Annotated in this window: 41 protein-coding genes and 1 pseudogene (1 of these 42 only partly in view); 27 read left to right on the top strand and 15 right to left on the bottom strand. The window is 64.4% G+C overall.

What is annotated here, in order from left to right; genetic code table 11:
- From BLQ10_RS11545 to cycA, 3 genes and pseudogenes are all read left to right on the top strand, one after another.
- Positions 1–496 (top strand): annotated as a pseudogene (locus BLQ10_RS11545) (lipoyl synthase); the annotation flags it as partial.
- A gap of 18 nt (positions 497–514) precedes the next feature.
- Positions 515–1327, top strand: a complete 813-nt coding sequence (locus BLQ10_RS11540; protein ID WP_091562012.1) for a methylenetetrahydrofolate reductase — start codon at positions 515–517, stop codon at positions 1325–1327.
- Between the two features lie 10 nt (positions 1328–1337).
- Positions 1338–2807: a D-serine/D-alanine/glycine transporter gene (gene cycA / locus BLQ10_RS11535; RefSeq protein ID WP_091562009.1), complete on the top strand. Its 1470-nt coding sequence runs from the start codon at positions 1338–1340 to the stop codon at positions 2805–2807.
- Positions 2808–2869: 62 nt separating this feature from the next.
- Here the strand turns inward: cycA and BLQ10_RS11530 are convergent, their stop codons facing one another.
- The gene (locus tag BLQ10_RS11530) at positions 2870–4129 is read right to left on the bottom strand and encodes a cytochrome P450 (RefSeq protein ID WP_091562008.1); all 1260 of its coding nucleotides are present in this window, start codon (positions 4127–4129) and stop codon (positions 2870–2872) included.
- Positions 4126–5814: an FAD-dependent oxidoreductase gene (locus BLQ10_RS11525; protein WP_091562005.1), complete on the bottom strand. Its 1689-nt coding sequence runs from the start codon at positions 5812–5814 to the stop codon at positions 4126–4128. The genes BLQ10_RS11530 and BLQ10_RS11525 overlap by 4 nt, the downstream gene beginning before the upstream one ends.
- Before the next feature lie 422 nt (positions 5815–6236).
- Here BLQ10_RS11525 and BLQ10_RS11520 point away from each other — a divergent pair, with 422 nt between their 5' ends.
- On the top strand, positions 6237–6503 hold the full coding sequence (locus tag BLQ10_RS11520) for a DUF1876 domain-containing protein (RefSeq protein WP_091562003.1): 267 nt from the start codon (positions 6237–6239) through the stop codon (positions 6501–6503).
- Between the two features lie 51 nt (positions 6504–6554).
- Here BLQ10_RS11520 and ligD read toward each other — a convergent pair whose 3' ends face one another.
- Complete coding sequence (ligD, locus tag BLQ10_RS11515; protein ID WP_091562001.1) at positions 6555–7799, bottom strand: non-homologous end-joining DNA ligase; 1245 nt, start codon at positions 7797–7799, stop codon at positions 6555–6557.
- Positions 7800–7942: 143 nt separating this feature from the next.
- On the bottom strand, positions 7943–8281 hold the full coding sequence (locus tag BLQ10_RS11510; RefSeq protein ID WP_091561999.1) for a hypothetical protein: 339 nt from the start codon (positions 8279–8281) through the stop codon (positions 7943–7945).
- Between the two features lie 125 nt (positions 8282–8406).
- Between BLQ10_RS11510 and BLQ10_RS11505 the strand changes: the two genes are divergently transcribed.
- Positions 8407–9225 (top strand): pyruvate, water dikinase regulatory protein, encoded by an 819-nt coding sequence (locus BLQ10_RS11505; protein ID WP_091561997.1) that lies wholly within the window; start codon positions 8407–8409, stop codon positions 9223–9225.
- Between the two features lie 151 nt (positions 9226–9376).
- Positions 9377–11782 carry a phosphoenolpyruvate synthase gene (gene ppsA, locus BLQ10_RS11500; protein ID WP_091561994.1) on the top strand — a complete coding sequence of 802 codons (2406 nt, stop codon included), beginning with the start codon at positions 9377–9379 and terminating at the stop codon, positions 11780–11782.
- A gap of 143 nt (positions 11783–11925) precedes the next feature.
- Here the strand turns inward: ppsA and BLQ10_RS11495 are convergent, their stop codons facing one another.
- From BLQ10_RS11495 to BLQ10_RS11475, 5 genes are all read right to left on the bottom strand, one after another.
- The gene (locus tag BLQ10_RS11495; RefSeq protein ID WP_091561993.1) at positions 11926–13602 is read right to left on the bottom strand and encodes a thiamine pyrophosphate-binding protein; all 1677 of its coding nucleotides are present in this window, start codon (positions 13600–13602) and stop codon (positions 11926–11928) included.
- Positions 13599–14375: a cyclase family protein gene (locus BLQ10_RS11490; protein ID WP_091561990.1), complete on the bottom strand. Its 777-nt coding sequence runs from the start codon at positions 14373–14375 to the stop codon at positions 13599–13601. Before BLQ10_RS11490 ends, BLQ10_RS11495 begins: the two co-directional genes overlap by 4 nt.
- 7 nt (positions 14376–14382) lie before the next feature.
- Positions 14383–15342 carry a helix-turn-helix domain-containing protein gene (locus BLQ10_RS11485; RefSeq protein ID WP_175558587.1) on the bottom strand — a complete coding sequence of 320 codons (960 nt, stop codon included), beginning with the start codon at positions 15340–15342 and terminating at the stop codon, positions 14383–14385.
- A gap of 158 nt (positions 15343–15500) precedes the next feature.
- Positions 15501–16598: an LLM class flavin-dependent oxidoreductase gene (locus tag BLQ10_RS11480; RefSeq protein ID WP_091562060.1), complete on the bottom strand. Its 1098-nt coding sequence runs from the start codon at positions 16596–16598 to the stop codon at positions 15501–15503.
- A gap of 53 nt (positions 16599–16651) precedes the next feature.
- Positions 16652–17110 (bottom strand): flavin reductase family protein, encoded by a 459-nt coding sequence (locus tag BLQ10_RS11475; RefSeq protein ID WP_175558586.1) that lies wholly within the window; start codon positions 17108–17110, stop codon positions 16652–16654.
- Positions 17111–17309: 199 nt separating this feature from the next.
- Here BLQ10_RS11475 and BLQ10_RS11470 point away from each other — a divergent pair, with 199 nt between their 5' ends.
- The gene (locus BLQ10_RS11470; RefSeq protein ID WP_091561984.1) at positions 17310–18047 is read left to right on the top strand and encodes a VOC family protein; all 738 of its coding nucleotides are present in this window, start codon (positions 17310–17312) and stop codon (positions 18045–18047) included.
- Between the two features lie 151 nt (positions 18048–18198).
- On the opposite strand, the gene BLQ10_RS11465 is transcribed toward BLQ10_RS11470, so the two are convergent.
- Positions 18199–18597 carry a RidA family protein gene (locus tag BLQ10_RS11465; RefSeq protein WP_091561981.1) on the bottom strand — a complete coding sequence of 133 codons (399 nt, stop codon included), beginning with the start codon at positions 18595–18597 and terminating at the stop codon, positions 18199–18201.
- 134 nt (positions 18598–18731) lie between these two features.
- Between BLQ10_RS11465 and BLQ10_RS11460 the strand changes: the two genes are divergently transcribed.
- The 9 genes from BLQ10_RS11460 to acs all read left to right on the top strand — a co-directional run bounded on the left by BLQ10_RS11460 (position 18732) and on the right by acs (position 29480).
- Positions 18732–19577, top strand: a complete 846-nt coding sequence (locus BLQ10_RS11460; RefSeq protein ID WP_091561978.1) for a fumarylacetoacetate hydrolase family protein — start codon at positions 18732–18734, stop codon at positions 19575–19577.
- A gap of 31 nt (positions 19578–19608) precedes the next feature.
- A complete protein-coding gene (locus BLQ10_RS11455; RefSeq protein WP_091561977.1) occupies positions 19609–20091 on the top strand; it encodes a cupin domain-containing protein in 483 nt (160 codons plus the stop codon).
- Positions 20092–20096: 5 nt separating this feature from the next.
- Complete coding sequence (locus BLQ10_RS11450; RefSeq protein WP_091561974.1) at positions 20097–20969, top strand: acyl-CoA thioesterase; 873 nt, start codon at positions 20097–20099, stop codon at positions 20967–20969.
- A gap of 44 nt (positions 20970–21013) precedes the next feature.
- Positions 21014–22687 carry an AMP-binding protein gene (locus BLQ10_RS11445; protein WP_091561972.1) on the top strand — a complete coding sequence of 558 codons (1674 nt, stop codon included), beginning with the start codon at positions 21014–21016 and terminating at the stop codon, positions 22685–22687.
- A 14-nt stretch (positions 22688–22701) separates the two neighbouring features.
- Entirely contained in the window at positions 22702–25092 is a 2391-nt protein-coding gene (locus BLQ10_RS11440; protein ID WP_091561970.1) for a bifunctional salicylyl-CoA 5-hydroxylase/oxidoreductase, read from the top strand.
- A gap of 66 nt (positions 25093–25158) precedes the next feature.
- Entirely contained in the window at positions 25159–25704 is a 546-nt protein-coding gene (locus BLQ10_RS11435) for an acyl-CoA thioesterase (RefSeq protein WP_091561967.1), read from the top strand.
- A 38-nt stretch (positions 25705–25742) separates the two neighbouring features.
- Positions 25743–26627 carry a PaaX family transcriptional regulator gene (locus BLQ10_RS11430; protein ID WP_091561965.1) on the top strand — a complete coding sequence of 295 codons (885 nt, stop codon included), beginning with the start codon at positions 25743–25745 and terminating at the stop codon, positions 26625–26627.
- A gap of 282 nt (positions 26628–26909) precedes the next feature.
- Complete coding sequence (locus tag BLQ10_RS11425) at positions 26910–27494, top strand: acetate uptake transporter (protein ID WP_302847314.1); 585 nt, start codon at positions 26910–26912, stop codon at positions 27492–27494.
- A 6-nt stretch (positions 27495–27500) separates the two neighbouring features.
- Positions 27501–29480 (top strand): acetate--CoA ligase, encoded by a 1980-nt coding sequence (gene acs, locus BLQ10_RS11420; protein WP_091561960.1) that lies wholly within the window; start codon positions 27501–27503, stop codon positions 29478–29480.
- 141 nt (positions 29481–29621) lie between these two features.
- Here the strand turns inward: acs and BLQ10_RS11415 are convergent, their stop codons facing one another.
- Both BLQ10_RS11415 and BLQ10_RS11410 read right to left on the bottom strand, forming a co-directional pair.
- Positions 29622–30209: an HhH-GPD-type base excision DNA repair protein gene (locus tag BLQ10_RS11415; RefSeq protein WP_091561958.1), complete on the bottom strand. Its 588-nt coding sequence runs from the start codon at positions 30207–30209 to the stop codon at positions 29622–29624.
- A gap of 114 nt (positions 30210–30323) precedes the next feature.
- Positions 30324–31241: a ribonuclease Z gene (locus tag BLQ10_RS11410; protein ID WP_091561955.1), complete on the bottom strand. Its 918-nt coding sequence runs from the start codon at positions 31239–31241 to the stop codon at positions 30324–30326.
- Between the two features lie 226 nt (positions 31242–31467).
- Between BLQ10_RS11410 and BLQ10_RS11405 the strand changes: the two genes are divergently transcribed.
- The 5 genes from BLQ10_RS11405 to mctP all read left to right on the top strand — a co-directional run bounded on the left by BLQ10_RS11405 (position 31468) and on the right by mctP (position 35504).
- Entirely contained in the window at positions 31468–31671 is a 204-nt protein-coding gene (locus tag BLQ10_RS11405) for a hypothetical protein (RefSeq protein WP_091562058.1), read from the top strand.
- Between the two features lie 213 nt (positions 31672–31884).
- On the top strand, positions 31885–32490 hold the full coding sequence (locus BLQ10_RS11400) for a DUF1326 domain-containing protein (RefSeq protein ID WP_091561953.1): 606 nt from the start codon (positions 31885–31887) through the stop codon (positions 32488–32490).
- A gap of 105 nt (positions 32491–32595) precedes the next feature.
- A complete protein-coding gene (locus BLQ10_RS11395) occupies positions 32596–33258 on the top strand; it encodes a DUF2182 domain-containing protein (protein WP_254785521.1) in 663 nt (220 codons plus the stop codon).
- Positions 33259–33426: 168 nt separating this feature from the next.
- On the top strand, positions 33427–33813 hold the full coding sequence (locus BLQ10_RS11390; RefSeq protein ID WP_254785520.1) for a DUF3311 domain-containing protein: 387 nt from the start codon (positions 33427–33429) through the stop codon (positions 33811–33813).
- Positions 33810–35504, top strand: coding sequence for a monocarboxylate uptake permease MctP (mctP, locus tag BLQ10_RS11385; RefSeq protein ID WP_091561947.1), 1695 nt, complete (start codon positions 33810–33812; stop codon positions 35502–35504). The genes BLQ10_RS11390 and mctP overlap by 4 nt, the downstream gene beginning before the upstream one ends.
- A 188-nt stretch (positions 35505–35692) precedes the next feature.
- Here the strand turns inward: mctP and BLQ10_RS11380 are convergent, their stop codons facing one another.
- Complete coding sequence (locus BLQ10_RS11380; protein WP_091561944.1) at positions 35693–36727, bottom strand: NAD-dependent epimerase/dehydratase family protein; 1035 nt, start codon at positions 36725–36727, stop codon at positions 35693–35695.
- 241 nt (positions 36728–36968) lie between these two features.
- Here BLQ10_RS11380 and BLQ10_RS22375 point away from each other — a divergent pair, with 241 nt between their 5' ends.
- A complete protein-coding gene (locus BLQ10_RS22375; protein ID WP_175558585.1) occupies positions 36969–37145 on the top strand; it encodes a hypothetical protein in 177 nt (58 codons plus the stop codon).
- 78 nt (positions 37146–37223) lie between these two features.
- Positions 37224–37640: a hypothetical protein gene (locus BLQ10_RS11375; RefSeq protein ID WP_091561942.1), complete on the top strand. Its 417-nt coding sequence runs from the start codon at positions 37224–37226 to the stop codon at positions 37638–37640.
- A gap of 33 nt (positions 37641–37673) precedes the next feature.
- On the opposite strand, the gene BLQ10_RS11370 is transcribed toward BLQ10_RS11375, so the two are convergent.
- Together BLQ10_RS11370 and BLQ10_RS11365 are read right to left on the bottom strand one after the other, a co-directional pair.
- Positions 37674–38384, bottom strand: a complete 711-nt coding sequence (locus tag BLQ10_RS11370; RefSeq protein WP_091561939.1) for an HAD family hydrolase — start codon at positions 38382–38384, stop codon at positions 37674–37676.
- 399 nt (positions 38385–38783) lie between these two features.
- Positions 38784–40679: a transketolase gene (locus BLQ10_RS11365; RefSeq protein ID WP_254785519.1), complete on the bottom strand. Its 1896-nt coding sequence runs from the start codon at positions 40677–40679 to the stop codon at positions 38784–38786.
- Positions 40680–40944: 265 nt separating this feature from the next.
- Here BLQ10_RS11365 and BLQ10_RS11360 point away from each other — a divergent pair, with 265 nt between their 5' ends.
- The 4 genes from BLQ10_RS11360 to BLQ10_RS11345 all read left to right on the top strand — a co-directional run.
- On the top strand, positions 40945–41817 hold the full coding sequence (locus BLQ10_RS11360) for a Rieske (2Fe-2S) protein (protein ID WP_091561936.1): 873 nt from the start codon (positions 40945–40947) through the stop codon (positions 41815–41817).
- 506 nt (positions 41818–42323) lie between these two features.
- Positions 42324–42821 carry a bacterial transcriptional activator domain-containing protein gene (locus BLQ10_RS22370; protein WP_254785527.1) on the top strand — a complete coding sequence of 166 codons (498 nt, stop codon included), beginning with the start codon at positions 42324–42326 and terminating at the stop codon, positions 42819–42821.
- A gap of 701 nt (positions 42822–43522) precedes the next feature.
- Positions 43523–44584 (top strand): hypothetical protein, encoded by a 1062-nt coding sequence (locus BLQ10_RS11350; RefSeq protein WP_254785518.1) that lies wholly within the window; start codon positions 43523–43525, stop codon positions 44582–44584.
- Positions 44585–44704: 120 nt separating this feature from the next.
- Positions 44705–44862 carry the 5' end (the start) of an aconitate hydratase gene (locus BLQ10_RS11345; RefSeq protein ID WP_091561931.1) on the top strand. The gene runs 1834 nt beyond the window's last position, so only the first 158 of its 1992 coding nucleotides appear in the window; its start codon is at positions 44705–44707; the stop codon falls past the right edge of the window.

Below are 44862 nucleotides of genomic sequence, written 5' to 3'. Positions count from 1 at the left end.
GCCCGAGGTCTTCGCCCACAACGTCGAAACCGTGCCCCGGATCTTCAAGCGGATCCGCCCGGCGTTCCGCTACGAGCGCTCCCTGGACGTCATCACCCAGGGCCGCAAGCTCGGCATGGTGACCAAGTCCAACCTGATCCTGGGCATGGGCGAGACCCGCGAGGAAATCTCCGAGGCCCTGCGGGACCTGCACGAGGCCGGCTGCGACCTGATCACCATCACCCAGTACCTGCGCCCGTCCGAACGCCACCTGCCGGTGGACCGCTGGGTCAAGCCGCAGGAATTCGTGGACCTGCAGCACGAGGCGGACGAGATCGGCTTCCTCGGCGTCATGTCCGGACCCCTGGTGCGTTCCTCCTACCGCGCCGGCCGGCTCTGGGCCACCGCGATGCGCAAGAAGGGCTGGGAAATCCCCGCCGAGCTCGCCCACATCGAAAGCTCGGGCAGCACCCGCCAGGAAGCCAGCTCACTGCTCGCGACGCACGCCGGCGTCTGACACCGTAGAGGACCAAAGATGTTTCCCACACGACTTGAGATCATCCCTTCCGAGGGCATCGTCGAAAAAATCCAGGCCACAGTGCCGTTGACCACAACCCTCACCATCACGTGCCTGCCCCATCACGGCATCGAGCGGACCATGCGCACCGCCGTGCAGCTGAGCGTGCTTGGATACTCCGTCATCCCGCACCTGGCGGCGCGGAGCCTGCACGACCGTGGCCAGCTCACCGGAATTATCCGCGACTGCGATGTGGCCAGCATCGGCGAGGTGTTCGTGGTTGGCGGCGACCGGAAGCAGCCGGCCGGCCCGTACGATTCCGCCCTTCCAGTGCTGGAAGACATCGCGCAGTACTCCGGCGGCATGATGCGGACAGGCATCGCGGGCTACCCGGAGGGCCACCCCTCGGTTGGCCCCGTAGACCTGCTCGATGCCCTGCTCGCCAAGCAGCACCTGGCTTCGCACGTTGTCACGCAGATGTGCTTCTCGGCGCCGGCAATCCTTGATTACGCGGCGCTCCTGCGCCGGGAAGGTATGCGGCTGCCTGTCTGGGCCGGGGTGGCGGGTTCCGTCCCGCGGACCAAGCTGGTTTCCCTTGCCTCGCAGATCGGCGTCGGAAGTTCTTTGAAGTTCCTTAGCCGTAAGGGCCCGTTGGCGCGCAAACTCCTCAGCGGTGACCGCTATTCGCCACAAACCCTGGTGTCCGGGCTGGAAAGCCGGCCCGGCAACATCGCGGGCATCCATCTCTACAGCTTCAACGGCCTGGATTCGATTCCCGGCGGACCGGGTCAGGCGTCAACCCCAGCAGCACTCCAGCCAGAATTGATTTGAGGAGCAGCACGTGACAACTAAGACCATAACCACCCAGGAAACGCCACATCTTGAGCGACAGCTAAGCAACCGGCACATCCAGCTGATCGCCATCGGCGGCGCAATCGGCACCGGCCTCTTCATGGGCTCGGGCAAAACCATCTCGGCCGCCGGCCCCTCCGTCATCTTCGTTTACATGATCATCGGCTTCATGCTGTTCTTCGTGATGCGGGCCATGGGCGAGCTCCTGCTGTCCAACCTGAGCTACAAGTCCTTCAGCGATTTCGCCGCAGACCTCCTGGGTCCCTGGGCCGGCTTCTTCACGGGCTGGACGTACTGGTTCTGCTGGGTGATTACGGGAATCGCGGACGTCATCGCCATCGCCGGCTACTCGAAGGAACTCTGGCCGGGGCTGCCGCTGTGGATCCCGGGACTGGCAACCATAGCCATTCTCCTGCTCCTGAACCTCACCACGGTGAAGGCGTTCGGCGAGACGGAGTTCTGGTTTGCGCTGATCAAGATCATCGCCATCGCGGCGTTGATCGTGGTGGGTCTGTTCATGATATTGAGTGGTTTTCAGTCCGACGCCGGCCCAGCCACTTTCACGAATCTGTGGAGCCACGGCGGTTTCTTCCCGAATGAGTTCATGGGATTTGTGGCCGGTTTTCAGATCGCAGTCTTCGCCTTTGTGGGCATTGAACTGGTGGGCACCACCGCCGCGGAGGCCAAGGACCCGGAGAAGAACCTGCCGAAGGCCATCAACTCCATCCCCATCCGTGTGCTGCTCTTCTACGTGGGAGCCCTCATCGTCCTGATGTCCGTTACCCCCTGGACCCAGTTCCAGGCCGGCCACAGCCCGTTCATCGCCATGTTCTCGCTGGCCGGACTCGGTGCCGCCGCGACCGTGGTGAACCTGGTGGTGCTCAGCTCGGCCATGTCCTCGGCCAACTCGGGCATCTACTCCACCTCGCGCATGGTGTTTGGCCTGGCGAAGGAGGGTGACGCCCCTTCCATTTTCGGTGCCCTGTCCCGCCGCAAGGTCCCGCAAAATGCCCTGTTCCTCTCCTGCGTCCTGTTGCTCTCAGGCGTGGTGCTGATGTACGCGGGACAGGACATCGGCAAGGCCTTCGACATGGTGACCACGGTGTCCGCCGTCTGCTTCGTTTTCGTGTGGTCCATCATTCTGGCCAGTTACGTGGCCTTCCGCCGGCGTCGTCCGCACCTGCATGAGGCGTCCAAGTATCGGATGCCCGGCGGAGTTCCCATGGTCTGGGTGGTCTTCGCTTTCTTCGCCTTCGTCCTGTGGGCACTGACCACACAACCGGATACGCTGCTGGCGCTCCTGGTGACGCCGGTTTGGTTCCTTCTGCTCGGCGCCGCATGGTTCGTGCTGCGTCGGCGCCCTGCGCACCTGGCCCGCTTTTCGACGTTCCAGGCCGACCTGATCCAGGACCTGGAACGAGTGGAATCACCTGACAGGAGTACCGACCTTCGACCGTGATCAGTACTAGCGGGCCAAGCATGCCGCTGCTGCGGGCTGTTCGTTGGGCTGTTTGCTGATGTCTACTGACGAGAGGCGACGCCGTCGATGTCGATGGGCAGGTGCGAGGGACCGCGCAGGAACGGGCTTGGCCGGTAGGGCGGAGGGTCGGCGGCAAGCCGCGGGTTCTCCAGTCTGGTGGCAAATTCGGTGAGGGCGATCTGGGCTTCGAGCCGGGCCAGGGGTGCACCGAAGCAGAGGTGGATGCCGCCGCCGAAGCCGAGGTGTTGGTTGTTGGGCCGGTCCGGGATGAAGTGATCGGGGTCGGCGACGTGGGCGGGATCGCGGTTGCCTGCGGCCAGGACCAGGGTGAGGGAGGCGCCGGCCGGGATGGTCGTGCCGGCGATGTCGATGTCGTCGAGGGCTGTGCGGAAGGGAACGAAATGCACTGGCGGCTCGAAGCGCAGCAGCTCCTCGACCATCGGGATGGCAAGATCGGGGTCGTTGCGCAGCCTCTGGAGCTCGGCCGGGTGACGGAGCAGGGTCAGCACGCCGTTGGAGATGAGGTTCACGGTGGTTTCATGTCCGGCAATGAGCAGAAGAAGCCCGGTGCTTACCAGTTGCTCGTCCGGCATGCGGCCTTCCGGGCCATCATCTGTGGCCATCGCTGAAAGCAGGTCATTGCCCGGTGCCTGGCGGTGGGCCTCGACCAGCTCTTCCATGAACGCGCGCAGTTCTTTCCCGGCTTCGGCTCTCTTCTTCTGCTGAGTTTCCGGATCGAGGCCGGGATCCGTGGATTGCAGGGCGACGTCCACCCAGACCCGGAAACGTTGTTCGTCGCCCGGGGGTACGCCGAGAAGTTCGCAGATAACGGTGACGGGCAGTGGATACGCCAGGTCATCGACAACGTCGATCCTGGTGCGGCCGGACATGTTGTCGATCAGTTCGGTGACGATGTCCGTCATCCTTGGCTCCATCGCCGCGACCCGGCCCGGCGTTGTGGGCGGTCCGAAGTGGCGCATGGCGATCCGTCGAAACTTGTCATGGTCGGGCGGATCCATGCTCAGGAACGTCGGAGTCATGCCCGGGCCGTCCCCGCTGCCGTCGTCGTCGTTTTCGCCGACGGCGGCGGCGCCCGCCGCGGCGGCAGCCGGGTTGCGGTTGATGTCGGAACTTACGCGCGGGTCGTGCAGCAGGGCGGCGATCTCCGCGTAGGTGCTCACCAGATAGCTTCCGTCCGGAAGCCGTGTCACCGGCGTCTTGCGGAGATCGTCGTAGAACGGGTACGGGTTAGCCCTGTTGGAGTAGTCGAGGATCTGCTCCCAGGAGCTGGCCTGGCTCATGGTGAAGGCTCCTTTGATCGTGGGGTGGTTTCGGTGGGTCTCCGTGACGGCGTGTCACCGGCGGCGGTGTGGTTCAATCTGGCGCGGCGTTCGTTGGGATCGTGTCCCGTCACGACGACGGTCGCGTCCTGGGTGGGGCTGGCCGTGGGTCTGAACCCGGCCTGCACGGGCTGGGCATGGGCTGACTCGTCGATGTGGTGAAATGACGGCGGGAAGGGTGCGGCCTGCTCGATCAGCGGTTCATAGAAGTCGAGCCACTTGTTCTGGTTGAAGGCGACCGCCGCGACGATGCGGCCCTTGTAGCCGTAGACGGCCAGGAATCGCCGCGTGTCCACTGATCCTTGGACGATGGCGACCTCATCGGCGACCGAGGGCACCCCGACGCTCTTGATTTCGGTGCCGAACTGGACTGACCAGAATTTCGGCACCTCCAGATGCGGCCACCGTTCGGTCTCGCGGCTGACCATGTTGTGTGCCGCGACCTCGGCCTGGGAGACGGCGTTTGCCCAGTGCTCGACGGCGAGGTATTGATAGCCGTACATCGGCTGCGGGGCACGCGCTATGTCGCCGGCGACGAAGACGTCATCGGTGACCAGGCCGTTCGCGTCGAAGGCGCGGCTGCCGGCGTCGCACGCGACGCCCCATACGCCGCATGCCAGTCCGGAATCTGCGAGCCATTCGACATTGCGAACGGCGCCCAGCGCGGCGACCGCCACGTCCACCTCAAGCTTGGTGCCGTCGGACAGAACGGCCCGGCGCAGCTGCCCCGTGGCATCACCCTCAAGGGACAGGACGCGGACGCCGCATCGCAGATCCACGCCATTCTCGATCTGCAGTTCCCCGGCGACTGCGCCGATCACCTCGCCGAGGGCAGCGACGAGCGGTGCCGGACCGGCCTCCGCGACGGTGACCGGAAGGCCGAGTTCCCGACAGACGGAAGCGACCTCGCAACCGATGAACCCGGCGCCGATGACCAACACCCGACGGGGATGCCCCGCGAGGAGCTGTCGCAGGGTTGCCGCGTCCTCCCGGGTGCGCAACGTCAGGACGCCTGTCAGGCCCGCCTCTGCAGGGTTGGGCCAGGGGCGGGCCCGCAAGCCGGTGGCGATCAACACCTTGTCGAATCCGATCCGGCTACCGTCGGCGAGGTGGAGCTGCTTCGCAGCCAGGTCCAGACCGGTTGCCGGCACCCCCAGCCGCCAGGTGGCGCTGATGTCCCGGTGGCGTGGCAGTGAAGTGTCTTCTAAGGGCACAGACCCGGCCAGGACCTGTTTGGACAGCGGAGGCCGGTCGTAGGGCTCGTGCGGCTCCTCGCCGACCAGAGTCAGCGAGCCGGTGAACCCTTCCTCGCGTAACCGCTCCGCTGCGCGCAGCCCGGCCATCGATGCTCCAACGATGACGATCCGTCCGGTTCTCTTGAACGTGCCCCCGCCGTCCTCGACGGGAGCAGCCGACCAGGGTGGTGCGTCCGGATGCAGCGCTCCGTCCTGCCCGTCCAGCTGTTCGAGCCGGATGGCCTGAACCGGACACGCAGCGGCGGCCCGCCGAATCCTCGTGAGCTGCGCCCCGTCAGGGTGCGGATCGTAGGTTAGTGCCTCGTCCCCCTGGATCGTGAAGACGTCCGGGGCGAGAAAGGCGCACTGGGCGTAGCCCTGGCATTTGGTGAGATCGACGAGGATCCTCATGCCGAACTTCTCCCTCTAGGCGGACTTGCGCCGGCCGTCCGCCAACTGGCCGGCTCCTCTTCCGATCGATTCGGCCGCCCCTGACCTGTCAGGATTTCCGCTCCCTGCGGCGGGCAGCGGAACGGGGCCTACACTCGATTCCATTTCATGATTAGTGAATCGAGTGTAGGCCCCGGGGGTAAGCGGCGAAAGAGGCCTGCGACCGGCCAGGGCGGGGCAGGGACGGCAGCTGATTCCGGTCGCGAACGTCGACCAGCTCGGGCGACCTCCGTCTGCATGAGGTCTGCAATCCCGCGAGAATTGCCTCGTCGTGCGGGGCAATTCAGGGCCTTTGGCGCGCACGGTCTGCGGGGAAGTTTGCGGACCTTGACGGCTTGCCTCGAGCTTGCCATGGTGGAAGTCGGATCGAGGAGGCGAGCACCATGCAAGAGAAGAGCTGGTCGGTGAACATCGTTATCGACGAACATGAAAACCAAACGCGGGCCACGGCGCGATTGAGGGCCGAGAACCGGGCCGAACTGGAAGGTGTCGGGTTGGCCAGGCTGAATCCGGTAGACTCCGATGTCCCCGAGATCGGGGACGAGCTGGCGACTGCACGCGCCCTGGCGGACTTGGCGCAGCAGCTGATCGAAGTCACCGCGGCAGACATCGAGAAAATTACCAAAGTACCTCCGCATCTCGGCGCTTAGCCCCGCCATGCTGAGCGTTAGTCCTGCCGGCCTGGACAACATCCGGTGTTGTCAGGACCCAAGGCGCCCCGGCCACTCTTTGCCCGCCCATGGGTCGTAGTCAGCGATGAGCTCCTCCTTCGGCGGACGCTCATTTTCGGGGACATGCTGCAGGTTCACCCGCACCCGGTACCAGAGCGAACTCGATCCGCGCATTCCGTCGACGAGTACGTCGGCGGGATGCAGTGCCGGGACGAGGTCCGCATGCCGAGTCTTCCATTTGTCGAGCGCCGCGAGCGCCTCGGGCTTGGTCTTGGTACGTGCCACCTCGATAAGCGGCATCACCGACTGCCGGCGGCCCAAGCCGTCGCCTGCGCGCGGCGGCTTTTCGGCGGGGCCGAGCTCGGCAGCCAAGGTGATGAGTCTGTCGAGTGTCCCTACCGCGTCGTCGATGCCGGCGTGGGGGTCGCCCACCATTGCGAAGCGCTCAAGCACCGTGGGCACCGTGAATTGTTCCGGCCGGGTGGAGGTGACCTCGTCCCAAGTGAGCGGAGTCGAGACCCGGGCGTCGGGCAGGGGCCGAATCGAGTAGGCCGATGCCACGGTGCGGTCCTTGGCGTTCTGGTTGAAGTCGACGAACACACTCTCGCCGCGCTCCTCCTTCCACCACCGCGCGGTGGCGAGGCCCGGAGCGCGGTTCTCGACCTCGCGGGCGAGGGTCTCGGCGGCGAGCCGCACGTCGCGGTACGACCACTGGGGCGCGATGCGCACCAGGATGTGGAGTCCCCGGGAACCGCTCGTCTTCGGCCACCCCACCAGTCCCACGTCGTCGAGCACCTCCCGCGCGACATAGGCGACGTCAACGATCTGCGACCAGTCGACCCCCGGCATCGGGTCGAGGTCGACCCGGAGCTCGTCGGGGTGCTCGAGGTCCTCGGCGCGCACGGGGTGCGGGTTGAGGTCCAGGCATCCAAGATTCACGACCCACGCCAAGCCCGCAGCATCCCGGATGACGGCCTCTTCGGCTGATGTCCCCGACGCGTAGTGCAGCGTCGTCGTGTGGATGAAGTCGGGGTGGTTTTCAGGCACGCGCTTCTGAAAGAACGGCTCAGCGCCGATCCCCTTCGGGAAGCGCTTGAGCACCATGGGTCGTCCCCCGGCGCCCCGCAGCGCACCATCCGCGACGGCGAGGTAGTAGCGAACCAAGTCGAGCTTAGTGAGCCCGGGCTCGGGGAACACCACCTTGTCCGGACTCGAAATGCGAACCTCGTTGCCGGCAATGTTGAGGATCTCGGCGGGGGTCTTCGACGGGTTCATGCCGCCACGCTAGCAATGATCGGATGTCCCAGCCAGACCAGCTGCGGGGGATAGGCGCTCCAGGACGCTGCATGGCCAACGGGCCAGTTCGACATCGAACTCAAGACCTGCAATTCCCAGCCCGAGTACTCGGGGAAGGATCCCTAGACGGCGTCCGGACGCTGATCTCCCTTGTGGCTCCGCAGATTCTCCTGCACTTTGCCGAACAAATCCTTGATGGTCGACTCCGTATTGGTGAGCATGTCCGGCTGGACGTAGACCTGTTGGGCGGGAGGCAGGCTGTAGTGGGACGGCAGCCCACCCGTGCCGTCCACCCCTTTCAGCGCGATCGTCACGCCGCCCTCCTTGCGCGCAATGGCGCCGATCCGGCCGAAGACCACGGTAAATTCGTCCGGCTGGAAGCTCACGGTCAGTCCGACATGTGTCCGGTTAAGGTCGCTTGCTGCGACGGCCTTCTCATTACCGGTGCCTGCATAGCTCATGTCCATCTCCTGCGGCAGTTGGTGGTCTTGTACGCGAGCAGTCTACGTCTGTGTCCGGAGGCCGGGTAGGGACCCGCCGGCTGCCCGATGCCGGGCGGGGACCGCTCCTGGTGGAGAATGCGTTCATGACCAATGAGGATCCTCGGCCTGTCTACTTCCTTTCGGACAGCACCGGCATCACCGCGGAAACGCTCGGCAACACCTTGTTGACGCAGTTCCCCGCTAACAACTTTGACCGCATCACGGTGCCCTTCATCACGACCGTCGAACAGGCCAAGACCGTGGTCCGCACCATCGACAAACTGGCCGCCACCGGCCCGCGGCCGATCGTCTTTTCCACGGCCGTCAGCAGCGACATCCGCCAGGTCCTGGCAACGTGCCAGGGGATCATCGTGGATCTCATCGGGACCCATGTCGGACAGCTGGAGCGGGCCCTCGGCTCACCGGCCAGCGGCGAACCCGGCCGGGCCCACGGCCTAGGCAATGCAGAGCGGTATCAATCCCGGATGGCCGCCGTCGAGTACGCCATGGAACACGACGACGGCCAGAGCCTGCGCGCGCTGGAAAAGGCCCAGGTCATCCTGGTGGCACCGTCCCGCTGCGGCAAAACACCCACCACCATGTATCTGGCGCTGCAACACGGAATCTTCGCCGCGAACTTCCCGCTGGTGGACGAGGACTTTGAGCGGGAGGGGCTCCCCAAGCCGCTGAGGCCTTTCGTTGAGAAATGTTTCGGCCTCTCCTCCAACCCCCTGCGCCTGAGCCAAATCCGCACCGAACGGCGCCGCGGCTCACCCTACGCGTCGCTGCGGCAGTGCGGCTTTGAGCTGCGCAGCGCCGAGCAGTTGTACGTCTCCCACCGGATTCCGTACCTGAATTCAGCCACGGTTTCCGTGGAGGAAATGGCTGCGACCATCTTGCAGCGCATGAACCTTAAACATTAGGGAAAAGTTTCACAAACCCGGTGTGGCGCACATCATGTGGAAAGAGCGCTCGGGATCTGTCACTGTGGACAGGATTCGCGCCCACCGACCGGCTATCGTCGCAAGCGGGGCGGCACATCTGCATGCCATCATCTGCAAAGGAGCAGTAACCATGACGACAGACATCCTGTGGTTCTCAGAACTCGGACTGAAGGACCTGGACCGGGTTGGCGGAAAGAACGCCTCCCTCGGTGAGATGGTGCAGAACCTGACATCTGCCGGCGTCCAGGTCCCTGACGGCTTCGCCACGACGGCCGACGCCTACCGAACCTTCCTTGCAGGCTCCGGCCTGGACCGGAAGATCGCCGACCGGCTGGTCGGCCTGGACACCGACGACGTGACAGCCCTCGCCTCGGCCGGCCAGGAAATTCGCAGCCTGATGCGCGAGACGCCCTTCCTGCCGGACTTTGAGGCGCAGATCCGGAACTCCTACCGGAAGCTTGTGGAAAAGCACGGCGGCTCCGAGGACCTCTCGTGGGCCGTTCGTTCCAGCGCCACGGCGGAGGACCTTCCCGACGCCTCCTTCGCCGGGCAGCAAGAAACCTTCCTTAATGTCCGCGGCATCGAGAACATCCTGCTCGCAATCAAGGATGTGTTTGCGTCCCTCTACAACGACCGGGCCATCGCCTACCGCGTGCACCACAAGTTCGAACACGCCGAGGTGGCGCTGTCCGCCGGCATCCAGCGGATGGTGCGCTCCGACGTCGGGGCCTCCGGTGTCATGTTCACAATGGACACGGAGTCCGGGTTCCAGGACGCCGTGTTCGTCACGTCCTCCTACGGCCTCGGCGAGGCCGTCGTCCAGGGCGCGGTGAACCCGGACGAGTTTTACGTCTACAAACCCGCGCTCCAGGCCGGCCGGCCTGCCATCCTCAAGCGCGGACTGGGCGAGAAAGCCCTCCAGATGACTTACACGGACAGCCGCGAGATCGGCCGCACCATCGACTTCGTACCGGTTGAGGCCTCGTTGCGGAACCGCTTCAGCCTCAGCGACGACGACGTCGAGCAGCTCGCCCGGCACGCCGTCGCCATCGAGGAGCACTATGGCCGCCCGATGGACATCGAATGGGGCAAGGACGGGATCGACGGCGGTCTGTACATCCTGCAGGCACGCCCTGAGACCGTGCAGTCCCGCCGGGCCTCCGGCAGCCTGAGCCGCTTCCGGCTCAACGGAACCGGCCGGGTGCTGGTCGAGGGCCGCGCCATCGGCCAGCGCATCGGCGCCGGCAGCGTCCGCATCCTCACCGCGATCGACCAGATGGCCGCGTTCAAGACCGGCGATGTGCTCGTCGCCGACATGACCGACCCGGACTGGGAACCGATCATGAAGCGTGCCTCCGCCATCGTGACCAACCGCGGCGGACGGACCTGCCACGCGGCCATCATTGCCCGGGAACTGGGGATTCCCGCCGTCGTCGGCACCGGGGACGCCACGGACGCCCTCTCCGACGGACTCGACGTGACCGTCTCCTGCGCCGACGGCGAGACCGGCACTATCTACGAAGGGCTCCTGGACTTCAGCGTCGAGGAAACCGAGATCACCCAGCTGCCCGAGGCCCCGGTCAAGGTCATGATGAATGTCGGCACCCCAGAGCAGGCGTTCACCTTCGCGCAGCTGCCCAACCACGGAGTGGGACTGGCCCGGCTCGAATTCATCATCAACCGCCAGATCGGCATCCACCCCAAGGCACTGCTGAACCTGGACGAGCAGCCGGCGGACGTCGCCGCGGAAGTCCGTGAGCGGATCGCCGCGTACGAGAGCCCGCGCGACTACTACATCAAGCGCCTGGCCGAAGGGGTGTCCACCATCGCGGCGGCCTTCGCGCCGGAACCGGTGATTGTGCGCATGTCCGACTTCAAGTCCAACGAGTACGCCAACCTGATTGGCGGACCCGCCTACGAGCCGCACGAAGAAAACCCGATGATCGGCTTCCGCGGCGCCTCACGGTACCTGGAGCCGTCCTTCCGGGACTGCTTCGACCTCGAGTGCGAGGCCCTGTCCTTCGTCCGCAACGAGATGGGGCTGACCAACGTCAAGCTGATGATCCCGTTCGTGCGGACCCTGGACGAGGCCCGCGGCGTCATTGACCTGCTGGCGGAGAACGGCCTCACCCGCGGCGAGAACGGCCTCGAGGTGATCATGATGTGTGAGATTCCGTCCAACGCCCTGCTCGCCGACGAGTTCCTGGACTACTTCGACGGATTCTCCATCGGCTCCAATGACATGACCCAGCTGGCCCTGGGCCTGGACCGGGATTCCGCGATTGTCTCGGGCGGATTCGACGAACGCGACCCTGCCGTCAAGAAGCTCTTGAGCATGGCCATCAAGGCCTGCAAGGCGCGCGGCAAATATGTCGGCATCTGCGGTCAGGGTCCCAGCGACCACACGGACTTCGCCGAGTGGCTGGTCGAGGAAGGCATCGATTCCGTCTCCTTGAACCCCGACACCGTGGTGGATACCTGGCTCCGGCTCGCCGGCGCGGCTGTCGAGGCAGGCGTCGGCGCCGAGGCGAACTGACAGCACGGCGCCGAGGCGAACTGACAGCACGGCGCCGAGAGGAGGACAGGCAGGACACCCGAAGGGCAGCACGGACTACGAAGTCCAGACCGTGCTGCTCCGTGCTTTCACCGGTGCCGGCTTGGAGGCAGTCCACGCCAGTCCTAGTGCCCTTGGAATGCCTCCGCGAGCCACCATGAGCCGCCGTCGGAAGCTATGCGGGCGTCGATCACCAGGGGTTTCTTCTGCTGGCCTTTGCGGTAGTCAGCAACCCACTGTCCAATCGTGTCGAGGTCCGATACGGAACGTACCACGACTCCTTGGGCCCCGAAACCGCGGGCGATCGCGGCAATATCGGCGGTTGGGAATGTGACGGTGCCCAGATCCGCGGAGGGATCGACTTCGACGAAGTGGTGGACTTCGGCGCCGTACCCGGAATCGTTGTAGACGACGCAGACGAGTGGTATCTCCAAGCGCACGGCGGTTTCCAGTTCACTGATGCCCATGAGGAAGCCGCCGTCGCCGACACCCAGCACCGGCAGCCGGTGCGGCTGGGCAATTGCGGCGCCGATCGCCGTTGACAGGCCCAAGCCAATCGCCTGGAACGCTTGCGTGAAGCAGAACCCAAATTCATCCGGGACGGCGAGATACTGGCTGGGATAGCCCATGAAGTTGCCGGAATCGACGGACAGGATTCGGTTTGTTGGCAGGAGGCTGTCCAGCTCGCGGCTCAACACGCGGGGGTCGATGAGGTCTCGTCCCGAAAGGTCCTCGAAAGCTACATCGCGCCACCGGGATCCAGCAGCGATCGCCTTGGCGTTCTCCTGCGTACGGTACTTCTCCGTCGGTTTGGCCTGTACAGCCGCCAAGGCGGTCAGCGCGTCCTCTGCCACCAACGCCGAATCGCCCAGTACGCCCAGGCTGATGGGACGGTTGGCTCCAAGAGACCCATCCTCCACATCCACTTGGACCACCTTGGCCTCTGCGGAGATAAGCCTGCCGTGGCGCATGGTCCACATGTTCAACGTGCAGCCCCAACCAACAATCAGGTCGGCGCCACTGATCATTTCGGCGGTCAGCGGAGAGGAGAAGCCGCCCGAGATTCCCAGGTTGAACGGCTCACCGTTGAAGAGGCCATTCGCGACGGCGGAAGTCGCTACGAGCGCGCCGGCGTGTTGGGCAAGGGCCAAGATTTCCTGCCGGGCACTCCGTCCGCCGCGGCCGGCGATAAAGACGGGGCGTGCGGCGCCGCGGATCAGATCGACCAACTCTTCCACCGCCCGGCGCTCCGGCCGTAGCCTGAAAGCGGCTGGAATTTCGACGTCGGCAATGCTGTCCGGCGCCAAGCCCGCCTGCACATCCAACGGCAGGCTAAGGACCACGGTGCGGCGCTCATTCACGGCGGTCCGGAAGGCGCGAACAGTGTCGGCGACGGCGGACGCCGGGGTGTGGATTCGTTCCGCGACCGCGCCGATGCTGCGCGCCAGCCCGTCCTGGTCGATGGTGAAGTTGTTGCGGATCGCGGCAGCTGGGGTGTCCGCCGTGAGTACGATCATGGGTGTTCGGCTCTTGGCCGCTTCACCAATTCCAGTGATGGCATTACTGAAGCCACAGCCTTGGTGTGTGCTGACAACGCCCACCTTGCCGGACATCCGGCCGTAGGCATCTGCCATGGTGGCGGCACCGCCCTCATGCCGTGCCGCCGTGAACGGGACACCCTCAGCACGCAGCGTATTGGTGACATCGAAGTTCCCGCTGCCCACCACTCCAAAGACATGGCCAGCTCCGAGTTTGGCCAGCGTCCGTCCCACCAGCGTGGAGACCCTTGCGTCGGCGCTCATGCGTTTTCGACCAAGGCATAGGCGCGTGCCGGGCTTCCGGTGCCGTCCACGATTGGCAATGGTGCAACCACGATGGTGGCGCCTGTGGCCGGCAACCGGTCCAGGTCGCGCAGTGAGGTGAGGCCGTATTTGTCGGCGCCCAGCAGATAGAAGTGGGCCGGGAACATCGGTTCGAAGGTGGCCGCCTGGCCGGCGTCGATGCCGACGGTTTCGACGCCGAAGCCGCTCACGCTGGCGTTGGTGGCGAGCCACTGGGCCGCAGCGGGGGAAACGCCGGGCGTGTGTGGACCGGCGTCGTCAGCATTGATGAAAGCGGCAGTGTCGCCCCCGCGGGCGGACCAGCCCGTGCGGAACAGCACCCAGCAGTTGTCCGGGAGGTCGCCGTGCTCTGCCTGCCATTCCTCAAAGTGGCTGGGTTCCAGCACGAAGTCCGGGTTGGCAGCGGCCTCGGCAGTCTTATCGATGACGACGGCGGGGCCCACCAGTCGTGCGGGTTCGATCTGGTCCACGGACTTTCCGTCCTTACCCGAGATCCAGTGGGTGGGCGCGTCCAGATGGGTGCCGGCATGCTCGCCGATGGTGATGTCATTCCATGCCCAGGCCGGGCCGCTATCGTTGAAGTTGCTGACCTCGGAAAGGCTCAGTCCAACGGTATTCGCGAACGGCTGGGGCAGACTCAAGATGGGTGTTTCAGTGCTAAGCGGCGTGGTGAGGTCAAGGACCTCAACTGTGCCGGCGTTCAGTGCAGACATCAAGGGCTGCAGAACGGACATTGATCTCCTAAGTGGTTGTGAGTGGCGGTCTTGCTGCGCCGCCGCGTAGTCGCTGAAGTGTTGTCGACGGCGATTCCTGGTACTTCTCTGTGTAATAGGCCGAAAACCTGCCCAAATGCGCGAACCCGGCATCGTTGGCGACGCCTGCCACGGTGATGTCCTTGGGGCCACCCCGTGCTTCCAGCCTTTGCCGGACCCGGGCAAGCCTCATGTCCCGCAGGACCTGGGCGGGGCTGCGGCCAATGTGGTCCTGGAAGGCAGCGTGCAGTTGCCGCGTGCTGATGCCGACGGCAGCTGCGACGTCGTCGATGCGGACATTCTCGCTCAGGTGCTGCTGAAGGTATCGGCAGGCCTGCTCCACGTATCCGGGCCCACCTTTCGTGGGTAGTGGCGCGAAGGAGGCTTCCAGAAAGGGCGCCATGCCGGCTGACAATGTGGCCAACAGGATGTTCTCAAGCCATGGGGCAGACTCGGCAGGAAGCCCTTGGTCCAGTTGCCGGCACGCTTCCAGCCAGGTTTGGGTGACCATGAGCGGGGTGCTGAGTTGGAGGGGCACGCTGCTCTTAAGCGATATGGGCTTGACCAGTGGCCGGTTGGACGTGGCCACCAAGTAGCTTTCCAGCGATTCAGCGTCCACCCCACCCACCAACGCTCCACGCTGCGGATCCGGAACCATCTTGGTCTGATGGTGGGAACTCAACGCGAAGGGCGTGTTGGCCACCCACTGGTTGCCGCAGGACTCCACGAGCATCGGACCCAGCGGTATGACCACCAGGACGCGGCGACCGGATGGTGGACTGACGATGGTGACGCCTGAACCGTAGGCCACGAAGACCAGGCTGACGGCGCGGGCGCGGAGGCCATTGACTGTTCCGTCGAGAGTCCCTTGGTGGGGAACCAGCAAGTGTTCGTCAGCCGTGAGTGCGTTGACGGAATCCCGGATGGCGGAGGCAGACCTGCTTCGCATCAAAGGATGCGCCGCGAGCGGGCGCGTCCCGGACGCCTGGCATGGAACGGCTTTGTTCCTGATAGCGGCCATGTAGCTTCCTCTCAAGCTCTGGGAATCAATCATATCTTTCGGCAGCGATCATGCATAGAGATATTTTTGCGATAGTCAAATTTTCGTCACATTGCGCTGAGTGGCTGGCGCACTCCCAAGCGCTCCAAACGCGGCAAGACCTCTTGGGCGAAGTACTCCAGTTCGCCCACGTAGTCAACGAATGCCAACGTCATGCCATCGAATCCGGCCTTGGCGTAGCGCGCAATTTCCGCGGCGACTTGGTCCGGCGTCCCTATCAACGGGCAGGAACCGTGCCCGGCCGCGAATCGGGACCGCATGGTCGCCAGCATTTCCTTCGTGAAGGACTGCGCATGCAGACCTTGGAGATTCATCAGGTAGTCCACGGCTCCCCAGTCGGCGTTTTCCTCAGCGTAGTAATTCAGGTAGTCCAACGCTTCGTCGTTGGTGGGCCGGCAGACAACGTGGCTCAGCGTCAGGACGCCCACTGCGCGCTGGTGGTCCGCCATCGCCTGGCTCTTGACGGATTGCACGATGCCTTCGCCGTCTTCCGGTCCGCCGACGATGGTGAACACGAAATCCGAATTCCGTCCGGCGAAGTTCCGGCCTTGCTTGGACGAGCCCGCGTTGAGGATGGGGACGCGCCCACCGGTGGGCTTGGGCAAGGCCTCGACATGCTTGAGGGAGAAGAACTTGCCCTCGAAGTCGAAGATCTCGTCGCGTTCCCACGCCTCGCGCACCACATCACACCACTCCTGGGCAAAGCCGTAGCGGTCATCGTGGGCGTCTGCCATGTCCACACCCATCGTTTCGTACTCGGGCTGGTTCCAGCCGGCCACGATGTTCAGTCCCGCCCGGCCGCCGCCAATGGCATCAAGGGTGGCGATCTGTTTGGCAGTCACCAGCGGGTGGTTGAACGCTGTGTGAACCGTCGAGAAGACGGAGATCCGCTGCGTCGCTGCCAGGAGGGCGGCTGCCCATGGAATTGGTTCGAGCACGGACCCGTGAAAGTTGGTGTCCCCCTTGTAGCCGATCCAGCGGGCTACTGGCAGCAGGAAGTCGATGCCGGCCTCGTCCGCAACCCGGGCCATCCGGAGGTTTTCTTCCCAGGTGGCTCCCCACCGTTCGTCAATCTTGGTGACGGCCAAACCTCCGGAGCAATTGGCCGAGAACAGGCCAAGCTTGAAGTGGTCCTTCGTGTTCATGGGGTGCATGGTGTCTCTTTCTTGTCGGAATCGATGGAGTGCAATGGGTTTGTTCACGGCCTGCGCAGGTCTTGTGAAAGCAAAGGTTCAAAGGCTTGCGGGCGGGCGATGTGGTCGACTTCCCCGACCAGGATGATGTGGTCCCCGCCGTCGTAGCGGGCCCAGATTCGGCAATCCAGGCGAGCTGCCACGTCCGTAAGCGCGGGCGCGCCGGTGGTGCCGGTGGTTGTCTTGAGTCCCTCAAACTTGTCCGCACCACGGCGGGTGAAGCGTGGTACGTGGTGGCTTCGGGCCTGGTCGAGGATGTGGACGGAGAAGTTATCCGTTTCCAGCCAGGTCCCGAAGTTCGTGGATGACCGGTCCACGCACCAGGAGACAAGCGCCGGGTCGAGGGAAACGGAGGCGAAACTGTTCATCACCAGGCCTGCCTGCCTGCCGGAGACCTCCGTGGTCACGACGCAGACTCCGGTGGTCCAGTGCCCCATGACCGACCGGAGATCGTGTGCGGTCACGGTGCCTTGATTTTCTGTGGGGAGCGCCTGCCCCGGGATGCTGTCTACCGACATCGAACCTCCAGCCACTTGCTTGCGAATGTTCCCTCAATTTTGTCGATGGGGGTGCACCGGAACTATCCGTTCCGCGCTGACCTCTGGCCGTTTTGCGTGACCTGCCTCTCATATCGGGTTTCACCTGGGTATAGGCTCGGGCGGTATGGCACTGCGACTTGTTCAGGTGAATTTCAAGGCTCGGGATGACTCAGCGCTCGGCCGGTTTTGGGCGGAGGCCCTCGGCTGGGGTGTTTCCAGCGAGGGACCCGGTGTGACCAATGTTGAACCGGTGGGCTTCGTCTGGCCGGACCCCGCCGCCGTCTGCGTCGATGTCGTCACCGTCCCGGACCCCGAGACGGTGAGATGCCGCGCGCACCTCGATCTCTCCACCACCTCTGCGGCCCATCAGGCGGAGCTGGTCGCGCACCTGTTGGAGCTCGGTGCGACGCCCGCCGACGTGGGCCAGGGGGACGTGCCGTGGATGGTTCTGGCCGACCCGGAGGGCAACCTGTTCCGCGTGCTGGAGCCTCGATCCATCTACCGGGACACCGGGCCGATCGCCGCGGTGGTGGTCAGCTGTGCGGATCCGCGGGCGATGGCCCGGTTCTGGGGCGCGGCGATGGACTGGACCCTGCACGAGCTGACCGACGATCATGCCAGGCTGCGTTCGGCCAAGGGTGTCGGGCCGTATCTGGAGTTCCTTCGCACGCCCGCCGTGAAGACCGTGTGGGGCCGTGTCCATCTCGACCTGAGGCCGTACCCCGGCGATGATCAAGCGGCAGAGGTGGCCCGGCTGCGGGTCCTGGGCGCCACTGACGCCGACGTCGGCCAGGGCGATGTGCCATGGGTGTGCCTCGCCGACTCAGAGGGCAACGAGTTCTGCGTCCTCACCCCGGGCTGACGCAGTGCCGCGGCTCCTACACGCGCGTCCAGGCGATGCAGACGCAGAGGATGTAGGCGGCGCGGCAGGTGATGGCGAGCTTGTCATCATATGGCAGCTGTTTGCCATTCGCTCCGCGCTTCATGCGACGCTCGCCCTCCTGTCCACAGCTCTACCGTTCCGGGATGACGGCGATGCCCTGGATTTCGATCAGGGCTTCTTTCTGCCACAGCCGGGTGACGCCGATTCCCGCCATTGCCGGGTACTGTGAGCCGGCCATTTCACGCCAGATCCGTCCGATCTCGCGGCCATTGACCATGTAGTCATCAACGTCCGTCAGGTAGATGGTTACGTTGACGAGGTCCTCGGGCTGTCCACCGGCCTCCCGCAGCGTGGTGAGGACATTCGAGAACGCCTGCGTGAACTGCTCCACGATGCCGCCGGGAACGATGTTCATGTTCTTGTCCAGCGCAGTCTGGCCGCCCAAAAAGACCGTGTTGCCGGCAAGCATGCCGTGCGCAAAACCGGACGGCTTGGGAAGTGATTCCGGGTTGATCGTCGTGTGGCTCATGCTGTTCCTCCTGGTCTGTACAACTGCGAAAACTTTTGAAAAGACTCTGTGCAGATCATTCCCGCCGTGCTACCTTGAGCATATGTGACGATCGTAAAAAAGTCGACACATCTAAATTCGAAGGGACAGCACGCATGAAACTTGCCACCTTGCGCACGGCCGGCGGAGGCACGACGGCGGCATTCGCCACGAGCGCCGACACGTACGTCGCGTTGCCGGCCACCGATGTCGGGGCGCTTCTCGCCCAGCCGGACTGGCAGGCCATCGTCCGTGAAGCGGAAGCCGCCGGGAGCACTGCCATCGCCGACGCCGAGCTGGCACCCCTGCTCCCGAGGGCCGGCAAAGTGATCTGCTGCGGCCTGAACTACGGTGATCACATCCAGGAGATGGGGCGCGAACTTCCCCAGTACCCCACACTTTTCGCCAAGTTTGCGGACACCCTGATCGGCGCTTCGGATGTTGTGGAAGTCCACGGGAGTGGCCGCGTCGATTGGGAGGCTGAGCTCGCCGTCGTCGTGGGTTCTGAACTGTTCCGCGCGGACGAGCACCAGGCGCGCAAGGCGATTGCCGGATACACGGTTGCCAACGATGTCTCCATGCGCGACTGGCAAAACCGGACGCTGCAGTGGTTCCAGGGCAAGGCTTTCGACCGTACGACGCCGGTGGGCCCGGTCATGCTGACCGCGGACGACGTTGACGGCGACTTTGAGGTCCGCGGCTACGTCAACGGCGAGCTCGTGCAGCAGGGCAACACCAGCACCCTGGTATTCGGTCCCGCGAAGCTTCTTTCCTACATATCCCAGTTCACCACCCTGCGCCCCGGCGACCTTGTCCTCACGGGAACGCCCGGGGGAGTGGGGATGGGAATGACCCCGCCGCGCTTCCTGAACGACGGCGATGTCCTCACCACTGAAATCGACGGGATCGGCAGGCTGGAAAACCGGTTCCGGATCCACGCCGCCGTCGCCGCCAACGCCTAGACCGAAACCAACCACTTCAAAGGAGAGACCAATGAGCCAAACAGCTACCGAATACCGCCTCGAAGGCGACAACTCCGTCTACGCCCAGGCTGACGGCAAAGTGGTGCCGGTGGTTACCCGCGCCGGCCAGGAAGACACCAACACCGCCCAGTCCGGCGATTGCATCCGCGTCTCCGGTGTCAGCATCCAGCACACCCCGGCAACCAAGATCTGGTTCGGCCAGGTCTCCAACACGCCTGGCTACCGCTCCCTGCCGCACCACCACGGCGAGGCCGAAACAGGCGGCTACGTGCTGCGCGGCCACGGACGCATCTACTTCGGCGAGAACTATCAGGAATTCATCGACATGAAGGCCGGCGACTGGGTGTTCGTTCCGCCGTTCATGCCGCACGTTGAAGCCAACATGTCCATCACGGAAGAGCTCGTCTGGCTCACTGCCCGCACGCCCGAGAACCTCGTGGTCAACCTCGAGGACGTTGCTGACGAAACCCTCGCCGACTACCGCCGGGCATAGACGCCATGATCACTGGAACATTGACATCGGAGACCTTCCTCAAGGCCGTGGACCTTACGTGGGTCCCGGCACAGGTCCACGATGAAGCTTATGAAGCAACGACCCAGTACGTGCCGTGGCCCAAGGCCTACGGCGGAGACATGGTGGCACAGGCGGCTGCGGCCATGATGCGATCGGTGGATACGGACCGCTCGCTGCACTCGATGCACAGCTACTTCATGCGACCCGTCGACGTCGGTTCCAGCGTTCGCTACGAAGTGGAGCGCTTGCGGGATGGCCGCGGGTACTCGACCCGCACCGTCCGCGGCTTCCAGAATGGCAAGGCTGTCTACGCCGCGATGGGTTCGTTCCAGGTTCCCGAGGACGGTCCGGACTTCCAGCCCGAGGCCCCTGCCGCCGTCGATCCTGCTTCGCTGCGAACCGCAGCAGAAGTGCTGGCCGGGACGGGCGGTCCGGCCGCGGACTATTGGTCCACGGGCCGTAGTTTCGACATGCGGCATATTCCCGGGCCGGTCTATGTCGAGCTGGAGGGCGGTTCTGTGCCGCAGCAAGCAATTTGGGTGAAGGCCTTCGACAGCCTGCCCGATGACTCCGACCTCCACCGCACTGCGCTGGCATATGTCTGCGACTACACCATCCTGGAACCGCTCCTGAGGGTGAACGGACTGAACTGGTCAAGCCACGGTCTCGCCACCGCCAGCCTCGACCACTCGATGTGGTTCCACCGCGACGGCCGCGCCGACGACTGGGTTCTCTACGCCCAGGAAGCCATATCCGGCCAGAGCAACCGGGGACTGGCCATGGGCCGCTTCTTTGACCGGCAAGGAAGGCTCCTTGCAACTGTCGCCCAAGAGGGCATGATCCGTCCCGGCCACTGAACTTCCTGAAACCACCCCCGGACGCACCACTGAAAGGAACGGCCATGACAATGACGACATCGGCCCACGTGGACACCTTCACCCGTGACCACCTGCCAGCGGCCAACACCTGGCCCGCGCTCGAATTCACCCTTCCCGAACTTCAGTACCCCGAACGGCTCAACGCCGCAGCGGTCCTGATTGATGACGCCGTTGCCGAACACGGCCCGGGCCGGCCCGCACTGCGGACTCCGGACGGCACGGTCTGGACGTATGGGGAACTCCAACAGCGCGCCAACCAGGTAGCCCAGGTACTCACCGAAGACCTCGGCGTGGTGCCCGGCAATCGCGTGATGCTGCGCGGCCCCAACAACCCGTGGATCGTCGCCGCCTGGCTTGGCGTGCTGAAGGCAGGTGCCGTAGTGGTGACCACCATGCCGATGCTGCGTTCCGCCGAGGTCGCCACCCTGATCCAGCTCACCAAGCCGGTGGTCGCGATCGCGGACCACCGCTTCGTGGACGAACTCGGCGTGGCGGCCGGGGAGGACGTCACCGTGGTCTCGTACGGAGCAGATGACGACGGCGACCTCACCGCCCGCTGCGCCGCCAAGAGCGGCGAGTTCACCGCCGTGGACACCTCAGCGGACGACGTCGCGCTCTTGGGCCCGACGTCGGGCACCACCGGCGTGCCGAAGGTGACCATGCACTTCCACCGGGACATCCTGGCCAACGCCGACACCTTCGCCCGTTACATCCTGCAGCCTACGGCGGACGATGTCTTCGCCGGTTCGCCGCCCTTGGCGTTCACCTTTGGGCTCGGCGGCCTGGTGGTCTTCCCGCTGCGGTTCGGCGCATCATCGCTGCTGACCGAACGGGCGGCGCCGGTGGAGCTGGCCGAAAATGCAGCTGCAGCAGGAGCGACGATCCTGTTCACCGCGCCCACCGCGTACCGGGCCATCCTTAAAGAGGACCGGGGCGATCTGCTTCGCGGCCTGCGCGTGGCGGTCTCGGCCGGCGAGCACCTGTCCAAGGAAACGTGGCACGCAGTCCAGGACGCCACAGGACTGCGCCTGGTCAACGGGATCGGCGCCACCGAAATGCTGCACGTCTTCATCTCGGCGGCGGGCGACGACATCCGGCCCGGCACCACGGGCCGCGCCGTGCCGGGGTACCGGGCCACCATCCTCGACCAGGACGGCAGGGAACTCCGTCCGGGCCAGATCGGCCGCTTGGCCGTCATCGGCCCCACCGGTTGCCGCTACCTCGACGATGCCCGCCAGGCGAACTACGTGGTCAACGGCTGGAACGTCACCGGAGACACGTTCACCCGGGACGAAGACGGGTACTTCACCTACCAGGCCCGCTCGGACAACATGATCGTCTCCTCCGGCTACAACATCGGCGCCCCCGAGGTGGAGGCGGCCATCGACCAACACCCGGATGTGGTGGAAAACGCCGTTATCGGAATCCCGGACCCGGAGCGCGGCAGCATCGTCTGCGCGTTCATTGTGCTGCGGGAAGGCGTCGCCGGCGATGCCCAGAAGCGCAAGGAAATCCAGGACTTCGTCAAGCAGGCCATCGCCCCGTACAAGTACCCGCGGGACATCCGGTTCGTCACTGAACTGCCACGCAACCCCAGCGGCAAACTGCAGCACTTCAAGCTCCGTGACGGCCTCCTCGAAGACGGCCTAGCGAGCCAAACCCAAGAACTTACCCCAGCCGGCCAGTGCCAGGCCTGAGAAGGAGCACAACCATGAAGATTGCAATCGTTGGAGGCGGCCCCGGAGGCCTGTACTTCGCAGCATTGATGAAGCAGCTGGACCCGTCCCACGACATCACCCTCTGGGAACGGAACGCTGCCAGCGACACGTTTGGTTTCGGCGTCGTATTTTCCGATGAGACGCTTGGCGGCATTGGCAACGCCGACGCCGTAGTGGCCGACTACATGAGCCGTCGCTTCGCCCGCTGGTCCGATATCGACATTCACTTCGGCGGCGAGACGATGACCGTGGGCGGCCAGGGCTTCGCGGCCATGAGCCGCAAGGAGTTGCTGGAGCTGCTGCAGCGCCGCTGCGCCGAACTCGGCGTGGACCTGCGCTTCCGGACGCTGGCACCGGCTGTTGAAGAACTCGAAGTGAACTACGATCTGGTGCTGGCCGCGGACGGCATTAACTCGCAGATCCGCGCCAAGTACGCCGATTCCTTCGGGCCGGACCTGGACCCCCGCAACAACAAGTTCATGTGGCTCGGCACCGACCAGGTCTTCGAAGCCTTCAAGTTCTTCGTCAAGGAAACACAGTGGGGCGTCATGCAGATCCATGGCTACCCGTATTCCGACGAAGGCTCCACGTTCATCGTCGAAATGCACGAGGATGTATGGCGGGCTGCCGGCTTCGACGAGACCGCCAACGATATCTTCCCGCCGGGTGTCTCGGATGAAAAGGCGATCGCCAAGATCCGCTCGATCTTTGACGAAGAGCTGGACGGCTACGACGTCCTGTCCAACAACTCCAAGTGGATCAACTTCACCACCGTCCGGAACGAGAGCTGGCGCCACAACAATGTCGTGCTGCTCGGCGACGCCGCCCACACGGCACACTTCTCCATCGGCTCGGGCACCAAGCTGGCCATGGAGGACTCCCTCGCCCTGGCGGCCTGCCTGCACGAACACCCCGACGTAGAATCCGCGCTGTCCGCCTACGAAGCGGAGCGCCGGCCTGTGGTCGCCTCCACCCAGCGCGCGGCCCAGGCTTCGCTTGAGTGGTTCGAGCGCATCGGCCAGTACAAGGACCAGGACCCCACTCAGTTTGCCTTCAACCTGCTCACCCGCAGCCGCCGCATCACGCAGGAAAACCTGCGCCTGCGCGACCCCGAATTTGCCGACGCCGTGGACCGCAACTTCGCCGAGTCCCAGGGCCGCGCAGAGGTCGCGCCGGCCATGTTCCAGCCGTTCAGCATCGGCGAACTGGAACTGAAGAACCGGATCGTGGTCTCCCCGATGGATATGTACTCCGCAGTTGACGGTGTCCCGGGCGACTTCCACAAGGTCCACCTCGGTTCCAAGGCCCTTGGCGGCGCCGGCCTGGTCATGACGGAAATGGTGTGCGTCTCCGACGCCGGCCGCATCACCCCCGGCTGCAGCGGCCTCTACACGGACGGCCAGCGCGATAGCTGGAAGGAAATCGTGGACTTCGTCCACAGCCGTTCCACGGCCAAGATCGGCGCGCAGCTTGGCCACTCCGGCCGCAAGGGCTCCACCAAGCTCATGTGGGAAGGCATCGACGAGCCCCTCGAATCCGGCAACTGGCAGGCGGTCGGACCGTCGGCGCTGCCCTACGGCCCCGGCAACCAGACGCCGCAGGAACTTGATCCTGCCGGCATGGAAGCCATCACGGAAGAGTTCGTAGCGGCGACGCTCCGGGCCGAGCAGGCAGGCTTCGACCTCCTCGAGATCCACGCAGCCCACGGCTACCTGCTGTCCTCGTTCCTCTCGCCGATCTCCAACCAACGCACCGACGAATATGGCGGCAGCCTGGAGAACCGGCTGCGGTTCCCCTTGGAAGTGTTCGACGCCGTTCGCGCGGTGTGGCCTGCCGGCAAGCCTGTGACGGTGCGCATCTCGGCGACCGACTGGATTGAGGGTGGAAACACCTCCGACGATTCCGTCGAGATTGCCCGGGCCTTCGTTGCCCGCGGCGCTGCCGGCCTGGACATCTCCACAGGCCAGGTGACCAAGGACGAGAAGCCCGCTTTCGGCCGCAGCTACCAGACGCCGTTCGCTGACCGCATCCGCCAGGAAGTCGCCGCCCCGGCAGGCGTGGCCGTGATCGCCGTCGGAGCCATCTCCAGCTTCGACGATGTGAACTCCATCCTCCTCGCCGGTCGTGCGGACCTCATCGCCCTCGGCCGCACCCACCTGTACGATCCCCAATGGACCCTGCACGCCGCCGCGGAGCAGGAATACCATGGCCCCGGTGCCCAGTGGATTCCACAGTTCCGAGCCGGGCGCCGCAAGCCGCCGAGCTCGCGGACCGACGCCGTCCGTCCGCGGTTGTCCCTGCTGCGGGAACCGGACGCTGAAGAGGCGAACACCCACCTGCGCTGGACCCCCGCGTCCGCTACCGCACAGGTTCTGGTGAAGTAGCGATGGCCGCACCCGTCAACGACTGGAAAGTGCCCCAGCGCACCACCGGCGCCCGATAGGAGAACCATGGATCACACTGAGTCGCTGGGGAGTGCGGAGCCGCTGGGGAGCGCGGGGTTTCCGGAAGCGAGCGTTCAGCGCACGGTGGAGTGGGTGGACACCGATGCCTCCGGCCACCAGCACAATTCGGCCATCCTTCGGTGGGTTGAGGCCGCCGAAGCCGAGCTCTTCCGAGGCCTGGAACTACTGGACTACTTTCCCAGTGCGCCCCGCGTCCAGCAAGTAATCAACTACACGGCCAAGCTGTGGTTCGGCCAGCGCGTCACCGCCAAGGTGAAGATCCACGCGCTCGGCCGGACCTCGCTGACCATGGCTTTCGAGGTCCGCGGCGAGGCCTGCGGAACTCACGACGGAAATGGCGACCGTGGCGCTGTGGCCTCTTTTGGGACAGTCACCACGGCGCACGTCCCCGCTGGGGCCACCACCGCACAGCCCTGGCCAGAACATTTCGTCAGGGCTGTGCGGGGCGACCAGCCCGTATCCGGTGGCGAGGCCGCCGCCGTCACGACCATCAAGGAACGGGACAGTTCCCGCACCTATGATGAAACATGACTGGCGCCTGAACTAGGCGCGGAAATGAGGATCCTTCAATGATCGCCGTCCCCGAACCGCCGGTGCGCCACCAGCAAATCATCGTCACCCTTTTCGGTCTCTATGGCCGGAACGCCGGTGACGCGCTCCCGGTCTCCGCGCTGATTTCCATGCTGGGAACGCTGGGCTATGACGCGCCGGGCGTTAGGTCGTCAGTTTCGAGACTGAAGGCCAAGGGCGTTTTGAAGAGTATCCGCGAGGGCGGCATTGCCAAGTACAGGATCTCGGAGTCCGTCAGCGACGTGTTCCGGGAAGGCGACAGGCGGATCTTCGCTCCGGAGCAGCCGACGCCGGTGGACACCTGGGTCCTGGCCGTTTTTTCGGTGCCGGAATCCATGCGAAACCGCCGGCACCAGCTGCGTTCCGAGCTGTCCGGGCTGGGATTCGGTTCCGTGGCATCGGGAGTGTGGATCGCGCCCGCCCGCAAATTGGAACAAGCCCGGGAACGCCTGACGGCGAGCGGGCTTATCCAGTTCGTCGATCTTTTCCGCAGCGACTACGTGTTCGACGGTCCCATGCGTCCGAAGATCTCCGAATGGTGGGACCTCAAGGAACTCGACGAGCAATTCACCGAGTTCCTGGAGCTCTACCAAGGCGCGGAGCGGCAATGGACCGAGCGGGTAGGCGACGATCCCGGGGCCGCCTTGGCTGGTTCCACGGAAGAAGTGCGGCGCGATGCTTTCCGCTACTACATCCCGATGCTTACCATGTGGCGCCGTTTCCCGTACCGCGACCCCAACTTGCCGGCCGATTACCTGCCTCCGGAGTGGCACGGACCGGCAGTCCGCAGGACTTTCCAAGCCGTGCACCGCCTGGCGGGGCCACTAGCGGCGGCACACGCCCATGAGCTCATTAGCGGAGTTTTGGACCCGGCCGCGGCATAGCGAACCTTTACGGGGCCGCCACGGGTGTTGGTGCGGCAGCGGCACCTCATTACCAAGGGCGAAGCAGTGCGGTCTACGCCGCAATATGTTGCGACCTGAACGCCGCCCATTTCGATGTTGCCCTTGCATACTCAGGTGTAGCCTGATATACGTCACCAGCGATGGTGCTGGTGCTGACCAAGGAGTCGTGCCATGAGTATCGAATCAAGCTCCGCGGCGGGGACCGTCCCGGCGGGAAGTGGTCGCAGGGCCGAAAATCCCCTACCAGCCCAAGGCGCTGTTGTGTCTCCACAGGCAGGCATCAGCCCACCCTTTGCCGATCCGGCAGCTTTAGGTTTGGGCGCTTTCGCAATGACCACGTTTGTCCTCAGTGTCATCAATGCCGGCCTGATCCCCAAAGCGGTCGAACCGGTAGTCCTGGGACTTGCACTATTCTACGGCGGCATCGCGCAGTTCGGCGCCGGAATCTGGGAATTTGCCAACCGCAACGTCTTCGGCGCGACGGCTTTCTGCTCATACGGAGCCTTCTGGCTGTCCTTCTGGTTCTTGAGCCAGTTCAGCGCGGGCAGCCTTCCGGCAGCGGACGCCGGCAAAGCCGTCGGCCTCTACCTTCTGGCCTGGGCCATCTTTACCGCCTACATGACCATTTCCGCGTGGCGCGTCAGCATGGGCGTATTTGCCGTTTTCGTCTTCTTGACCCTGACCTTCATCGCGCTGTTTCTCGGCGCTTTCTCCGGAGCAACCGGGCTGACGATGCTGGGCGGCTGGCTGGGCATCGTGACGGCACTTATTGCCTGGTACTGCTCCTGCGCCGTGGTCGCGAACTCCACCTTCAAACGGACCGTGCTTCCGGTGGGACGACGGTGACAGGCTATGGCCGCAGACCCAACAGAATCGGATGAGACCCTCGCAAACCTGTTGCACGAACAGCGGCGCTTTCCGCCGGAAGCCGGCTTTTCCGCCCAAGCCAACGCCACGACGTCGGACTATGACGAAGCCGACGGCGACAGGCTGGCGTTTTGGGCGCGGCAGGCGGAGCGGCTGGACTGGTCCCAGAAATGGAGTGAGGTCCTGGACTGGTCTAATCCGCCATTCGCCAAATGGTTCGTCGGGGGCAGGCTCAATGCCGCCTACAACTGCCTGGACCGGCATGTAGCTGCCGGCCGCGGAGACAAGGTCGCGTACTACTTTGAAGGCGAAGCCGGGGACAGCCGCACGATCACCTATGCCCAGCTCACCGATCTGGTCTGCCAGGCAGCGAACACGCTGACCGATGTGGGCGTCATGTCCGGTGACCGGGTGGCCATTTACATGCCGATGATTCCGGAAACCGTCGTGGCGATGCTGGCCTGTGCGCGAATTGGAGCACCGCACACAGTCGTGTTCGGCGGGTTCTCTGCGGACGCGCTCCGGACGCGGATCCACGACTGCGATGCGCGGATCGTCATAACGTCCGACGGCGCCTACCGCCGCGGCAAGGCCAGCGGGTTGAAGTCCGCCGTCGACGAGGCCCTGCTGGACTGCCCGGACGTTCGGAATGTCCTGGTGGTCCGCCGCACAGGCCAGGAGGTCGATTGGACACCGGGCCGCGATATTTGGTGGCACGAATCGGTTGAGCTGGCCTCCGCCGATCACGACGCCGAGGCCTTCGACGCCGAACATCCCCTGTACGTGATGTACACCTCGGGCACCACGGGCAAGCCCAAGGGCATCCTGCACACCACCGGTGGCTACCTCACGGCATGCGCCTACACCCACTGGGCGGTGTTCGACATAAAGACTGAGTCCGATATTTTCTGGACAGCCGCGGACATTGGCTGGGTTACCGGGCATAGCTACATCGTGTATGGTCCCTTGGCTAACGGTGCTACCTCCGTGCTGTACGAGGGCACGCCGGACACCCCGCACCAGGGCCGCTGGTGGGAAATCATCGACAAGTACAAGGTCACGATTCTCTACTGTGCCCCGACCGCCATCCGGACGTTCATGAAATGGGGCGCCCAGATACCGGCCAAGTACAGCCTCAGGAGCCTGCGTGTGATCGGCACCGTGGGCGAACCGATCAACCCGGCTGCCTACATCTGGTACCGGGAGAACATCGGGCACAACCAAACGCCCGTTGTGGACACTTGGTGGCAGACCGAGACCGGAGCCATCATGATCAGCCCGCTCCCGGGAGTTACAGCAGGTAAACCGGGCGCCGCCATGAAGGCACTGCCCGGGGTCGTGGCCGACGTCGTAAATGACGCGGGCGCACCCGTTGCTAACGGCTCCGGCGGCTATCTGGTACTACGGGAACCTTGGCCATCCATGGTGCGCACCATCTGGGGTGACAATGACCGGTACGTTGAGACGTACTGGTCACGGTTCCCGGGGCTCTACTTTGCGGGGGACGGCGCGAAGAAGGACGAGGACGGGGATATCTGGCTTCTCGGCCGGGTGGACGACGTGATGAACGTGGCAGGACACCGGCTTTCGACGACGGAAATCGAATCGGCGCTCGTCGCCCATCCGAAAGTCGCCGAAGCCGCCGTCGTCGGCGCCCTCGACGACACCACCGGGCAGGCCATCGTCGCCTTCGTCATCCTGCGCAGCGGGGCGGGCGACGGCGGGCCCGAGGTCGTGCAGGAGCTGCGGGAACATGTGGCCAAGGAAATCGGCAAAATCGCCCGGCCCCGGCAGATCATGGTGGTAGCCGAGCTGCCTAAAACCCGGTCCGGCAAGATCATGCGACGGCTCCTCAAAGACGTGGCGCAGGACAGGCCGATCGGGGATGTCACCACCCTGGCGGACTCGTCAGTCATGGAGCTGATCAAGGCCGGCATGCCGGGCGGCGCCGGCGGGCTGCACTAGTTGGCGAACCGGCTCCGGCATAACGATCACAACTCCGGTCGCAAGAAGCAGCTGTCTGGACAACGCAGATGGCGGAGGCCGGGGCAACCCTGGAATCGTCCGCAGGTGCGGCGGCCGCCGTCGGGATTCAGCGGGACGTTCTTACGACGGCCCAGATGCCTTCGCGGCTTTGGCGGCGGCCTTGGCGGCCTGCTTGCTGGCGCGCACTTTTCCCAGCGATTCCGGGTCCACGATGTCGGCTACAGAAAGGAATGCGCCTTCCTGTCCGTAGTAGCCAGCAGCCTCCCGCCAGCCTTCTGACTGGAGTCCGCACTGCTTCCCCAGCAGTGCCAGGAAGATCTTTGCCTTTTGCTCGCCGAACCCGGGCAGTCCTTTCAGCCGGCGGAGCACTTCCTGGCCGTCGGGGTCGTCCTGTGTCCAGATGGCAGTTGTGTCCCCATTCCAATCGCGCAGTATGGTCTCTGCGAGGGCCTGAACGCGGCTGGCCATGGAGCCGGGGAAGCGGTGGACGGCCGGACGCTCCTTGAAGATTTCAACGAAGCCTGCCGGGTCGTATTCAGCGATCGCGGCAGGGTCCATGGACCCCATGCGGGTCATGATCTTTTCGGGTCCGGCAAACGCCGACTCCATGGTCACCTGCTGGTCAAGCAGCATGCCGGTCAGCAGCGCGAACGCGTTATCGCCGAGCAGTTTATCTGCGGCGGGGTCGCCAGTAATGTGCAGTTCCATGCGCTCATCCTCCCACCTGCTCTGGTCACCGTCATGCAAGGCGCTGAAGCCGACGCAGGGCCCAGTCAACGGTTCCAGCCGTACACCTCCGCTTGCGACGGTACAGACGCGTGGTTAGAACGCACGACGTTGCGGAAAGGCAAAGCGGTCGAGGTCATTCGCGGCAACCACCGCGGCTCCACCTGCGCGGCTCCGGGCCTGCTCGGCGAGTGGGGCAACGTCCCCGTAGCGCGAAGAAAAGTGGGTGAGGACCAGTGTCCCCGCGCCCGCTGATGCTGCCAGCTCGCCCGCCTGCCCCGCGGTGAGATGGCGGAACTGGGCGGCGAGATCGGCGTCGTCGTCGCTGAAGGTGCACTCGGTGACGAGCAGGTCGGCCCCGTCCGCCAGTTCCTCCGCGCCCTGGCAGGGTGCGGTATCCATGACGAAGGCGAATCGCTGACCGGGCCGCGGCACGCTCACCTCCGCCAGGCTCACGCCGCCCAAGCTTCCTTCACGCTCGAGGCGGCCGACGTCGGGTCCCGCTATCCCGGCTGCGGCGAGCCGGTCGGGAAGGAGCGTGCGCGCGTCGGGCTCCACGAGCCGATATCCGTAGGCCTCGATGCGGTGATTCAGTGCCCGGACGTACAGGCCCTGGCCGATCGGTTCGGCAAACCTGTGGCCGGGGCCCCCGTGTTCGCTGCCCCCGTGCGGATGCAGCCTTAGATCTATGCCGGGGGAGGCGACGGACACGAGAGCCCGGACCGTGTCCTCGCCGGAGGCGGGGTAGTGCAGATGGACGGGGTGGTTGACCTTGTCGAGGGCCATACGGGAAAGCACGCCAGGCAGGCCGTAGCAGTGGTCGCCGTGCACATGCGTGAGGCAGATACGCGTGATCTGGGAGACGGTGACTCCGGCGTGGATCATCTGCCGTTGCGTGCCCTCTCCGGGATCGAAGAGGAAGTCCTCGCCATCCCAGCGCAGCAGGTACCCGTTGTGGTTGCGGGTCCGGGTCGGGACCTGCGAGGCGGTGCCGAGGACGACGAACTCACGCATGGAACCCAGTCTGCCACTCGTCGGCTGGGACGATCGGTGACTCCAAGACTTTGTCGGCCTCGATCCTATGTGCTGTGCGTTCCGGGCAAGCCTTCTTGCCTCGTTACGTACGCCTCTTCCGTGTCCAACCGTTGAGCATTCGGTGCTTTGGGTCAGCAACGCCCGGATCAGCTCCCGGCTGTGCCTCTCAGGAGTAGGGTTTGCCTTGGCAGACGAAGGGGTCCACATGAGCTACAAATATCGAACCGTCCGGGTTCGCGGCACCGACTTGATTGGAACCATTGCGCGAAAACACGGGAGCGCGCCCGAGATCTACGAAACCTCGAAGGACGCGAACACTTCAGTAGTTCCAGTATTTTTCCAGGCAACGGGCGAAATTCGGTTCTTCGACAGGTCAATGCTGGAGGACGTCGTGACGCCGGCCAGTTAGCAGCGGTGGCGCGGCGGATGGCGACTCTGTGGACTCCGACGTCGTCGGCGTTTAGTCTCTTCCAATGGGTATCTTGTGGCTCTTCGCGCCCGTCCATTCGAAGCGCAGGGCGGCCCAGAAGGGCCTTTTGCCTGAGTCACCATCAACCGTTGACTCTGCTCAGGGCCGCGAGGAGACTTTGTTTTTGGGGGGCCTCTTCGAAAGGAGCCCTAAATGCCGTGGCATGTCGAGGGTACGTATTTTGAGAATTGCAACTGCGATATGGTCTGCCCGTGTATTGCTTCAGGGCTGACCGCACCGGCGGATAACGAACGCTGCAACGTGGCCTTGGCCTTCCACGTCGAAACCGGCGAAGTTAACGGTGTCGACGTCGGCGGTCTGACAGTCTGCGTCGTAGCCGATACGCCGGCCGTGATGGCTGACGGGGGCTGGAAGGTTGGTGTTCTGATGGATGCCGCCGCCTCAGCTGAGCAGGCCGAAGCGCTCGGTGCAGTCTTCGGCGGACAGCTCGGCGGACCGATGGAGGGCCTCGCCCCCTTGATCGGTGAAATGGCGGGTATGGAGTCCCTGGAAATGGCCTACGCCGACGACGGGCGTATCCATCAGGTCCGCATTGGCAGTGCCGTCGACATGGTGGTCGAGGACTTCGTGTCTCGCCAGGATCCCACAGGACGGGGAGTGAAACTCAGCGGGGTCGGATTCCCGGCCGACACTCTGGCAGCCGGCACATCCAGCACCGCCCGCGTCGACGTGTTCGGGATGACGTGGGATAACGCCGGGAAGAACTCCTTCTCGGCCCCCTTCGCCTGGTCCGCCTAGGTGCCGGGCACGAGCCGCCTGACCGTTAGCCACCATGCCGCAGAGTTGGCGTTGATCGGGTGCGCCGCACTGGCGTGGTACCTCACTTTCTCAGGCCTCAGCGATATGCCCACAGGCCCGGGAACCATGGGACTGGGGCTCTGGGGTTTCCTGGGGGTGTGGGCGCTGATGATGGCAGCCATGATGTTGCCGGCGCTGGCGCCGCTCACTTCGACGTACCTCAGGTCCATCCGTGCCGTTCGCAGCCGCCGAGTCAGGGCCGGCCGGACAACTGCCCTGGTGGGCGGTTACCTTCTGACGTGGATCGGATGCGGAGTCGTTGCGTACGCGGCCGCGGCGCTGTTCGCGCTGCTGGCTGAGGATGCTGCGGAGATCGCGCCTTGGGTGGGAGCTGGAGTGCTGGTGGTGGCCGGCGCGTACCAGCTGACCCCGCTGAAGGATTTCTGTCTCAGGCACTGCCGGTCGCCCCTAGCATTCCTGCTGCACGTATCCGGATACAAGGGCCGCCTTCGGGATGTCCGCGTCGGCATGTACCACGGCGTGTACTGCGTCGGCTGCTGTTGGGGGCTTATGGTCGTGCTGATCGCTGTCGGCGTGATGAACCTGGCCTGGATGGCGGTGCTCACGGTAGTTATTTTCCTGGAGAAGACATGGAAATACGGGCCCGCCTTTAGCCGGATCACGGGAGCCTCGCTGATCGTCTTCGCGCTCTTCGTCCCGGCACACCCGGAGCTGCTGCAAGGACTCCACATGACCGCGACCATGTGAGGGACGGTAATCGCCACCTTCGAATGACCTGAATAAGGAACCCGGCGCTGCTGATGGCACTGCTCCTCGCCCGCGGCCGTGACAACCTCCGCGTTCCGGCTTTAGCAACATCCTGTGGATCGGCCGTCAGAGGCGGGCGCGCATTTGCCCTGTTGGAGAGTTATTCCAGTGTCTATCCTGTCTGTAAAGACCGCTGCGACCCACGGTCTCCAGGCCGCCGGCACGTCCCGGGAAGACCTCCCGCTCCGGGGCCGTCTCGATGAGGAGGCGTCGATGTCCAGTCCTGATGTGCCAACACGCGCACCGGCCAGACCCGGTCCATACATCGTCACAGGAATCCTGTTGACCATCGCCATTGTGGTTCCGCTGTTTGTACCCGCGTATTCGGTTGCTGAGCCGAGCTTGGCCGGTATGCCGTTCTTCTACTGGTATCAGATGGCGTGGATTCCGATCACCTCGGCCCTGATCGGGATCTCCTACTGGCTGGTCAGCAAGGAGGACCGCCGCCGCCGCGAAGCCGTGCGCGTCGTAACCAGCCCCGAGGAGGAGCGATGAGCGCCGTCACGGTACCGCTGGCGGTTCCGGACCGGCCCATTAACGTCGTTGCACTCTCCATTGTGATCATTCTCTTCGTCTTGGTGGCGGCCTTGGGGTTCGTTGCTGCGCGGTGGCGCCGGGGGGAGGGCACAGGGCTGCACAGCCTGGACGAGTGGGGCCTCGGGGGCCGCAGTTTCGGAACCTGGGTGACATGGTTCCTGCTTGGCGGCGACCTCTATACGGCCTACACTTTCGTGGCCGTTCCGGCCGCGATGTGGGCCACCGGGGCGGTGAGCGGTTTCTTCGCGGTGCCGTACACGATCGTTCTGTACCCGATCGTGTTCCTCCTGATGAGCCGCCTGTGGTCCGTCTCGCACCGGCATGGGTTCGTCACGCCGGCCGATTTCGTGGGCGGCCGCTATGGCAGCAGGGCGCTCACCCTGGCCGTCGCCGTGACCGGCATCGTCGCGACCATGCCCTACATCGCGCTGCAGCTGGTCGGCATTAGGGCCGTGCTCACGGTGCTGGGCCTGGGCAGCGCGGAGAACGTGCTGTTGACGGACCTGCCCCTGATTATCGCCTTCGTGGTCCTTGCCGCCTATACCTACACGTCCGGCCTGCGGGCTCCGGCCCTGATCGCCGTAGTGAAAGATCTGCTGATCTACCTGGCGGTGATCGTTGCGGTCATCTACCTGCCGCTAAAGTTCGGAGGCTGGGGCCCCATCTTCGACTCCGCCGAAGCGAAAATGGGTGCGACCAACCCGGCCACCGGCAAACCCGTTGGAGTCTTCATTCCAGGCGCCGCCAGTTATTCCGCCTACTGGACCCTGGCTCTGGGCTCGGCCTTAGCGCTGTTTATGTACCCGCACTCGATCACCGGCGTCCTGGCAACCAAGAGCAGGAACACCATCCGCAAGAATGCGGCGGTACTGCCGCTGTACTCGCTGATGCTGGGGTTTCTGGCGCTCCTGGGCTACGTGGCCATCTACGCCGGCACCCAGCCCATCGACCTGAACGGCACCGTCAACCCGCAGTTGGTAGTGCCTCAGCTGTTCCTCGACCAATTCCCGTCTTGGTTTGCCGGCATTGCCCTGGCCGCTATCGCCATCGGTGCCCTGGTCCCGGCCGCGATCATGTCCATCGCCGCGGCGAACCTGTTCACGCGCAATATTTACCGCGATCTGATCCGCCCCGACGCCACACCACGGCAGGAAGCCAAAGTCTCAAAGATCGCTTCTCTTGTGGTGAAATTCGGTGCACTGATCTTCGTCATCGGCATGGACCAGTCGGCAGCAATCAACATGCAGCTGCTCGGCGGTATCTGGATCCTGCAGACCTTCCCGGCGATCGTGGCAGGGCTCTATACCCGCTGGTTCCACCGGTGGGCCCTTTTCGGCGGCTGGCTAGCCGGAATCATCTACGGCACCATCGCGGCCTACAATGTGGTCAACCCGGTCACCAAAGCCAACTTCGGCGGTGCCATCGCTCCCATTCCCGGCACCGACATACAGGTCTACATCGCTGTCGTGGCGTTCGCCATAAACCTCATCGTTGCCGCCGGCCTGTCCCTGCTCTTCCGCGCCCTGAAGCTCACCGATGGGAAGGACATCACCCGCAGCTCGGACTACGGCGCCGACGAAAACGATCCGAAGGTCGCCCAGCTCGAGCGCGAGCAGCCGCTCGCTGAGCCCGGAGCCCCCACGTTCTAGGTGCGACAGGAACCTGGCATCTTGTCCTAAGCCGATCAGCCGTGCCGCGCCCGTAGGGCAGCCAGCCACAAGAAAGACAGCTCCCCTTGACGTGAGCGATCGTGGTGGCCCGCCGTCCGCCGTCGCCCTCCTGATTGTCCAAGGCGCTTTGGACTATCGCCGCCACGCTGCCTCGGGCGGGTGAACCTTTACCGCGGCGTGAGCGGGGGCGAGCCGTGGCGGCCTTTGCCCGCGCCAAGTCCGTCCAGCATTTCAGTCAATGACTCGAGCGAGGACCGTCGGGGCGTCCATCCCAGAAGTTCGTGCGCCCTCAAGGTGTCCATAATGGGTGCCCCGGCTGCCATAGCGATCCACCCGCCGTCGGTCGCCTGCAACCGCAGGCGCCAACTAACCTCGACGAGGGCGTGCAGCACCGGAAGCGGCAGCGGCAACACCCGCCGCGTATTGAATACCCAACCCAGCGCATTCGGATCGAGAATGGGTTCGGCTGCGATGTTGAAGGCGCCTTCAGCCCGCCTTTGCAGCACGCGCCAATAGGCGTCCGCGACGTCGGCGGCGTGCACTGCTTGGAAAACGAGTTCCTTCGGAATGGGCAGCAGGGGCAACCAAGGCTTGCGGGGGACGAGCCGCGCCAGGACGCCACCAAGGAAATAGCGGCCTACCTCGCTGCCGGCCCCGGCGCTGAACGTCAAGGCGGGTCGGAGCCGCGCCACGACGACGTCGGGGTTCTCCTTGGCGAAACCGTCCAGGAGCCTTTCCTGCGCGGCCTTGTCCTCGCTGTAATGGGACCCCTCGATGCCGCCTGCCGGCCAGCCCTCTTTGGTCCGCTGGTCTTTGGGGGCGGGCGAGTAGGCACCCACTGACGATGCGCACACGATATGCCCGATTCCGGCCGCATGGGCCGCAGCGAGAACGTGGGCGGTGCCCGCGACGTTGGTGCGGCGAAGGAGCTCCCGATCATGGTTGGGCTGGATCAGCCACGCCAAGTGCACCACGGCGTCAGCCCCGGCGAAGGCCTTCTCCAATGCCGGCTGGTCCCTGGGATCCCCGAGGTCTATGGAGTGCCATTCCACGCCGCGGTACGGGGCCGAATCGTTCGCGGGTTCACGGCGGGCAACGCCCACGAGTTCAAGATCGGCAGCCTCCTCCGAGCGGGCTTCCTGGAGACGCTTCAAGAGAGCCGTGCCAACGTGTCCGGTGGCTCCGGTGATGACAATGCGCATGGGGTTCTCCTCAGCGTGGTTCGAGAGCGGTGGTGCACGGGCCTCGCGGCGGGTTCGGGACGTCAATGACGCTCAGTCGCCTGCCTTGCCGCGTCACTGCTTTCACGATAGGCCTCCATGATCACGGGCTCGGATGGTCCCGCCCTTCAAGATCCCACCCCAGCGAAGCAGAATTGACACCCCCGGCACAAGGGGTCAAAACGCCTCGACACTCTCGGATGCCCGGCCTACATTTGAGGCTATGAGCGAAGAACCGAACGAACGGGACAAAGCACAAGACGGCGTCGGCCACGACGACAGCATCCCGGGCGCGGGGGACCTCACGACGGAACTCGATCCTGCCTTCATCCCTGCTGAGAGCGACGAAACCCCCGCGGAAAAGCGCGCGCGGGAACACCCTGAAGCGACCGGAAGCTAGCACTCCCGCATGGGTGACCAGCGCGCGGGAGGTCCTGTGGCCCTACTCCAACGGGACGCCAATTAATAGCATTGCGTTATGGAACAGCTGCAGGACACGAACGCTGAGGAACCGGCGTTGTCTGCCACCACGGTTTTCGCCAGTCTCGCGGAGTTGCGGGACGCCCCTGGCTATAGCCCAACGGCTATAGCCGAACGGTTAGTAAACTCGCTGGGCATGGATGCTGCGGCACCCCTGCTCGGCGTGAATGTGGAACTTCTGGTTCGCTGGACATCGGGCCAGGATGCGCCGAATGCGGCTGGCCGGCTCCAGCTTGCGGACCTGGACGCTCTTGTAGGGCACCTCCACTGTGCTTTCACGCCGGCCCAGGCCATGCTCTGGATGTGCAGCCCCAACGTGCAGCTGGGCTCCAGACCAATCGATGTTTACCGCACTCAGGGATCGGCGCCGGTGATCGGCGCCATCCGGGCCCACGTGCAGGAGGCCTTCGGCTGATTAAATTCGCCGGTGTCTTCGGCGCCGGTGACGTCATCGACCCGACCTACCGCCTCCGGCGCTCAGCCTTCCAATAGCGCTGCTCTCAAGGTTCTCCAAAAGATGCCGCGGATTGTCGTACACCTCTGCGGCGCCTGCATCCCGCAGTTCGGCTTCGCTGATTCCGCCGCAGGTCAGGGCAATGGCCGGAACTCCGATTGCCGCAGCGGCCTTCACATCCCAGACGGCATCGCCAACATAGACGACGTCCGCCGGGCTGAGTTCAAGCTTTTCCAAGCACGCAAGGAGAATGTCAGGGGCGGGCTTGCTCTCGTCGGCGTCGTTGGAGCTGGTCCACGCATCGATGGACGTGCCGGCGTCCAGAAGGCGCCGGGTGACGTCCAGGTCGCGCTCCTGCGCTGATGATGCCAAGCCCACGGCCAGCCCGGCGTCGGAGCACGCCGTCAGGAGGTCCCGGGCAGAGTCGAAGGGCCGCAGGGAAGGCCAGAACGTGGAGAACACGGCGCCGTGCGCGGATTTCAGGTCTTCCTGCATGTCCTCGGTGCACTCGGGAACCAGGTGTTCGATGAGCTTGTCGCCGCCCATGCCGACACACCGGTGGATGGCAGAGATCTGGATGTCCAGCCCCTCCCGCCGGAACGCCTGCCACCACGCAAGGGCGTGGAAATAGCTGGAGTCGATCAAGGTCCCATCGACATCGAAAAGGACGCCGCGCTTCTTTCCGGATTTTGAACCTGACGCCACTGCTATCCCACCTTAGGTTGAGGGCGGCCGCAAGTGCCGTACACGGCAAGGGCTCGACCCGTTACGGATACTTCCGGTACCTCCGGTCGGACGTCCGGCCCTTGGTCCGAGCCAAGGGAGCCATGCGGCTTCGCAGAGCCCATCCGAAGCAGGCCCGTCCGTGCAGCTTCCCTGCTCGCAGCAAGCTCCATCATCAAATGTCCGGCCACCCCAACCTCCTCGTCTCTGATGGCAACACGCATAGTAAGACTACTTAATATAGAGGTCGGGTGCCGCTGTAGCCCCCGGCGTCGCCGACGGGAACAGGGCGAGGCGAGGCGCGGTGGGTGCGGCGTTCATGTCTGAAGGGTGGTCTGGCGGTCCGCGCCCGCCTCCACCCGACGTAATCGGAGTGGGGAATTACCCGCTGCCAAGGAGGCTGCGGGCGGCTGTGGTGATGTGGCGGGCGGAGATGCCCGCGGCGTCGAGCAGCTCCTGGGGCTTGCCGGAGGTGGGCAGTCCTTGCACGGCGAGTAAGGCGGTGTGCAGTTCGGGGGTGTCTGTGCCGGCGAGGGCTTCTAAGACAGCTGCACCGATGCCGCCTTCGGGGTAGTGGTCTTCGGCGACGACGATCCGGCCCCCGGTCGCCTGGCAGGACCGGCGCAGGGTCTCAGCGTCGATGGGCTTGATGGAGTAGAGGTCGATGACGCGGGCATTGATCCCGTCTTCGGCGAGTTGATCGGCCGCGGCGAGACATTCGTGCAGCGTCACCCCGGCACCGATCAGTGTCACGGCATCGTTGGGGCCGGCGTGATGGACTTTGCAGCCGCCGAGCGGGAATTTTTCGTCCGGCCCGTAGATGACCGGGTAGGCGCCGCGGGTGGCGCGTAGGTAGGAGATTCCGGCAGTGTCTGCCATGGTCCGGACGAGTTGCGCGGTGGAGGGGGCATCTGCCGGGTAAAGCACTCTCGATGTGTACACGGCCCGCATGGCAGCGATGTCCTCCAGGGCCATTTGCGATGGGCCGTCTTGGCCGATTTCGACTCCGGCGTGTGTGCCGACGAGCCGGATGCTGGTCTGGGAGACTCCTGCCATCCGGATGAAGTCGAAGGGCCGGGATATCAAGAACGCGGCGAAACTCGCGGCGAACGCGATGTAGCCGCGGACCGAGAGCCCTAGCGCGGACGCGATCAGCTGCTGTTCAGCGATGAACATTTCGAAGTACCGTTCCGGGGCGGCTTCCTTGAAGTCGCCGGCGTGGGTCGAGTTTCCCACCTCGCCATCCAGCACGACGACTTCGGGGCGGGCGGCCAGCGCCGACACGGCGGCGCCAAAGGCGGCCCGGGTTGCCACCTCCTCACCCACCTCCCAGTGAGGCAGGCTGATGGCTGCCCGCGGGTTGGGAGCGATCGCAGGCGTACCCGGTCGGGGGAGGGCCGTGGTGATCCGCAGGTTGCCGGGACCGCCGAGGGCTGCCACAGCGCGTTCGGCCATGTCCTTGGGAAGCGCTTTGCCGTGCCAGCCGTTCTGGTCTTCGATCTCGGGCACGCCTTTGCCCTTGATGGTTTTGGCGAGAATGACCGTTGGCTGGTCGGGCCCGGATTGTGCCTGGGTTAGCGCGTCCTCGATCGCGGATATGTCATGGCCGTCGATGACGAGGGGATGGGCGCCGAAGGCCTCGACGCGCCGCGCGTAGCGGTCCATGTCCCATTGGAGTTCGGTGGGACCGTCCTGGCCCAGGCGGTTGACGTCCACGATGGCGATCAGGTTGCCCAGCTTGTAATAGGCGGCCTTGTCCAGGGCCTCCCAGATGGAGCCTTCGGCCAGTTCACTGTCCCCGCACAGGACCCAGGTCCGGTAAGGCAGCCGGTCCAGGTACCGTCCGGCCAGAGCCACCCCGACCCCGTCCGGCAGGCCTTGGCCCAATGAGCCTGTCGCCACGTCAACCCAGGGCAGGACCGGTGTGGGGTGCCCTTGCAGCCGACCGCCGAACTGCCGGTAGGTGTGGATCAGCTCGTCCTCCTCGACCACGCCGACCGCCCGGTACATGGAGTACAGGAGCGGGGAGGCATGACCCTTGGAAAAAATCAGGTGGTCGTTGGTCGCCAGCGACGGATCGTTCCAGTCATAGCGGAGGTGCCGGACGAGGAGGACCGCCATGAGATCCGCGGCCGACAACGACGACGTGGGATGGCCGGATCCGGCCTGAGTACTGCACCGGATGGAGTCCACCCGCAATTGTGCCGCCAGGCGCCCGATGACCTCGGCCTGTTCGGCGGTCATTGGTGCCAGGGTCAGTTCCTGATTTTCGGTCATCGCAATCACCTTTCGCCCCTAAGGGTCCTCGTATCCGGGACGCCTACAACCCGTCATACCCGGACGCCGCCTCCCGCGGAAGATCCCTCCCGCACCAACCTTGTGCTGCGGCGCCCCCGCCTTGGCCAGGCTCGTTCGAGGCACCTGATGGTCCGCGCGGTCCAGGGAGGCGGGCGGTTGCTGGCACGCAATTTGTCCCCAGGGCTGTGCAGATGAGTGCCGAGAAATTAGGCTCAGCTGAACAATCAGATGATGGAGGAAGCACATGAAGCCATTGCCGCTGCTGAATCTCGTTTCCCGTCTGGAGGACAGTCTCTGGCTTGATCCTTTGGTCGCGGGAGTTAAGGGAACCGTGAACTCGATCGTCCGGTTCCCGTGGCTCCGTGATGTACTCCACGGGGTGCCCTTAGGACATCCGGTTCACCCTCTCGGTGTCCAGATACCGATGGGGGCGTGGACATCGGCCGCCATTTTGGATGCTGTACCCGGAAGCGACCGGGCGGCCGGCATACTGATTGGCGTGGGGGCCGTCACCGCGGTTCCTTCCGCCATCGCCGGTTTCACCGATTGGTCGGAACTTCACGAGCAGCAACAGCGCGTGGGCCTGGTCCACGCCGCGGGGAACCTCGCCGCCACTGGTCTCTATGTCGCGTCGCTGGTGGAACGCTCCCGTGGGCGGCAGCAACGAGGCAAGCTGCTGGGGTATCTGGGATTTGCTACGGTTGCGGCCGCCGGTTTCCTTGGCGGCCACCTCACATATCGTCTGGCCGCCGGTGTAAACCACAGCGAGGATGTTCCGCACCGCTTCCCTGTGGGTTGGCACGCCCTGGCCCCGCTGGACGAGCTCGTAGAAGGCAAGCTGGAGCGGAAGATGGTGGCTGGGATGCCGCTGCTCGTCCTCCGCCGGGGCGAGAGAGTCCACGTCTTGTCAGATGTCTGCAGCCACCTGTCCGGCCCCCTCCATGAAGGCAAGCTCGAAGAACGGGGGGAGCCCTGCGTTGTCTGTCCGTGGCATGGGAGTGTCTTCTCGCTGCATAGCGGAGAAGTCATGGGCGGCCCAGCGACAGCGGGCCAGCCACGATTCAGCACACGCATCGAGAATGGTCTGGTTGAGGTGTCCCTCCCCGGGGCAGGGTAAGGGGGAGCATCACCCGCCGGCCATGTCAGCGAGCTTCCGGTCGGCGGATGGCCACGCTACTGGCAATTCATAAATCGTCTCTAGATAGTCGTCGTCGCTAGGGACTTTCGACCCTGATTCTAAGGAAAGTTTAGTGGCGATCGCTGTTTTATATGAGCTGTCAGGGTGCCCCAACTCACGCTATTTCGCTTAACAGAACTGCCACATACGGCGGGCCATTGACATCCCCAACCGAAATGCGGATCCTCGTGGCTAGAAGTGTTTCCAGCTCGCAGTCGCGCTGGATTTGGGGGGTCATATTGGGAAGCAACTTTTGCCATTTTCAGCTGAGCCTGTTCCAATCGTGGAAACTCTGCAGGGACTCGTGCATCTTGCATGTTGCGGCGCGTCAACAGCGGCTCATAACTGCCTTGGCTATCCACGGTCCCCGCCCTCGAAGCTACCTGGTCGGGCTCCTGTGGCCGGAGAGTTCCGAGAGTCGGGCCATGGAGAGTCTGCGAGTGAGCATGCACCTGGTCTCACGACAGGTCCCGGGCCTGTTGGTCAACGGGGGCGCCGTGCTTTCCCTCAGCGATGTGGTGGACGTCGACTTGCACCGTGTCCGGTCCTGCATTCGAGAACTAACTCAAACTGGGCTCAATGGGAACGCTGCTTCGTCCCTGAACCTGTTACGCGATGCCGAGCTGCTCCCGGGCTGGTATGACGATTGGGTGCTGTTCGAACAGAGCAGATTGCGGCAGGATCGGCTCCACGCATTCCACATCCTTGCTCGTGAGTCGCTGGTGCGCTCCGACTTTGAGGTTGCCTTGGAAGCATCTGAGGCGGCACTCGAACTTGAACCGCTCTGTGAAAGTGCGGTTGGACTTCTCATTCAGGCTCAAAGGCAGCAGGGCAACAATGCCGCCGCGCTTCGGGCCTTTGAAAAGTATCGAGCCAAGCTGAACGAGGACATGGGCCTTGCGCCGTCGGAGGCCATTCGGCGCCTCGTCGCTGACGCTTTGTGAGAGCCGAGCCTGGACGGGCGCGAAATGGCGGAAGCCGAACGCAAATCGTTCCTTTCACTGGGGCACGTTCCTAAACATCTGGCAGGCTGTAGAGCCAACGATTCACCGCTGCCACTACTTCCGCCCGGCCGCGAGCATAACTAATCGTGGGTTCGTCATCTTCCGACGATCCCGCGATGATTCTGGCCCGAAAAGGTTCGGTACTTTCCGTGTCCTTCCAGACTCGAATTACCAAGGTTGCCTGTATAGGCGGCCCGTCATTCGAGTCCTCGGAGCCCCCCGATTTTTCCCTGTCCATCACAATCAACTCCTCTCAATCCTGCGAGCAAATGGCTCCATTCATCTGGCTCACCGACTTTGGCAGCTTGGTCTCGCGCAGTCTCTCAGACCAATCTCGAGATTTTCTGATTCGAACCTCGGGATTGGGATAATTTTGATGCCGCGGACCGTGGCCTTTATCGAATCCCATGCCGAAATTGCGATATCCGGCATCAGCTAAACCGAACTGAAAGCATGGGTCTGACGGAATCGCAGCAGGTCGGACACGATCCTCCGTAGCGCTACTGAAGGCTTCTGCATCGGCGTCGGCCGGCACTGGCGGTTGGACACCGGGAGGTCCAAGCTTTAACCATTCGGCCGGGGCCAGGTAGGGGCCGCCCTGGCCCTCGTGGGGTGGCACGTTGAGTGCGAGGAGAGCGACCATGGTTGACACGGCAGCACGGACTCTCCGGGCAGGGGCGCGGAACGATCTTGTGACGCAACTGCTGGGCATCTGGCTCCTTCTGGCCGTCTTCCTGGACGGCTGGGCCCACCTGCACCTTCCCGGGCTGGAAACCTTCTTTACCCCCTGGCACGCGGCACTTTATTCGGGCCTCGTGGCCACTGCGGCGTGGACGGCAAGCCTGATCTGGAGGAACCGTCAGCCCGGGCGGCCGGTGACCCGGGCGATACCGGCCGGCTACCAAAGCACCGTCATCGGACTCGCCCTCTTCGCCGTCGCCGGCGTTCTGGATCTGGCCTGGCACGAGATCCTGGGCATCGAAGTCTCCCTCGATGCGCTGGTGAGCCCCACACACTTGCTGCTGGGGTTCAGCCTGTTCCTCATCCTTGGCACCGGCATCCGTAGTGCACGGGACGCCAGCGGCTCACAGGCCTTCAAGTGGACGCCGCCTGCGGTGCTGTCTCTCGCCCTGATGACCGGACTGGGCGCCTTCTTCCTCATCTATTGCTCGGCCTTCGTCCGGACCCCGCCAGCCGTCCCATATCTACAGACGCCAATCGGGAGTCCCGGGCACACCCAAGCGGAGCTGCCCCCGGCCCTCGGACTGGCCAGCTATCTGGTGACGACAGCGCTGATCATCGGCCCCTTCCTCTACACCTTCTCCGGAGCCCGACGGCCGCCTTACGGCATTGCCACCATCCTGGTCGCCGTGGTGGCGTGGTTGCCCCTGGCCATGTCGGGGCTGCGCCCGCCAGCGGTGGCCGGTGCGGCCGGGGCCACGATAATCGCGATCGTGGCTGACCTGCTTCTCGCCCTACGGGAGGGGCCGTGGCTAAGGCGCCGGTTGCCGGCGGTCACCGCGATACTCGCGGCACTTATCTGGACGGGCCAACTGGCCGGCATCGCCCTGGCGTCATCGATTGAATGGCCTGTGTCGATGTGGCTGGGAGCCGTTGTGCTGAGTGCGGGATTGGCTGCGGCACTGGCCTTCCTCAGTTCTTGGAACACCAAGAGCGTCCCGGGGCCGACAGCGCTGCGATGACAGGCCCTCCACTGTTCCCGGCGCCCGGAGTGGGCTATTTTGGGGATAAGGGGAGTGCCCGGTGGCCGGTTCATTGCCGACGGAAGCGTCCGGCCTCGCCATCGAGTAAGGAAGCCCACCGTGGCCTACAACGTGGCCCAAAAGCTCATCGCATCCCATCTGGTCACCGGAGAAATGCTTCCCGGGCGTGAGATTGGTTTGCATATCGATCAGACGCTAACCCAGGACGCGACCGGGACCTTGGTCATGCTTGAACTGGAGGCCCTCGGGCTCGACCA

The sequence above is a fragment of the Arthrobacter sp. ok362 genome, from assembly GCF_900102785.1.
Taxonomy (GTDB): Bacteria; Actinomycetota; Actinomycetes; order Actinomycetales; family Micrococcaceae; genus Arthrobacter.
This window is presented reverse-complemented; position numbering and strand designations above follow the sequence as displayed.

Bases quoted from the DNA above. Each gene is read 5' to 3' on its own strand.
- BLQ10_RS11540 (WP_091562012.1), top strand. From the start codon at position 515: ATGTTTCCCACACGACTTGAGATCATCCCTTCCGAGGGCATCGTCGAA.
- BLQ10_RS11530 (WP_091562008.1), bottom strand. From the start codon at position 4,129: ATGAGCCAGGCCAGCTCCTGGGAGCAGATCCTCGACTACTCCAACAGG.
- BLQ10_RS11525 (WP_091562005.1), bottom strand. From the start codon at position 5,814: ATGAGGATCCTCGTCGATCTCACCAAATGCCAGGGCTACGCCCAGTGC.
- BLQ10_RS11520 (WP_091562003.1), top strand. From the start codon at position 6,237: ATGCAAGAGAAGAGCTGGTCGGTGAACATCGTTATCGACGAACATGAA.
- ligD (WP_091562001.1), bottom strand. From the start codon at position 7,799: ATGAACCCGTCGAAGACCCCCGCCGAGATCCTCAACATTGCCGGCAAC.
- BLQ10_RS11510 (WP_091561999.1), bottom strand. From the start codon at position 8,281: ATGAGCTATGCAGGCACCGGTAATGAGAAGGCCGTCGCAGCAAGCGAC.
- BLQ10_RS11505 (WP_091561997.1), top strand. From the start codon at position 8,407: ATGACCAATGAGGATCCTCGGCCTGTCTACTTCCTTTCGGACAGCACC.
- ppsA (WP_091561994.1), top strand. From the start codon at position 9,377: ATGACGACAGACATCCTGTGGTTCTCAGAACTCGGACTGAAGGACCTG.
- BLQ10_RS11495 (WP_091561993.1), bottom strand. From the start codon at position 13,602: ATGAGCGCCGACGCAAGGGTCTCCACGCTGGTGGGACGGACGCTGGCC.
- BLQ10_RS11490 (WP_091561990.1), bottom strand. From the start codon at position 14,375: ATGTCCGTTCTGCAGCCCTTGATGTCTGCACTGAACGCCGGCACAGTT.
- BLQ10_RS11485 (WP_175558587.1), bottom strand. From the start codon at position 15,342: ATGCGAAGCAGGTCTGCCTCCGCCATCCGGGATTCCGTCAACGCACTC.
- BLQ10_RS11480 (WP_091562060.1), bottom strand. From the start codon at position 16,598: ATGAACACGAAGGACCACTTCAAGCTTGGCCTGTTCTCGGCCAATTGC.
- BLQ10_RS11470 (WP_091561984.1), top strand. From the start codon at position 17,310: ATGGCACTGCGACTTGTTCAGGTGAATTTCAAGGCTCGGGATGACTCA.
- BLQ10_RS11465 (WP_091561981.1), bottom strand. From the start codon at position 18,597: ATGAGCCACACGACGATCAACCCGGAATCACTTCCCAAGCCGTCCGGT.
- BLQ10_RS11460 (WP_091561978.1), top strand. From the start codon at position 18,732: ATGAAACTTGCCACCTTGCGCACGGCCGGCGGAGGCACGACGGCGGCA.
- BLQ10_RS11455 (WP_091561977.1), top strand. From the start codon at position 19,609: ATGAGCCAAACAGCTACCGAATACCGCCTCGAAGGCGACAACTCCGTC.
- BLQ10_RS11450 (WP_091561974.1), top strand. From the start codon at position 20,097: ATGATCACTGGAACATTGACATCGGAGACCTTCCTCAAGGCCGTGGAC.
- BLQ10_RS11445 (WP_091561972.1), top strand. From the start codon at position 21,014: ATGACAATGACGACATCGGCCCACGTGGACACCTTCACCCGTGACCAC.
- BLQ10_RS11440 (WP_091561970.1), top strand. From the start codon at position 22,702: ATGAAGATTGCAATCGTTGGAGGCGGCCCCGGAGGCCTGTACTTCGCA.
- BLQ10_RS11435 (WP_091561967.1), top strand. From the start codon at position 25,159: ATGGATCACACTGAGTCGCTGGGGAGTGCGGAGCCGCTGGGGAGCGCG.
- BLQ10_RS11430 (WP_091561965.1), top strand. From the start codon at position 25,743: ATGATCGCCGTCCCCGAACCGCCGGTGCGCCACCAGCAAATCATCGTC.
- acs (WP_091561960.1), top strand. From the start codon at position 27,501: ATGGCCGCAGACCCAACAGAATCGGATGAGACCCTCGCAAACCTGTTG.
- BLQ10_RS11415 (WP_091561958.1), bottom strand. From the start codon at position 30,209: ATGGAACTGCACATTACTGGCGACCCCGCCGCAGATAAACTGCTCGGC.
- BLQ10_RS11410 (WP_091561955.1), bottom strand. From the start codon at position 31,241: ATGCGTGAGTTCGTCGTCCTCGGCACCGCCTCGCAGGTCCCGACCCGG.
- BLQ10_RS11405 (WP_091562058.1), top strand. From the start codon at position 31,468: ATGAGCTACAAATATCGAACCGTCCGGGTTCGCGGCACCGACTTGATT.
- BLQ10_RS11400 (WP_091561953.1), top strand. From the start codon at position 31,885: ATGCCGTGGCATGTCGAGGGTACGTATTTTGAGAATTGCAACTGCGAT.
- BLQ10_RS11395 (WP_254785521.1), top strand. From the start codon at position 32,596: ATGCCCACAGGCCCGGGAACCATGGGACTGGGGCTCTGGGGTTTCCTG.
- mctP (WP_091561947.1), top strand. From the start codon at position 33,810: ATGAGCGCCGTCACGGTACCGCTGGCGGTTCCGGACCGGCCCATTAAC.
- BLQ10_RS11380 (WP_091561944.1), bottom strand. From the start codon at position 36,727: ATGCGCATTGTCATCACCGGAGCCACCGGACACGTTGGCACGGCTCTC.
- BLQ10_RS22375 (WP_175558585.1), top strand. From the start codon at position 36,969: ATGAGCGAAGAACCGAACGAACGGGACAAAGCACAAGACGGCGTCGGC.
- BLQ10_RS11375 (WP_091561942.1), top strand. From the start codon at position 37,224: ATGGAACAGCTGCAGGACACGAACGCTGAGGAACCGGCGTTGTCTGCC.
- BLQ10_RS11365 (WP_254785519.1), bottom strand. From the start codon at position 40,679: ATGACCGAAAATCAGGAACTGACCCTGGCACCAATGACCGCCGAACAG.
- BLQ10_RS11360 (WP_091561936.1), top strand. From the start codon at position 40,945: ATGAAGCCATTGCCGCTGCTGAATCTCGTTTCCCGTCTGGAGGACAGT.
- BLQ10_RS22370 (WP_254785527.1), top strand. From the start codon at position 42,324: ATGCACCTGGTCTCACGACAGGTCCCGGGCCTGTTGGTCAACGGGGGC.
- BLQ10_RS11350 (WP_254785518.1), top strand. From the start codon at position 43,523: ATGGTTGACACGGCAGCACGGACTCTCCGGGCAGGGGCGCGGAACGAT.